A 55023-nucleotide genomic window follows, 5' to 3' on the forward strand; every position below is an offset into this window, starting at 1 on the left:
CCCAGGAAGATGGATCCCGACCTCGCGGGCGAACTGGTGCGCAGCAACCTGAACGTTGCACGTCCCGACGAAATGGTGATGCAACTCCCCTGAGGTCTCGCGCGTTGCCTCTCGTTGGAGAGATGTCGCAATGCCGTTTTTTGCAAACCTCGTTGCAAAAAAGTCCACGTTCGAAGCCCGTTTTCGAGCCTGCGCGCTTTCGCTTTGGCTGCGTCCTTCCTATACCGCCCTCACTGAAACGATCGCACCAACGATGGGGAGCACCCGTTGCCCAAAGCAAAGACCCCGGCAGTAGAAACCGCTGCCGTAGAAGAGGATTTCGCGCTCCACAGCCTCCAGGAAGCCCTGGATGCGGACAAGCGCTACAAGCCTTCCAAGGAAGAGCTGCTTCATTTCTATGAGCAGATGCTGCTCATCCGCCGCTTCGAGGAAAAGGCCGGCCAGCTTTACGGCCTCGGCCTGATCGGCGGCTTCTGCCACCTCTACATCGGCCAGGAAGCGGTGGCCGTGGGCCTGCAGTCCGCGCTCGACAACGACAAGGACTCGGTGATCACCGGCTACCGCGATCATGGCCACATGCTCGCCTACGGCATCGATCCCAAGGTCATCATGGCCGAGCTGACCGGCCGCGAAGCCGGTATCTCGAAGGGCAAGGGCGGCTCGATGCACATGTTCTCCGTGGAGCATCGCTTCTACGGCGGCCACGGCATCGTCGGTGCGCAGGTCTCGCTCGGCGCGGGTCTGGCGTTCGCGCACAAGTACCGTGAAGACGGCGGCGTTGCGATGGCCTACTTCGGCGACGGCGCGGCCAACCAGGGCCAGGTCTACGAGAGCTTCAACATGGCGGCTCTGTGGAAGCTCCCGATCATCTTCGTGATCGAGAACAACGGTTACGCCATGGGCACCGCCGTGAAGCGCGGCTCGGCCGAGACGCACTTCCACCGCCGCGGCACCGCGTTCCGCATTCCCGGCATGTCGGTGGACGGCATGGACGTTCTCGAAGTCCGCAAGTCGGCCGAGATCGCGCTGGAATACGTGCGCGCGGGCAACGGTCCGGTTCTCATGGAGCTGAACACGTACCGCTATCGCGGCCACTCGATGTCGGACCCTGCGAAGTACCGCAGCCGCGAGGAAGTCCAGGGCGTGCGCGAAAAGCGCGACCCGATCGACCACGCCAAGACCGAACTGCTGGCCATGGGCGTGACCGAGGAAAGCCTCAAGGAAGTCGACAAGCGCATCCGTGCGCAGGTCGCTCAGTCCGCCGACTTCGCCGAGAACTCGCCGGAGCCCAGCGCCCCCGAACTGTATACCGACGTCCTGGTGGAGAGCTACTGAGATGGCGATCGAACTGAAGATGCCCGCTCTCTCCCCGACGATGGAAGAGGGCAAGCTGGCCAAGTGGCTGGTCAAGGAAGGCGACGAGGTTTCCTCGGGCACCATCCTTGCTGAAATCGAAACCGACAAGGCGACGATGGAATTCGAATCCATCGACGAAGGCACCGTCGGGAAGATCCTCGTCGCCGAGGGCACCGAGGGCGTGAAGGTCGGCACCGTGATCGCGATGCTGGCGGGCGAGGGCGAGGACGCCTCCGCCGTCGAAGCGCCCAAGGCTGAAGCCAAGGCCGAGGAAGCGCCGAAGTCGGAAGAGAAGAAGCCTGCAGAAAGCGGCACCGCCAATCTCGCCAGCGATCTCAAGACCGCACGCGACCCGCAGCTGCCGCATGGCACCAACATGAAGACCTCGACCGTACGCGACGCCCTGCGCGACGCCATGGCCGAGGAAATGCGCCGCGATCCGCGCGTCTTCGTGATGGGCGAGGAAGTCGCCGAGTACCAGGGCGCCTACAAGGTGACCCAGGGCCTGCTCGAAGAGTTCGGTCCCACCCGCGTCATCGACACGCCGATCACCGAGTACGGCTTCGCCGGCATCGGCACCGGCGCGGCGATGGGCGGTCTGCGTCCGGTCATCGAGTTCATGACGTTCAACTTCGCCATGCAGGCGATCGACCACATCATCAACTCGGCCGCCAAGACCAACTACATGTCCGGCGGCCAGATGCGCTGCCCGATCGTGTTCCGTGGTCCCAACGGCGCGGCCTCGCGCGTGGGTGCGCAGCACTCGCAGAACTACGGTCCGTGGTACGCCAATGTCCCCGGCCTCGTGGTCATCGCGCCGTATGATGCCTCGGATGCCAAGGGCCTGCTCAAGGCGGCGATCCGTTCGGAAGATCCGGTGGTGTTCCTCGAGAACGAGCTGGTCTACGGCCGTTCGTTCGAACTGCCCGAGCTGGACGATCACGTCCTGCCGATCGGCAAGGCGCGGATCATGCGCGAAGGCAAGGATGTGACGATCGTGTCCTACTCGATCGGCGTCGGCCTCGCTCTCGAAGCAGCCGAGCGTCTGGCCGAAGAGGGCATCGACGCCGAAGTCATCGATCTTCGCACCCTGCGCCCGCTCGACAAGGAAACGGTGCTCGCCAGCCTTGCCAAGACCAACCGCATGGTCGTGGCCGAGGAAGGCTTCCCGGTCTGCTCGATCGCCTCGGAAATCATCGCGATCTGCATGGAAGACGGCTTCGACAACCTCGACGCGCCGGTCGTGCGCGTGTGCAACGAGGACGTGCCGCTGCCTTATGCCGCGAATCTCGAAAAGCTGGCGATCATCGACGCCGACCGCATCGTCGCGGCGGTGAAGAAGGTCACCTACAAGTAATCTCCTTCGCCTTCGGGCATTGAGATGATGCGCGGGCGGCGGTGTTTCGGCACCGCCGCCCGTGTTCGTTTTCGGGCCTTCACGCGGAGGTGCGGAAAAGAAGGCAGAGTGGTTCACGCAAAGGCGCGAAGAGGGGGTCGCCCGGCGCCGCAGGCATTCCTCTTTTCTGAGCCTCGCGTCACATGCGGCGAAGAACCGAAAGCGGCTTCGCTGCAGGCACTGCACCTTCGCGCCTTTGCGTCTTTGCGTGAACCACCCCTTCTTCTCCTCCGCCCATCCGCGTGAAACCTTCGGCCGATCCGCACCCGCAAGGTTGCCTAAGCAGCGGCGCACCGACTAGGGATGCCGCGTGACCGACTCCCAAGCCCCCACGATTTCCGCCTCCAACGAGGACATCCTCGTCCAGTCGCTGCCCACGGTATCGCGCCTGGCGCTGGTCTATGCGCCCAAGTCCGCGCGTGAGCAGACGCTGGCGCTACTGGCGCTCGATGCGCGCCTTGCCCATCTGCTGCGGCATTCTCGTGAGCCGATGATGGCGCAGCTCCGCCTGGCATGGTGGCGCGAATCCCTCGGCCAGTCCGCTGAGCAGTGGCCCCAAGGCGAACCGCTGCTGGCGCTGCTGAAAAGCTGGAACGGCCATCACGGCGGTCTCGCCGCGCTCGTCGATGGTTGGGAAGCCATGACCGGGCCCGCGCCGCTTTCCGCCGAAGCGCTCGAGACCATGGCGCAGGGCAGGGGCGAGGCCTTCGCCGCGCTGGCCGATGCCCTCGGCCGGAGCCGGGACCGCGAGGCCGCACTGAAGCTGGGCCGCGCCTGGGCGCTCAACGATCTGGCGATGCGCCTCGGCCATGTCAGCGAGCGCGATACCGCGCGCGAACTCGCGCAGGCGAGCAGCGGAGCGCGCGTGTCCCGTCCGCTGCGGCCGCTGATGGTGCTGCATGGCCTTGCCGCGCGGCGTCTCGCCAAGGGTGACGAATCCGGCGCGACGTCGCCTGCTGCCATGCTCAAGGCGATGCGGCTAGGCCTTCTGGGCTTCTGATTGCAGTGTTGTAATTTCCGCTGGAGCAGGGGGCGGTTCTAGGATCGCGGGGTCATGGATATCGCGCAATGAATCGCTTCCTGCTTGGCGGCCTCGCCGTCTTCCTGCTTCTGGGTATCGGCCTGTTCTGGTGGCAGGGCCACGCCGAGGTGAAGGCCGCCGCCCCGCCGGCGGCGGCGATGGCGACCGAACCGGCTGCGCTCCCCAGTGCCGATGTCGGCGACATGGTGGGGCCGGATTTGCCCGAATCTACTGAGCTGAGCCGCGAACAGCGCCGCTTTGGGCGCTACGATCGCGACCGTGACGGACGGATTTCACGCAACGAGATGCTTTCGACGCGCTCGGACATTTTCCGAAAGCTCGACAAGGACGGTAACAATCTGCTGACCTTCGAGGAATGGGCCGTGGCCACCGTCGACAAGTTCGATGGGGCGGACGCGGATCGCGACGGCTATCTCACACCTGCGGAGTTCCGCAAGACGGCGCCGCCGCCCAAACCCAAGGCGAAGTGTTCGTGTTGATTTTTGCGGTCGGGTGGTGCCCACCCCGCTGCGACTAACTCGCTACGCTCGCAAGTCTCGCTGCCCCTCCCGCAAGCGGGAGGGGATAAGCGCAGACATCTCATTCTCCTCCCGCTTGCGGGAGGGGGCAGGGGTGGGCCGCACCAGTTTCAGACCGCCATCTTTCCAACCACGGCGCGATCTCGGCCTTGGCGCGCTCGGTGTAGGCTTCCTTGCGCTGCTTCTTCTTCACGTCGTGCAGCGGCGGGAACAGGCCGAAGTTGACGTTCATCGGCTGATAGGTCTCGGCCTCGGCATCGCCGGTGATGTGCGAGAGCAGGGCGCCCATCGCGGTTGTGCGCGGCGGGGCCTGCCATTCGCGGCCGGCGAGGTCAGCCGAGGCCATCAGGCCCGCCATCAGGCCGACGGCGGCGCTTTCCACATAGCCCTCGCAGCCGGTGATCTGCCCGGCAAAGCGCACGTTCGGCGCGGTCTTCAGGCGCAGGGTGCGGTCCAGCAGCACCGGCGAATTGAGGAAGGTGTTGCGATGCAGGCCGCCGAGCCGGGCGAACTCGGCGTTTTCGAGGCCGGGGATGGTGCGGAACAGGCGCACCTGCTCGGCGTGCTTGAGCTTGGTCTGGAAGCCGACCATGTTCCAGATCGTGCCGAGGTTGTTGTCCTGCCGCAGTTGGACCACCGCATAGGCCCAGCGGCCGTTCGGGTGCTCGGGCGTGGCCCAGTGCGGGTTGTCGAGGCCGACTGGCTTCATCGGACCGAAGCGCAGGGTGTCGATGCCGCGTTCGGCCATCACCTCGATGGGCATGCAGCCGTCGAAGTAGGGGGTGTTTGCCTCCCACTCCTTGAACGCGGTCTTCTCGCCTGCGACCAGACCGGCGTGGAAGGCCAGGTACTGGTCTTTGGTCATCGGGCAGTTGATGTAGTCCTTCGTCTCGCCCTTGTCCCAGCGCGAGGCCATCCAGCACACGTCCATGTCGATGGTGTCGCGGTAGACGATGGGGGCGATGGCGTCGAAGAACGCGAGGCTGTCGGCGCCGGTCGCCTTGCCGATCGAGCCGGCCAGCGCCTCTGCGGTCAGCGGGCCGGTGGCGACGATCACCGGCGCATCGGCGGGCAGGGCGTCGATGCGTTCGCGCACGATCTCGACGTTCGGCAGGGCGGCAAGGCGCGCCTCGACTTCGGCGGAGAAGATTTCGCGGTCCACTGCCAGCGCTGACCCTGCGGGCACTTCGGCCTTGGCGGCGGCGCCCATGATGAGCGAATCGCACTGTCGCATTTCGTGATGGAGCAGGCCCACCGCGTTCTTCTCGTGATCGTCGGAACGGAACGAGTTCGAGCAGACCAGTTCGGCGAGGCCGTCGCCCTGATGGGCCGGGCTGCGTTCCCCGGTCCCGCGCATTTCCGAAAGGCGCACCTTGAAGCCCCGGCGGCCGAGCTGCCATGCCGCTTCGCTGCCGGCGAGGCCGCCGCCGATGATGTGGATCTGATGGGTCATGCTGGCCGCCTAGACCCTATCGCGGCGATGGAAAAGCCCTGCGGCATCTGTCATGGCAATGCGGCAACCCCAGGAGGATGAATGCCGCACCGCGCCCTGATCGAACGCCGTCCCTGGCTGCTGGCGAGCATCGTCCTCGCCGTGGCATGGGTATGGCTGCGCGGGAGCACCCTGCCGGGGCTTTACCTGATCGTGCTGAAGGGCGCGCCGCTGGCTTTGCTGGCGGTCTATGCGGTGCTGCGGCATCGGGGGAACGACACGCGCTCGCTGGCGGGGATGCTGGCGCTTGAGGCGGTCGGCTCGGCGCTGTGGTATGATGTCCCGGTGATCGGGTTGAACGCCATGCTGATCGCCTTCCTGATCGGCCTTTCGCTGTTCCTGATGCACCGCCGTGCGGTGATGGACGGCGGGCGCAAGGTGGCGGCGCTGGCGCTGACGCTGGGGACGCCGCTGCTGTGCTTCTTCGCGGCGGACCGGGCGGGCGTAGGCGTGCCGCTGTTTCTCGGCCTCGCCCTGGGCGGTATGGCGGCTTCGGCGTGGATCAGCACGTTTGCGCGCTCGCGCGTGGGTCTGGGCGCGGCGCTGATCGTGGCGGGGGTGGTGCTGGAGATCGCAGCCTCTGGCGGCAGCGCCCTGCTGGCGATGGTGGCCTGGCCGTTGTTCTACATCGGCAACCTGGTGCTGACGACCGGGGTGACCGGAGAACTGCGCATGCGCGGAGAAGGGTTCTGACGGCGGCGGGGAGGGCGCTTCGACGGAACTGAAGACCTGTTCTCAACCCGCTCGGGCTGAGCTTGTCGAAGTCCCTGCGGCGCGCGCTGTGCTCGCAATGACGAGGTCATACGACAATGCCCGCTGGCGAGTGCGGGCCTAACGCCGGGGGAAGATCAACGCATCCGAGAACATCGGGTCGGCGCCGGGAGCGTCCAAGCTGGGACGCGGGGGTTTGTTTTCCACCTGCTCTGGCGAGCGGCCGGGTAGCGGTGGTCAGCCCGGCTCGACCTGCATTCCATCGAAGTGTCCCATGTGGCCGTCTGTTAGGGCTCGCAGCGTTATCAGCCGATGGCTATCCGGCGGGGCCTTCCAATGTCCTGCCGTGTGTCGCAGGAACGTATGGACGACGCTTTCCAGTAGCTCGGGGGCACTTCGGGTCTTCGAACGGACGCGTGGTTTGCGCGATCGCGGCTTGAAACCGCATCCCGGCCCACGACGCCGACCCGATACACCGGGGCGATGTGATCTGCACCGCTCCGGATGCTGGGGCATATAACCCATGTGGTTATAAATGTCAAGATGATGCTCAAGCAACGTCGTCATCCCGGACTTGATCCGGGACCGTGGGCAAGACTTTAGGCGCACCCTCGCGTCAGGGCGCTCCAACGGGAGATGTCGTCTAAAGAATTGCCCACGGTCCCGACATGCGCCGGGATGACGATCAATCGATCAATCAGTGCGGAAGCTGCAGCGCTCCGTCCGCGTCGCGCAAGGCCGGGCCGTGCGCGATCACCGCCGACAGCGGCAGGTCGGCATAGATGTGCGGGAACAGCGCTCCGCCGCGCGAGACTTCCCATTTCACCGTGTCGCCCAGCGCGGTCAGATCGACGGCGGCGACATGCAGGTCGTCCTGTCCGGCGAAGTGCTTGTCCAGCGTGCCTTGCGCCTGATCGGCGGTGGACATGTGGATGTAACCATCCGCCAGATCGACCGGGGCGCCGGTAAAAGTCCCGTCAGCGAGCAGCCGCGCAAGCTGCTCGCCGGTCAGGATTTTATACGCGACCGTATCGCTCACGCTTCGGCTTCCGGAACCTCCGGCGCGGCCCCGTCGGCCACTGGGGTCTCGACTTCCGGTTCCTCGTCCAGCCGCACGGCGCTGACGACGTGCTCGTTTGCCGAGACGGTGAACAGGCGTACGCCCGCCGAACCGCGACCGATGACGCGCAGCGAATCGAGCGGCAGGCGGATCAGCTTGGCCTGGTCGGTCACCAGCATCAGTTGCTGAGCGCGGGTGGCCGGGAAGCTGGCGACGACAAGGCCGTTGCGGCCGATGTTGTCGATATTGGTGATGCCCTGGCCGCCACGACCGGTGCGGCGGTATTCATAGGCCGAGGACAGCTTGCCGTAGCCGTTGGCGCAGACCGTCAGGATGAACTGTTCGCGCTCTTCCAGCTCGGCCATGCGCTCTGCGGACAACGTGGACTCGCCCTCCTTGTCGCCCTTCCACGGGGCGAAGCGCAGGTACTGCTCGCGGTCTTCGGCATCGGTGCCGACGCGGTGCAGGATCGAGAGCGAGATGACTTCGTCGTCGCCCTTGAGGCTCATGCCGCGCACGCCGGTGGAGGTGCGGCTCGTGAATTCGCGCACGTCGTCGCCGGGGAAGCGGATCGCCTTGCCCTGGCGGGTGGCGAGCAGCACGTCGTCGCTGGCCTCCAGCAATGCCACGCCGATCAGGCGGTCGTCGCTGCCTTCGTCGAAGCGCATCGCGAACTTGCCGTTGCTGGGAATGTTCGCGAAGGAATCCATGGAGTTGCGGCGCACGTTGCCCTTGGCGGTGGCGAACACCACCGACAGCGCGCTCCATTCCGTCTCGTCCTCGGGCAGGGCGAGCACGGTCTGGATCGTCTCGTCCTTGTCGAGCGCCGGCAGCAGGTTGACGATCGGGCGTCCGCGCGTGGTCGGGCCGCCTTCGGGCAGCTTGTAGACCTTGAGGCGGTAGACCTTGCCTGCGGTGGAGAAGAACAGCACTGGGTTGTGGGTGGAAGTGACGAACATCGTCGTCACCGCATCCTCGTCCTTCGTCGCCATGCCGGCGCGGCCCTTGCCGCCGCGGTTCTGGGCGCGGAAGGCGGAGAGGGCGGTGCGCTTGATATAACCGTCCATGGTCACCGTGACGACCATGTCCTCGCGCTCGATCAGGTCTTCGTCGTCGATGCCGTCGAAGGCGGCGGTGATCTCGGACAGGCGCGGGGTGGCGTAAGCGTCGCGCACGACCTGCAGTTCCTCGCGCATCACGCCGTAGAGCTTCACGCGGTCGGCCAGGATCGACAGGAACTCCTCGATGGCGATGGCGAGTTGCTTGAGTTCGTCGCCGATCTCGTCGCGGCCCAGCGCCGTCAAGCGGTGCAGGCGCAGGTCGAGGATCGCCTTCACCTGCACTTCGGACAGGCGGTAGATGCCGTCGGCGGCTTCGGCCTCGGGCTCGATCGCCTCGACCAGACGGATGTACTGCGCGATGTCGCCGATCGGCCATTCCTTGGCGAGCAGCTTGGCGCGGGCGTCGGCCGGATTGGAGGCGCCGCGGATGATCTTCACCACCTCGTCCATGTTGGACACGGCGACGACGAGGCCGAGCAAGATGTGCGCCCGGTCGCGCGCCTTGTTCAGCTCGAACTTGGTGCGGCGGGTGATGACCTGCTCGCGGAACTGGATGAACGCCTGCAGGATGTCGCGCAGGGCCATGATCTCGGGGCGGCCGCCGCGGATCGCCAGCATGTTCGCGGCGAAGTTCGACTGTGCCGGGGTGCTGCGCCACAGCTGGTTGAGCACGACTTCTGGCGAGGCGTCGCGCTTGAGGTCGATGACCACGCGCACGCCTTCGCGGTTGGATTCGTCGCGGATGTCGGAGACGCCCTCGATCCGCTTGTCCTTGGCGGCCTCGGCGATCTTCTCGACCAGATTGGACTTGCCGACCTGGTAGGGGATCGAGGTGAGGACGATCGAGCGCGAATCCTTGCGGCTGCCGCGCCCTTCCTCGACATGGCTGCGGCAGCGCTGGATGATCGAGCCGCGTCCGGTGGTGGCGGCAAGCCGGGCGCCATGCTGGCCCAGGATCAGCGGCGCGGTCGGGAAGTCCGGGCCGGGGATGATCTGGAACAGTTCCTCCGAGGTGATCCCCGGATTGTCCATCATCGCGAAGCAACCGTCGATCACTTCGCCCAGGTTGTGCGGCGGGATGTTGGTCGCCATGCCGACCGCGATGCCGCCCGCACCGTTGACCAGGATGTTCGGGAAGCGCGCCGGAAGCACCGTCGGCTCCTGACGCGAACCGTCGTAGTTGTCGGCGAAGTCGACGGTGTCCTTGTCGAGATCGTCGAGCAGCGAATTGGCCACGCGGGCAAGGCGCGCTTCGGTATAGCGCATCGAGGCCGGCGGATCCGGGTCCATCGAGCCGAAGTTGCCCTGACCGTCGATCAGCGGCACGCGCATCGACCAGTCCTGCGTCATGCGCGCAAGGGCGTCGTAGATCGCGCTGTCACCGTGTGGGTGGTAGTTGCCCATCACGTCGCCGACGATCTTGGCCGACTTGCGATAAGGACGCCCGGCGACGAAGCCGCCTTCCTGCGAGGCATAGAGGATGCGGCGGTGCACCGGCTTCAGGCCGTCGCGCACGTCGGGCAGGGCGCGGCTGACGATCACGCTCATCGCGTAGTCGAGGTAGCTGGTCTTCATCTCGTCGACGATGTCGACGCGGGTGAATTCGCCCTCGGGGCCTACGGGCTGGATATCGTTGATGTCGTCGCTCACGCGGGTTGGATCGCTTTTGCTACGGAAGAAGAATGATGGACCGCACTAGGCCATGCGCCGGGGGAAAGCCACCGGAACCGCCGTGCGTGAGCGGCGGTGCAGGGCGTTTTCCACATATAACGATGCCCCTGCGCGAGGGAACCTGAACGGCTGCGATGAATTGCATTCAATGCGCGTTCAGTGGCGCAAACCTATTTGCGGCGAGAGGTTGCCAAGGGTCTTTTTCCCCGCCAAACCTTCTCGGCCTTTTTTCATCTTGCCTGGGCGGGATTTCCCCTGCGCCGCAGGTATTTGGTTTTGTCTTGAGAGGAGTAGCCTTGATGGCTCGCAAGTTCCTTGTTTCCCGTGTCGCCCTTGCCGTCGCGCTCTCGAGCGGGCTGGCGGTCACGGTCGCTACCCCGGCGATGGCCGCGAAGAAGGAGAAGGAAGCCGCAGGCGGCAAGTTCTCCCCCGAGTTCGTGAAGGTCGCGCAGCCGCTGCAGAAGGCCATGGAAGCCGCGATCGCCGCGCTTGGCGGCCAGCAGACCCCCGAGGCGCTCGCCAAGGCCAAGGCCGCCTTCGACGGCGCCGCCGGCGGTGACGGCAAGGCTGCGTTCCAGGCCGCCGTGCCGGCCGCAACCACGCCCGACGACAAGAACGCGCTGGGTTCGATGATGCGCAACTTCGGCATCATCTCGCAGGATCTCAACCTCAAGCAGGAAGGCAACAAGCTGCTGCTCTCCAGCGGCAAACTGCCGCCCGAGGAAGTGGGCAAGACCAACTACGACGCCGGCATCACCGCCTACCAGCTCAAGGACTACGCCACTTCGGCGACGTACCTGAAGGCGGCCAAGGACGGCGGCTTCGTCGATTCGTCGGGCCAGCTCGATGCGGTCCTGGCCGACGCCTACAAGCGCAACAACAACCCCGAGGCCGCTCTGCAGATGGCCAAGGACGACGTTGCCGCCGCGCAGGCCAAGGGCGTCGCGCCTTCGGAAGCCTCGCTGCGCTCGGTGCTGCAGCAGACCTACACCGCCAAGCAGCTCGCGCCGTCGACCGAATATGCGGCGCTGCTCGGCCAGTATTACCCCGGCACCTGGAACACCGCGATCTCGGTGGTGCGCCAGCTGTCCTCGCTGCCGCGCGACCAGAACCTCGACCTCATGCGCCTGATGTTCCTGACCGGTTCGATGAACGACAAGCGCGACTACTACGAGTATCTCGAGAACGTCGATCCGCGCGCCTTCCCGGGCGAGGCGACCAAGGTGATGAACGAAGGCGTCGCCAAGGGCAAGCTGACCGCCGCCGACGTTCCCGACAAGGCGAACACCGAAGGCCGCGTCGCCGCAGACAAGGCCTCGCTGCCCGCGACCGAGCGTGACGCCAACAAGCCGGGTGCGACCGGCGCCACGGTGGTCGCCGCCGGCGACGTATTCCTGAGCTACGACCAGCCCGCCAAGGCCGAGACGTTCTACGCCAAGGCGCTGTCGATGCCGGGCGTCGATGCGAACAAGGTCGCGCTGCGCCTCGGCATGGCGCAGACGCAGCAGGGCAAGTACGCCGACGCGGAAGGCAACTTCGCCAAGGTCACCGGCACCCGCCAGCCGGTTGCCAAGCTGTGGTCGGCCTATGCCAAGAGCAAGGCCTCGCCGGCTCCGGCCGCTGCGGCGCCTGCCGCGAACTGAGCTTTCGCCTCACGCTGAAACGAGAAGGGCGCCGGGAAACCGGCGCCCTTTTTGCTGTGCGTGCCGAGGGGGCTTCGACAGGCTCAGCCTGAGCGGGTTTCAAGGGCCTGCTCTCGGCACCGCTCAGGCTGAGCCTGTCGAAGCCCCTCGGCAAACAGTATCACTCGACCGGCGCGAATTCCCCGCTGGTCTCGTCCAGCAGGTGCAGGACGCCGTCGGAAATCGCGAAGAACGCGCCGCGCAGCTTGAGTTCGCCCTTGCCTACCTTGCTCTGGACGCACGGGAAGGTCATCAGGTTCTCGAGACTGACCTTGACCGCCGCCTGTTCCATCGCGCGCTCGGCGGTGCGTCCCGTGGTGCCGTGTTCGTGCGCGACGGGAACGCGGGCCTCGTCCAGCATCGAGATCCAGTCGGCCACGAAGCCGCCCTGGCCGATCTCGGTGTCCTTGAGGTCCTGCGTCAGCGCTGCCTTGCAGCCGCCGCACAGGCCGTGGCCCATCACCACGACTTCCTTGACCTTGAGCACCTGTACCGCGAATTCCAGCGCGGCCGAGACGCCGTGGTGGCCGGGCGTCGTCTCGAACGGCGGCACCAGCGCGGCGACGTTGCGCACCACGAAGATGGTGCCGGGGTCGACGTCGAAGATCTGGCTGGGATCGACGCGGCTGTCGGAGCAGGCGATGACCATGACTTCCGGCGACTGGCCCTGGCCCAGTTCGTCCCAGCGGGCGCGGTTGGCGCTCCAGCCGGTGCCGCGGAACCGCCGGTAGCCGTCGATAAGGTGGGTCAGCACGCGGTCGTTGGATTCGGTCATGGTGGGCTCCGTTGCTGTTTTCGAAAGCGATGGTTCGCCATACGCCGGATATTCGGGCTGGCAAGGTTGCGTGCATATGACTATCTGGACGGCATGAACGATCTCTCCTCCGTACCGGTTCCGGAAGAAGCCTCCGCCCGCCAGCGCAAGCCCGACTGGATTCGCGTCAAGGCGCCGACCAGCAAGGGCTATGGCGAGACGCGCCAGTTGATGCGCGATCTCAAGCTGAACACCGTGTGCGAGGAAGCGGCCTGCCCGAACATCGGCGAGTGCTGGACCAAGAAGCACGCCACGGTGATGATCCTGGGCGACACCTGCACCCGCGCCTGCGCCTTCTGCAACGTCAAGACCGGCATGCCCGGCCGCGTCGATGCGGCCGAGCCGGACAACGTGGCGGAAATGGTCCTGAAGACCGGGCTGGAGCACATCGTCGTCACTTCGGTAGACCGCGACGATCTGCCCGACGGCGGCGCCAGCCAGTTCGTCAAGGTGATCCAGGCTGTCCGCGCGGCTTCGTCGGCGACCACCATCGAGATCCTGACGCCCGACTTCCGCAACAAGATGCAGCGCGCGGTCGAGGCGATCGTTCAGGCGCGTCCGGACGTTTACAACCACAACCTCGAGACGGTACCCCGGCTCTATCCGACCATCCGCCCCGGCGCGCGCTACTACGCCTCGCTGCGGTTGCTGGAGGAAGTGAAGCGCCACGATCCGTCGATCTTCACCAAGTCGGGCGTGATGCTCGGCCTCGGCGAGGAGCGCCTGGAGGTCCATCAGGTGATGGACGACATGCGCTGCGCCGATATCGACTTCCTGACCATGGGGCAGTACCTGCGGCCGACGCCCAAGCATGCCGAGGTCAAGGAATTCGTCACCCCGCAGGCGTTCAAGGCCTACGGCGCGATCGCGCGTGCGAAGGGCTTCCTGCAGGTCGCCGCCTCGCCGCTGACGCGCTCCAGCTACCATGCCGGCGCCGACTTCGCCGAGATGAAGGCCGCGCGCGAGGCCAAGCTGGCCAAGAAGCAGCCCGCCAAGGTCTGATCCCGTGCCCGGAATTCACGAAACCAAGCGCCTGCCCTACAGTGCCGAGCAGATGTTCGACCTCGTCGCCGACGTCGGTCGCTATCAGGAATTCCTGCCCTGGGTCGTCGCCACGCGGGTGAAGTCCGACGACGGGCGCGAGATGATCGCCGACATGCTGGTTGGCTTCAAGGCCCTGCGCGAGAAGTTTACCTCGCGCGTCGAGAAGGAGCGGCCCCACGTCATCAAGGTGAACTACGTCGATGGTCCGATGCGCGATCTCGACAATGTCTGGACCTTCCATCCGGTCGACGAGACGTCCTGCGATCTCGAGTTCGACGTGAAGTTCACCTTCCGCAACCCGCTGTTCGAGAAGCTGGCCGGGCAGTATTTCGACAAGGCCTTCCGCAAGATGGTCGCAGCCTTCGAGACGCGCGCCAGCGAGCTTTACGGGGTTGCCCAGGCGGGGTGATCCTCCGCCCCCCCCTCCTAAGACACTCCGTCACCCTGAACTTGTTTCAGGGTCCATCTGGCGGCTCGTCCAGCGCTTTGGGTATGCAGTTCAGAGGGCCGCTGGTGAAACGATCCCTCCGGTCAAACCTCGCGATAGACCCTGAAACGAGTTCAGGGTGACGGACAGAGTGCGGATAGTATGCGCCTCGTCCTTGCGATCAGGGCAGCAGCAGTTCCAGCGCCACGATCGCGGCCTGATGGCGGATTTCGCTGCGGGTCTTGCCGTCGAGCAGCTTCTGTTCGGCGTTGACCTCTTCCTCGCCGCGCCGGGCGCAGGCGAAGACGACGGTGCCCACCGGCTTCATCTCGCTGCCGCCGTCCGGCCCGGCGATGCCGCTGATGGCGACCGCGACGTCGGCGCGGCTGCGGCTGATCGCGCCCTGGGCCATGGCCCAGGCGGTCGCGGGAGAAACCGCGCCAAACGAATCGATGATATCCGAATGAACCCCCAGCATCTCCTGCTTGGCCTCGTTCGAGTACGTCACGAAACCACGGTCGAGCACCGCCGACGAGCCGGGAATCTCGGTCAGCGCGGCGCTGACGAGGCCGCCGGTGCAGCTTTCGGCCACCGAGACCATGCGGCCCAGCGCCTTGTTCTCCTCGATCACCCGGCGCGCGAGTTCGTAGAGATCCTCGGGGAAGAAAGCGTTCATCGTCAATCCTTGCAGAGCGAGACCTTGCCGAGCTTGGGATCCGCTCCGCCCGCCGCGTCAAGCGTCAGCGCGATCAGTCCGGCCATGTTCTCGGGAGGAAGGGGAGAGAGCAGGTCGATCGCGAGGTCCAGCTGCTTGCAGGACTTGGGCGCGATGCGCTGCGCGACGAAGCCTTCGACGAAGACGTCGGCCAGCTGGCGCAGCGTTTCGTCGGGCAGCCCCGCCATCATGTTCGAGGAGTCGCCGTTCTGGGCGCTCAGCGCCTTCATCACGGCCGGCCTGGCCTTGGGCCAGTAACGGTCCTTCTGCGCGGCGTAGCGGCTCGCCAGAGCGGGCGCTCCGGTGCGCAGGAAGGCATTGGCGGGCAGCGAGGGCGCGCAGCGCTTCGCTGTGCCGTTGATCGCCTGGGGCAGGGCATAAGTGACCAGCGAGGTCGCTTCGGCCTTGGTGATGCAGACCGGCTCGGCGGCCATCGCCGCACAGGGGGCCATGGCCAGCAGGAGAGCGAGGCTTCCGGAAAATGCGCGCATCGAGGTTCCTTCTCGCCCCCTCGGGTTACAAGCGAGCCAGGCTTACCACCGCCTGCGCCGCGATCCCCTCGCGGCGGCCGGTGAAGCCGAGCTTCTCGGTCGTCGTTGCCTTCACGCTGACGGCACCGATGTCAACGCCGAGAATCTGCGCCAGCCGCGCGCGCATGGCCTCGCGGTGCGGGCCGATCTTCGGCGCCTCGCAGATGATCGTGACGTCGGCGTTGGCAAGCGCATAGCCCGCCTCGGCCACCAGCGTGCCGGCGTGGGCGAGGAAGCGGTCGGAGGCGGCGCCTTTCCACTGCGGGTCGCTGGGCGGGAAGTGCTGGCCGATGTCGCCCGCGCCGATCGCGCCGAGCAGCGCATCGACGAGCGCATGGATCGCGACATCGGCGTCCGAGTGGCCCGACAGGCCGTGCGTATGATCGATCCGCACCCCGCACAGCCACAGTTCCTCGCCTTCCTCCAGCGCGTGGACGTCGTAGCCGCTGCCGACGCGGAAGATCGGGGCGGCGGATGCGAAATCGGCGGCGTAAGTCAGCTTGTGCAAGGTTTCGTCCCCTTCGACGAGCGCGACGTCCATGCCCCAGGCCTGCGCCACCTGCGCATCGTCCCCGGCATTGGTGGGGCCCTCCCAGTCGCGGTGGGCGGCGAGAATCTCGGCGAAGCGGAACGCCTGCGGGGTCTGCACGCGGCGAAGATCCTCGCGCCGGGCGGGCGCGCCCATCAGGTCGCCCGCAACGTGGGTGAGGCTGTCGGCGACCGGCAGCACGGGAATCGCGCCGCACCGGTCATCGAGCGCCGCGTGCAGCCGCGCGATCACCGGTGCGGGCAGGAGCGGGCGGGCGGCGTCGTGGATCAGCACGCGCCGCGGGTTGGCGGCGGCCAGCACTTCGAGGCCGAGTCGTACCGATTCCTGCCGGCTGGCGCCGCCGACGGTCAATTGGACGTGGGCGATCCCGGCGATCGCCTCACGGGCGATACCTTCCGCGCCTTCGGGGATGACCACGAGAATCGGATCGCAGCCCGCCGCCGCGAGTGCCTCCACCGAATGGCGCACCACCGCCTTGCCGCGCCAGGGGGCGAACTGCTTGGGCACCGGCTGGCCCGCGCGCAGGCCCTGTCCCGCCGCGACGACGAGCGCGGCAGCGCGGCGAACCTCGGGTTTCGGGGCGGTTGTGACGTTTTGCGACATTGTCGAGGCCGGTAATCGCTTGCCGCGACAAGGGCAATCCACTATGCGCTGCCTGTTTTTTAGGCAGCATTGCACGCATCATGACATCCATGCCCGTTCCTCCGGCACAGCCGCCCGTGCTCAGGCCCATCCACGTCGGTCCCGTCGCGATCGACTGCCCGGTCGTGCTCGCGCCGATGACGGGGGTGTCCGACCTGCCGTTCCGCAGGATGGTGCGCGCCTTCGGCTCGGGCCTCAACGTCACCGAGATGATCGCCAGCCCCGCCGCGATCCGCGAGACGCGCGTGTCGCTGCAGAAGGCGATGTGGGACAAGGTGGAAGACCCCGTCTCGATGCAGCTCGTCGGCTGCGACCCCGAGCAGATGGGCGAAGCCGCAAAGCTGGTCGAGGATCGCGGCGCCGCCATCATCGACATCAACATGGGCTGCCCGGTGCGCAAGGTCGTCAACGGCGATGCCGGCTCGGCGCTGATGCGGCAGGTGCCGCTGGCGACCAGGCTGATCGAGGCGACCGTCAAGGCGGTGAACGTGCCGGTCACCGTCAAGATGCGCATGGGCTGGTGCCATGACAGCCTCAACGCCCCCGAACTCGCGCGGATCGCCGAGGATCTGGGCGCGAAGATGATTACCGTCCACGGCCGCACCCGCAACCAGATGTACAAGGGCGAGGCCGACTGGGCCTTCGTGCGCAAGGTCAAGGATGCCGTGTCGATCCCGGTCATCGTCAACGGCGACATCTGCACGATCACCGATGCCGCGCAGGCGCTGGAGCAGTCGGGCGCCGATGGCCTGATGATCGGGCGCGGTTCCTACGGCCGCCCGTGGTTCCTCTCGCAGGTCATGCAGTGGTGGCGCGGCGAGGACGTCTCGGCGGATCCCGATATCCCGGGCCAGTACGAGATCATTCGCCGGCATTACGAGGACATGCTCGACCACTACGGCGCCGATACCGGCGTGCGCATGGCGCGCAAGCACCTGGGCTGGTACATCAAGGGCGTGCGCGGTTCGGCCGAGTTCAGGAACAAGCTGAACTTCATCGCCGATCCCGCTGAAGTCCTTCGTGAACTCGAGGAATTCTACGCGCCCTACTGCAATGGCGACAAAAGCGGTGACAGCGGGCGGCTCCAGGCCGCATGAGCGTTCCGCTCGCGCCCGATCATCTCGCCGATCATCCGGACGCGCACAGGCTGCTGGCCAGCCTGCCGCAGGCCGTCGTGCTGCTGGAGGAAGGTCGCACGATCGCCGCGCTCAACCCCGCTGCCGAACAGTTCTTCGGGCAATCGGTGCGGCGTCTGGTGGGCACCCGCCTGCGCGACATCATGGCGATATCCGACCGGCGCCTGCTGGAGCGGCTCTCCGATTCCGAGGCGCCCGTCTCGGCGCGTGAGGTGGTGGTGCAGATCAAGGGCCGGGGCGCGCGGCGGATCGACATCAGTGTCGCGCCGGTTGCTGACAGTCCGGGCTGGCAGGTCGTCACGCTGCAGGACAACAGCGCCGCCGAGGCACTTGGCGACGATTCGGGCGGCCCCGACAACGCGGTCCTGCGCGGGCCGGAGATCATGGCGCACGAGATCAAGAACCCGCTGGCCGGGATACGCGGCGCCGCGCAGCTCCTGGCGCGCAAGATCGAGGACAAGGACCGCGCGCTCACCGATCTCATCACCGGCGAGGTCGATCGCGTCGCCGGGCTGATCGAGCGGATGCAGAAGCTTTCGGGGCGCACCACCCCGCCGGTCGAGGCCTGCAACCTGCACGAGGCGGCACGCCGGGCGATCGACGTGCTGAACGCGGCGAACGGCGGGCGGGCGCACCGCTTCCGGCTGGTCGAGGAATTCGACCCCTCGCTCCCTTCGGTGCTGGGCAGTCCGGACGGTCTCGTCCAGGTGCTCATCAACCTCCTTTCGAACGCCGCCGAGGCGAGCCAGGAAGCGGCCGAGCCGCGCGTGACCATCCGCACCCGCTTCGCCAGCGGCTTGCAGCTCCACGTCGGCGACGACGGCGCGCCGCTGCGCCTGCCGATCGAAGTGCGCGTCAGCGACAACGGCCCCGGCATCGATCCGTCGATGCGGGACCACATCTTCGAGCCCTTTGTCACCACCAAGAAGTCGGGGCAGGGGCTGGGCCTGCCGCTGGTGCGCAAGCTGGTGCGCGACATGAACGGGCGCATCACGCACGACCGCGACGACGAGGGCGGCCTGACTCACTTCCGCATCCACCTGCCGCTCGCCCGCGAGACGCGCACCCGCCCCCGGAGGAAACCCGCGTGACGATGACCGTGCTGCTGGTCGAGGACGACATGTCCATCGCCATCGTCATCACCGCCGCGTTGCAGGACGAGGGCTTCGCCGTCGTCCACTGCCAGACGCTCGCCGAGCGGGATCAGCAACTGGCGACGCGCGGCTTCGCGGCGCTGGTGACCGACGTGATGCTGCCCGACGGCGACGGGATCGAGACGATCGAGCGCGTGCGCGCGCTGCATCCGCAGATGCCCATCGTCATCCTCTCGGCCCAGAACACCCTCGATACCGCCGTGCGCGCGACCGATACCGGCGCCTTCGAGTATTTCCCCAAGCCCTTCGACATCGACGAACTGGCGCGCACCGTGCGCCAGGCCGCCGGGGCCGCGCAAGGACAGGCGGCGGACGACGAGCCGGTCGCCGACGGCCTGCCGCTGGTCGGCCGCAGCGCGGCGATGCAGTCGGTGTTCCGCATGATAACCCGGGTGCTGCGCAACGACCTGACGGTGCTGATCCTGGGCGAATCGGGCACCGGCAAGGAACTGGTGGCCGAGGCGATCCACCAGCTCGGCAACCGCCGGGCCGGGCCGTTCATCGCCGTCAACACCGCCGCGATCCCCGCCGAGCTGATCGAGAGCGAGCTGTTCGGGCACGAGAAGGGGGCCTTCACCGGCGCCGTCGCGCGCCACGTCGGCAAGTTCGAGCAGGCGGCCGGCGGCACCCTGTTCCTCGACGAGATCGGCGACATGCCGATGCAGGCGCAGACCCGCCTGTTGCGCGCGCTGCAGTCGGGGACCGTGCGCCGCGTCGGCGGGCGCGAGGAGATTCGCCTAGACACCCGCATCGTCGCCGCGACCAACAAGGATCTCGAGCCTGAGATCGCCGCGGGGCGCTTCCGCGAGGACTTGTACTACCGTCTCAACGTGGTGCCGATCCACATGCCGCCGCTGCGCGACCGCCGCGACGACATCGACGTTCTGGCGCGCCATTTCCTCCAGCATGCCGCCAACGAAGGGCTGCCGCGCCGCCAGCTGACCGCCGAGGCCGCAGAACTGCTCAGCCGCCAGCCGTGGCGCGGCAACGTGCGCGAGCTGAAGAACTTCATCTACCGTCTGGCGCTGCTCGCGCGCGAGGACGTGATCGACGCCGATTCGATCGTGCCTCTGCTGACGCAGGAAACTGCGCAGGCTGCGGCCGAGAACGACGCCGCGCCCCAGGCCTTCGACATCGCCACCGCCGTCGCGCAGTGGCTTTCCAGCCACCGCCCGGCCAGCGGCACCATCTACGACAGCGCCATGGCCGCGTTCGAGCGCCCGCTGTTCGCCGAAGTCCTGCGCGAGACTGCCGGCAACCAGTTGCGCGCGGCGCAAGCGCTGGGGATTAATCGCAACACCTTGCGCAAGCGGCTCGGCGAACTCGCGCTCGATCCCGAGGAATTCACTCGTCGTCCCTAGAATGGCCCTCGTGGATTTGCTCTTGCAGCGAGGTCACAGTCCTGTTGTAACGGCGCAACGATGAGCGAAGTCGCGTTCCATAAACCGGTACAGAAGCGCGCGTGGCCACGGTGGTGGCGGCGGATGCAGGTGGCTGCCCGCCGCGCGAACTTCTTTGCGATGATGGAACTGCTCTCGGCCGTCGCGTTCCTGCTGATGACCGCGACGACGTGGTTCGCGCTCAATGGCGGTAGCGACCGGCGCGAGCTGCTGCCCTCGAACCTGACCGCGAGCCTGCTGGTCGGTACCCTGGTACCGGCGATGGCGATCCTCGTGCTGCTCGGGCGCCGCATGGCGCTGCGCCGTGCGGCGGAGCACAATACCGGCGGCACCGGGCAGATGCACGTCCGGCTGGTGTTCATCTTCTCGCTGATCGCGGCGATTCCGACGCTGCTGGTGGTGGTCTTCGCCTCGTGGCTGTTCCAGTCGGGCGTCGAGTTCTGGTTCTCCGACAGCTCGCGCGGGTTGCTGGAGAACGCCAACAAGCTGGCGCGCGGCTACTACGAACAGACGCTGCGCGACGTCGGCTACGAATCGGCGGCGATGGCGACCGATTCGCGTGATGAACTCAGCCGCGTTCCGGTCGCCAGCCGTGAATTCCAGACCTTCCTCTCGTTCCAGGTGGTGCGGCGCAACCTCAGCGGCGCCGCGATCATCCAGATCGACGCGAACGGCGAACAGCGCACCCCGATCATCGTCGATCCCGAGGGCGTGGCCGAGAACAATCGGCTGAGCGACGACGGCCTCGCCCGGCTCGACAAGGGCGAGCCCTACGTCGTCAGCGCCAAGGACAACCGCATCGTCGCCGCCGCGCCGATCGAGCGTTCCTCGGGCGTTTACCTGCTGGTGGTGCGCAGTTCCGACCTGCTCTCGCTGAGCCAGGGGGAGCGGGCGGAGAACATCGTCCAGGCCTACGAAGTGCTCACCAGTCGCGCGCGGGTGCTGCAGCTGCGTTTCAACGTCGCGCTGTTCGTCGCCTCGCTGGCGCTGGTCGGCCTGTCGGTGTGGTTCGCGCTGCGGTTCGCGGACCGGCAGGTGGAGCCGCTCTACGAACTCGTCGACGCGGCGCGGCGCGTGGGTGCGGGCAATTACGAATTGCGGATCGAGGGGCGCACCGGCGCTGACGAGATCGGCCTGCTCAACCGCGCCTTCAACCGCATGACCGCGCAGATCGACAAGCAGACGCAGGCGCTGCTGGGCGCCAACAGCCAGCTTCACGAACGCAGCGTGTTCATCGAGGCGGTGCTGGAATCGGTGACTTCGGGGATCATCTCGCTCGACGAGGGCGGCCGCATCCTGCTGATGAACTCGACCGCCCAGAAGCTGCTGACGGATCGGGCCGAGGACGTGCCGGAAGGGATGCCGATCGCCGAACTCGCCCCCGCCATCGCCGCGCTGGTGGAGCAGGGGACGCCGGGCGGCATCGTCCAGTACAGCCGCGGCGGCGATCTGCTGACGCTGGCGGTGAAGGCCAGCCGCGACGTCACCGGCCACGTCATCACCTTCGAGGACATCACCCGCCAGTTGCTCGACCAGCGCACCGCCGCCTGGTCCGACGTGGCGCGGCGCATCGCCCACGAGATCAAGAACCCGCTGACCCCGATCCAGCTCGCGACCGAACGCCTAAGCCGCCGCTATCGCAAGCAGATCGTCGACAATCCCGAACTGTTCGAGGATCTGACCCGCACGATCATCCGGCAGGTCGGCGACTTGCGCAAGATGGTGGACGAGTTCTCCTCGTTCGCGCGGCTGCCCAAGCCGGTGTTCCGCTCGGAGGATCCGGTCGCGCTGACCCGCCAGGCGCTGTTTCTGCAGGAAGTCGCGCGGCCCGACATCGGCTTCCGCTTCCAGGCCGAGCGCGACATCGGCATGATCGACTGCGACCGCCACCAGTTCGGCCAGGCGATGACCAACGTGCTCAAGAACGCCGTCGAGGCGACCGAGGCGAAGGCCAAGGACGCGCCCGAGGACTACCGGGGCATGATCGCGGTCGAGGTCGTCGATCAGGACCACGCGATCCTGGTGCGCGTCACCGACAACGGCATCGGCCTGTCGCAGGACAAGGAGCGCCTGATCGAGCCTTACGTGACCACGCGCGAGAAGGGCACAGGGCTCGGCCTCGCGATCGTCAACAAGATCATCGAGGAGCATGGCGGCGAGATGACCTTTACCGCGGCATCGGGCGGCGGCACCACGGTGACGATGCGTTTCGCCCGCGATCCCGCCCACGCTTCGATCGCGCAGGAACTTCCCGGCGCGCCGCTTCCGCGAAAGACGGAGAGCGCGCAATGACCCGTTTCATCCAGACGAAGAAGATTGGCCCATGGCACTAGACATCCTGATCGTCGATGACGAACGCGACATCCGCGAACTCGTCGCCGGCGTGTTGAGCGACGAAGGCTACGAATGCCGGACCGCCGGCGACAGCGAGGCGGCGCTCGCCGCCGTCGACGCGCGCCGGCCCTCGCTCGTGCTGCTCGACGTCTGGCTCCACGGCAGCCCTATGGACGGGCTCGAGATCCTCGACGCGATCAAGGCGCGCGAGCCGGAGCTGCCGGTCATCATCTTCTCGGGCCACGGCAACATCGACACCGCCGTCGCCGCGATCAGCCGGGGCGCGGTCGATTTCATCGAGAAGCCGTTCGAGGCGGAGAAGCTGCTTCACCTCGTCGCCCGCGCCACCGAGACCGAGCGCCTGCGCCGCGAGAACGCGCAGCTGCGACAGGGCGTGGGCGGCAGCGAGGAATTCACCGGCTCCAGCGGCGTCATCAACCAGGTCCGCGCGACGCTCAAGCGCATCGCCAATACCGGCAGCCGCCTGCTCATCACCGGTCCGGCCGGTTCGGGCAAGGAAGTCGCCGCACGCCTCCTCCATGCCTGGAGCCCGCGCGCCGGCAATGCCTTCGTCAGCGTCAACTCCGCGCGCATCACCCCGGAGCGCTTCGAGCAGGAGCTGTTCGGCGAGGAGGCGGACGGCACCCTGATCCGCTCGGGCCTGCTGGAAAGCGCCGACGGCGGCACCCTCTACTTCGACGAAGTGGCCGACATGCCGCTCTCGACCCAGGCACGCATCCTGCGGGTACTCACCGACCAGGCCTTCGTGCGCGTCGGCGGCACCCGCCAGATCCGCGTCGACGTGCGCGTGGTATCGTCCACCTCGCGCGATCTCGAGAAGGAAATCGCCGAGCGCCGCTTCCGCGAGGATCTGTTCTACCGGCTCAACGTGGTGCCGATCGCGATCCCGGCGCTGCGCGAGCGGCGGGACGACATTCCGGCGCTGATCGACCATTTCTTCGCGCGCTACGCCAACGAGCAGGGGGTCTCTCCGCCGCAGGTCAGCGGCGAGGCGATGACCGCGCTGCAGGCCTACGAGTGGCCGGGCAACGTGCGCCAGCTGCGCAATGTCGTCGAGCGCACCGTCATCATGGCCCCGCGCGAGAAGCTGGCGCGGATCGAGGCGGACATGCTGCCGCCGGAGATCTTCAACAGTCGGGGAGGGGCCGACGCCGGCGTCACGGTAATGATGAGCGCGCCCTTGCGCGAAGCCCGCGAGAGCTTCGAGCGCGAGTACCTGCGCGTCCAGATCCGGCGGTTTTCCGGCAATATCTCGAAGACGGCCGCGTTCATCGGCATGGAACGCTCGGCGCTGCATCGCAAGCTCAAGCTGCTCGGAATGTCCGAACGCCGCGAGGACGAAGCGGACTTCGACGAACAGGGTTGACGACCACCGCCCCGGCCCCGCACCCTTGCCTACAGCACTTCGTCGCGCCGGTTGATCGGACGGTCCGATAAGGGTGTAACATTTGTGCTACAAAAACCCCGTTTACTGCATTGCAGCAAATGGGTAGTTTCCGATTCGAGAACGGCCTGCACCCCCCGCAGGACCAGATCGCGGACCGCATGCGCGGCCGCCAAAAAGAAGGAGCTTATATATGGCTGGTCGTACGCTTTCCGCGCGGCCCAAACCGGCGCCTGAGCCGGAAGTCGAAGATGCCGCGCCGGCTGCCGCCGCGCCTCCTTCGGCACCCGTTCCCGCGCCAAGCGGGAAGGGCGGGCAGAACCTGCAGGACCAGTTCCTCAACCTGCTGCGCAAGAACAAGACCCCGGTGACCATGTTCCTGGTCAAGGGCGTCAAGCTGCAGGGTATCGTCACCTGGTTCGACAACTTCTCGATCCTGCTGCGCCGCGATGGCCAGTCGCAGCTCGTCTACAAGCACGCGATTTCGACGATCATGCCGTCCACCCCGGTCGATGCCCGCCAGTTCGGCGGCGCGCCGGAGAACGCGAAGAAGCAGCGCGTGCTGCAGGACGTGTTCCTGTCCAGCATCCGCAATGCCGGCGTGCAGGTGACGATGTTCCTCATCAACGGCGTCATGCTCCAGGGCCGCGTCGCCGCCTATGATCTGTTCTGCATGCTGCTCGAGCGTGAAGGCTACGTCCAGTTGGCCTACAAGCATGCGGTTTCGACGATTCAGCCCGTGACTCCGGTCGATCTTCAGGCGCATGAAGAAGCCGACGACTGAGAGAAGCTGAACCGACTTGAACGATGAACTGAAGGACGAGGTCACGCGCGGTGCGCGTGCCCTCGTCGTCTATCCGCAGATGCGCGCCATCAAGGGCCGCGCTCATGATCTCGATGTGGAAGCACGCCTCGAAGAGGCGCGGGGGCTGGCGCTCGCGATCGGCCTCGAAGTGGTCGAGGCGATGGCCATCGTCATCCGCGAGGCGCGTCCGGGCACGCTGTTTGGCGAAGGCCAGATCCAGAACATCGCCACCGCCTGCACGCTCGAGGAGGCCGAACTGGTCATCGTCGACGGCTCGCTGACGGCGATCCAGCAGCGCAACCTCGAGGAAAAACTCAAGCGCAAGGTCATCGACCGCACCGGCCTGATCCTCGAGATCTTCGGCGAACGCGCGGCGACCGCCGAAGGCCGCCTGCAGGTGGAACTGGCGCACCTCGACTACCAGGCCGGCCGCCTCGTACGCAGTTGGACTCACCTCGAACGCCAGCGCGGCGGCTTCGGCTTCCTGGGCGGTCCCGGCGAGACGCAGATCGAGGCCGACCGCCGCATGATCCGCGATCGCATGGCCAGGATCCGCCGCGAACTGGAACAGGTGCGCCGCACCCGGGGCCTTCACCGCGACCGGCGCGAGAAGGCGCCCTGGCCGATCATCGCCTTGGTGGGCTATACCAATGCGGGCAAGTCGACGCTGTTCAACCGCCTGACCGGCGCCGGCGTCATGGCCGAGAACCTGCTGTTCGCCACGCTCGACCCGACGATGCGCGCGATCCGCCTGCCGGGGCTGGAAAAGGCGATCCTGTCGGACACGGTGGGCTTCATTTCCGACCTGCCGACCGAACTGATCGCCGCCTTCCGCGCCACGCTGGAAGAAGTCACCGCCGCCGATGTCATCCTCCACGTCCGCGACATCGCCAACCCCGACACCGAGGCGCAGAAGCGCCAGGTGCTCGCCGTTCTCGCCGACCTCGGTGTGATCCAGCCCCCGGTCGATGACCGCAAGGTGCGCCAGACCCCGGCGCTCGACTGGTCGGACGACGAGCCGCGCGACGAACCCGAGCCGCAGGTTCCGATCATCGAGGTCTGGAACAAGTGGGATCTGCTCGGCCCCGACCAGGCAGGGGCGCTCCATGAAGTCGCCGCGCACCGTGACGGTGAGGTCATCGTGCCGGTCTCGGCGCTGACCGGCGAGGGTTGCGAGGCCCTGCTGGAAGCCGCGAGTCGGAATCTGACGCTGGACTCCAGGGTCTACAGCTTCGTGTTGCCGGTCGCCGACGGGCAGCGCTTCGCGTTCCTTCACGCCCGCGGCGAAGTCGTCTCGGAAGAGGCGGCGGGCGAGGGCGAGCAGGGGCCGCAGATGCGCCTGGAGGTTCGCTTGTCGGAGCGGGAATTCGGACGCTTCATGGCGCTTTGAGCGCAGCGAAGAGAAGCAACCCAGAGCGGCACGGAAAGTCCGCGCCTTACTTTTCCAAGCGCTTCACCGTTTGCCAGTACGCTTCCTGTTCCTCCAGCGACAAGCTGGCGAAATCCTGCCCGTCACCGGCCGCGTGCACTTCCATCGCCCGGAAGCGGCGTTCGAACTTTGCATTGGCCGCGCGCAGGGCGTCTTCGGCGGCAATGCCGTTCAGCCGGACGAGGTTGACGGCCGCGAACAGCAGGTCGCCAGCTTCCTCCAGCTTGTCGGCAGGCGCGGCCTCGTCGAGTTCGGCCATTTCCTCGTGGACCTTGGCGGCGGCCCCGCTCGGATCGGGCCAGTCGAAGCCGACGCGCGCGGCGCGCTTCTGCAGCTTTTCCGCTCGCATCAGCGCGGGCAGCGAAAGGGCGACGCCATCGATGGCGCTCGTCGCGCCCTTGGCGGCGCGTTCCCGGGCCTTCAGCGCTTCCCAGCGCTCGGTCTGGGCATCGCCCGAGGCATCGTCACCGAAGATGTGCGGATGGCGCGCCTCTAGCTTGTCGGAGATCGCGGCGGCGACATCCTCGAAGGCGAAATGGCCGAGTTCCTGCGCCATCCGGGCATGGAACACGACCTGAAGCAGCAAGTCGCCGAGTTCCTCGCGCAAGGCCGGAAGGTCATGCTGCGTGATCGCTTCGGCGACTTCGTACGCTTCCTCGATCGTATACGGCGCGATGGTCGCGAAAGTCTGTTCACGGTCCCATTCGCAGCCATCCACGGGATCGCGAAGGCGGGCCATGATGGACAGGAGGCGGTCGATTTGCTGGTTTGGGTTCTGGGTCATATGTTCCTGCTATTTAGAGAAGACACTATTTCCGCCAGATAGAGATGTCACCCTCAGATGCAGCAGGGGCAGCGCGTAGCCCTGCGATCTTGCGCAGCGCTGACCCTGCTGGTGCGCAGGTCGAGCGTTGATGCACCCGGACCCGCTGCCCCGCAGTGGGCCCCCTCAATGGCCGCTTTCGCGCTTCACGTTTGTTCGCGTGTATGGCGAGAAGGGTGGTAAGCGGTCATTCGTTTGGATGCGGCGGCCTAAGCGGATTCGTGTCCCTCTGCTGCCTTAACGGCTTCCTCGGTAGGGCGCGTAAATGCCCACCAGACGCCTACTCCCTGAGGTGGCGTGTTGTTGCCGTGCAGGCGGACGCCGTGCCATGACATGCGCCAAACAGAAAATCCCTCGCTCGCGGGGCTTTGTGCACCTTCATATATGAAGCTGCCACGGCCTAGATTGCTACCGAACTTAGGACAGCCATCCGGGAACCACTCTGCAACGCTAGCCCATATTTTCGGTTCTTCGTCGGGATGCTGCATCTTCACGTCAGGATAGAACTGGCCGCCTAACGGCTTGCCAAGATGAAAGTAGTAGAGACCAAGGACAACGTATCGTACCAATTCTTGCAGCTTGTGGGGATTTAGCTTTAGTTCGTGCATTGGCTGAATGATACCATTGACATTCAGCCATCTAGCCTCGTTGCCTACTAGGCCAATCTCACGCTGTAGCTTCAGGTTCCTGCCTATGCGCGGACGGACCATTTCTTGCCGATAACGATCTGCTTCAATATGGTTCGACCCGGCCATCAAAGCGGCAGAGGCATAATGCTCCAACTCGGATTTGATGTTGTTGCATTTCATACAAGCAGGTACTTGAGGAAGATTGCCGCGGTCACTTTCAAAAAAAAATGACCTCGCAATGACATGATCGGCTGTTTTGGAAATCCCAACACCGCCGCAGTATGCGCAATCCTTATTTTTATATTGCTTGCCCGCCATACGCCGAAAATAGCACCAAAGAGCGCTATCTGGCAATCGGCATGAGGTACGGATAGGGGAAGCGAAGCATCTAATATTATATAAAGAGTCGGAGGCCTAACTAAGATGTCTGAAATGCCAGTTTGGGCTATTATTTTTTCGAAGTAGTAAAACTGTCCCTGCAACTCGGCGGCGCGATTGCTGTCGCAAGACTGGCTGTGACGTGGGCACTGAAACGTTATCAGACAGAGAAGGTGTGGGAGCGCAGATTGTCGGCCTACACGGAGACAGTGGCGGGCCTAGTGGGAGGAATCTAACACTTGATGCCCGCGCCTGATGGCGGCGATGATCTTATCTGGGTCTGCGGTCCAGACGAATGGCTTTGGGCTTTCATTGTGCTCGGCAAGGAAGCGGTTGATGGCCGCCTGGAGGTCGATGAGCGAGTGGAAGACGCCGCGTTTGAGACGGCGGTTGGTCAGCTTGGCGAAGAAGCCCTCAACGGCATTCAGCCATGAGCATGAGGTTGGCGTAAAGTGGAAGGTAAAGCGCGGGTGGCGGCCGAGCCACTCGCGCACTTTGGGATGCTTGTGGGCAGCGTAGTTATCGAGGATGACGTGGATCGCCTTTCCTGCGGGCACCTGTGCTTCGATCAGGTTCAGAAAACGGATGAATTCCTGATGACGGTGCCGCTGCATGTTGCGGCCGATTACGGTGCCATCGAGCACGTTGAGCGCAGCAAAGAGCGTGGTTGTGCCATTGCGCTTGTAATCGTGGGTCATGGTTCCGGCCCGTCCCTTCTTGAGCGGGAGGCCAGGCTGCGAGCGATCGAGCGCTTGGATTTGGCTTTTTTCGTCGAATGACAGCACGATCGCGTGCGCGGGCGGCGAGACATATAGCCCGACGACATCGCGAAGCTTTTCGACAAACTTCGGATCATTCGATAGCTTGAATTGGCGAACGCGGTGGGGTTGCAGGCCATGAGATCGCCAGATCCGCTGCACCGAACTGACGCTGATCCCAACCTCGCTCGCCATCATCAGCGCCGTCCAATGGGTGGTCTCGCCGGGCGGATCTTCGAGCGTCCGAGCAACGACCCGGTCGGTCACCTCGGGAGCCAAGGGCGGGATCCGCGACGGACGGGTCTTGTCGCGAAGCAGTCCTTCGACTCCTTCTTGCATGAAGCGCTCTTGCCATCGCCATACGCAGGTCTTCGAAGTCCCAGTTCGCCGCATGATCTCGTTGGTGCCGACACCCTCGCTCGTCAGGACCACGATCTCGGCGCGCCATGAATGCTTCTGCGCCGAGTTGCGGTCCTTGATGATCCGATCGAGCCGGTCTCGGTCGCATGGGGAAAGGCTGATTGAGATACCGCTGCGCATCCACCCTCATCGCACAACCGGCAAGCTTCGGGAATCCACTTCAGGACTCTTCTGTCAGACCTTGACCACTAGCAGCCATGCGAAAAGTAATCGATCAGGAGATCGATCATTATGAAGGAAATTCTAAAGGTGGCTGGGACAAGGAGCGATATAAAAAAGCCTCTACCGCAGTTGAGGAGGTGATCTCCATTGCTCGAATGCTCCTACCGCTCGACATTGCTAGCCGGCTATATGAATATGACGTCGAGTTTAAAGGCGCGACTAATCAGTTCGCTGGTGAGCCGGCCGACGTGCTGTATCCACAATCGAAGGCCATCGAAGGGCTAATCGAATTTTTGGTTGATCGTGGTCGGGCCGATCTCGGCGGGTTTAATTTAATTAGTGACGGACGTTGAAGGGGCTTTACTCTAGTGGCTATCGATCCGTTTCCAGCATCTGAAATTTCTACAAGCGGTGGAAACGCCAAGTCAATTTTATTACTTTTATCGTCTAATGCCGCCATTCCGCTATCGGTCCATGGCTGCCATCGGAAACAGGTTGTCGAACGTCCGCAATGGGGCGTGCGCCGACAGGCCGCTTTTGGCGCGGGCTTGCCTATCCCGTCCGCTCGTTCATGTAAGCCACCGTTGGATTGCGGCGAGCGAGAGGTGGTCGACCACGGCGGCGCTTGGCCGGCTCTGCGTCAGCTGATGGCGGCGGGGCAGGAAATATGTGTGGTCCCTGAGAACTGCGGCACGGCTCGTTGTTGTTGCGTTTCCGCGCGGGCAACTGCTCCTGCAACAGCTTGGCCATCGCCATAGACGAGCAGGGTGCATTGCGGCCCGCGATCCTCGAACCACCAGTGCTTCGAGCCGTCGATCTGAATCAGCTCGCCCCGGCAATCCCGGCGATAGCGAGGCTGGTAGGGACGAGGGCGCCGCGCGTCACGGTCCTTCCAAAAACCTTCCGCGATCATCCATTTGCGCAATGTCTCGTGCGAGATGGTTATCTTGTGTCGCTCAGCCAGATACTCGGCCGCAAGCGTCGGCCCGAAATCGCTATAGTTCTCTCTGACGAGATCGACGACGCGCGTCCGAAATTCCGCAGTGAAGCTGCGATTGCTGGGCCTGCCACGCTTCCAGGAAACCAGCGCTTCGGGACCATCGCTTCGCAACCGACCAAGCAAGCGGTAAATCTGCCGCCGTGAGACGCCCAGCAACATGGCTGCGTCTTCTATCCGTAGTTCGCCGCGCTCAAAGCGCCGCAGGGTATCGTATCTTGAAAGCTCGCCATGGCTCATAGCCACCACCGTCATAAGCGTATCTCCTGACTGGCAGGAGACCATGCCACCAGGATCGCGAGCCGTCCCGGTTAGTGACGTCTCTAAATTGCGGGCGGTGACATCTCTAAGTTGCGCCTACATCATAATGGAATGATAATAGAGATTATGTAAAATATGGGCTTGTTCGACGGACTATCACGGCTCGATCCTGAAACCGGACCACTGGATGACCACCACCATGCCGATGATGATCGCCGCCCAGATTGCCGCCAGCCGCAAGGCTCCGCCGCCGCCGAGGCCCCGGATTTCGGGATTGCGGACGGCGAGCACGAGACAGCCCAGGATCGAGATGATCGAGACGATCAGGCCTGCGGTGTTCATCGATCGGCTTTCACGCGGCTATGACCAGTCCATCGTAAGCGACCTGCACGTTCGCAGGCACGGATGCGCTCAGTGTGGCATAGTCCATGCTCTTGTCGAGATGCGTTAGCACCGTGGTGCCCGCCCGGCAGACTTCCGCCAGTTCGAGCGACATCGCCAGATGCGCATGAGTCGGATGCGGCTCACGGCGCAGGCAATCGACGACGAGGACGTCGCAGCCGTAGAACAGATCGACCATGCCGCGCGTAATCTGGTTGAAGTCCGTAGCATAAGCCACTGATTTTCCGTCCGCATCGAACAAAAATCCGGTCGAGTCCATGCCGCCATGCGGCATCTGGGTATGGCCGACCCTGAACCCCTCGCAGAGCCGCAGCGTATCCAGATTCTCGAGCGAGATCAGCGTCGGGTAGCCGTGCTGCCCCGCGAAGACATAGCCGAAGCGCTGGCGCAGGCGGCGGACCGTCTCGGCATCGGCATAGCCCGGGATCGGGCCGGCCCGGCCGTAGCGCAGCGGCCGCAGGTCATCGATTCCGTGGCAATGGTCGGCGTGGTCGTGAGTCCAGAACACTGCGTCGATGTGGTGGATGTTGTTCGCCAGAAACTGCGCGCGCAAGTCCGTGGGGGTATCGACCAGGATCCGCGAACCGGCATCGCTCTCCAGCAGGATGGCGACGCGGGTACGCCGGTTGCGCGGTTCGTTCGGGTCGCACAGGCCCCAGTCGGGCCCGCCATTCTCGCCGCCCAGGCGCGGCACGCCGGTCGAGGTGCCGCTGCCGAGGATCGTCACCTTCACGCGTACTGCGCCTTGCCGAACAGCGCGAAGAAGTTGCGCGTGGTCGCTTCGCCGAGCTGCTCGACCCCGGTGCCGCGCAAGCCCGCCACGAAGCGTGCGGTGTCGGCGGTGAAGGCAGGCTCGCACTTGCGACCGCGATGCGGCACCGGTGCCAGGAACGGCGAGTCGGTTTCGACCAGCAGCCGGTCTTCAGGAATGATCTTCACGACCTCCTGTAAGTCCTTGGCATTCTTGAAAGTCACGATGCCGGAAATGCTGATCGTCAGGCCGAGATCGAGCACCTTGCGGCCGAATTCGGCGCTTGCGGTGAAGCAGTGGATCAGCGCCGGGAAGGCCCCCTTCCCCATCTCGTCCGCGAGGATTTCGGCGGTGTCGGCCTCGGCGTCGCGGGTGTGGATGATGATCGGCAGGCCGGTCTCGCGCGCGACCGCGATGTGGGTGCGGAACAGCGCCTGCTGCACCGCGCGGTCGGACTTGTCGTAATAATAGTCGAGCCCGGTCTCGCCGATGCCGATCACGCGCGGATGGCGCGTCGCCTCGAGCAGCGCCGCTTCGCCGAGGTCGGCATGCTGATCGGCCTCATGCGGGTGGATGCCTACCGAGGCCCAGACATCCGGCTCGCGCGCGGCGGTGGCGACGACGCGGTCCCACTCGCGCTGGCGCGTCGAGATATTGAGGAAGCCCTTGATCCCGGCCTCCCGCGCGCGCGCCAGCACGCCCTGCTGATCCTCGACGAGACCCTCGTATTCGAGATGGCAGTGGGAATCGATCAGCATCAGGCGGCGGCTCCTTCCGTCGCCGCCTCGGGCAGTTCGAGGCGCGGGAACACGCCCTGGGGCTTGTCCACCTTGAAGCCGGACGCAGCCAGCGTCTCGAACCACGCGGCATCGGCGAGCGCCGCATAGCCGCGCGCGTCGGCCGTCTGGCCCATCTGGTCGAGCAAGGCGTCGATCGCCGCGGGAACGACCGGACGCACCGCGATGGCGAGGTCGCGCACGACCCGGAACAGGGTCATCAGCACCGCTTCCATGCGGGCCGGGTCGCTCTTGCGCAGGGCCCAGGGCGCCTGTTCGTCGACGTACTGGTTGCAGGCGAAGACGGCGCGCATCCAGGCTTCCAGGCCGGCGCTGAAATCGAGCGCGTCGAACGCGGCGCGAAGGCCGGAGATGCCCTCGGCAACGGCGGCATGCAACGCGGCATCGGCCTCGCTATATTCGAGTCCGCCCTTAAGTTCGCCGTCCATGTTCTTGAAGATCATGGACAAGCTGCGCTGCGCCAGATTGCCGAAGCTGTTCGCCAGTTCGGCATTGGCGCGCGTCACGATCGCCTCGGCCGACCACGAACCGTCCTGCCCGAAGGCGACTTCGCGCAGGAAGAAGTAGCGCAGGGTGTCGACGCCGAAGGTCTCGGCAAGGGCGATGGGGTCGGTGACGTTGCCCAGCGACTTCGATTCCTTCTGCCCGCGATTGAGCAGGAAGCCGTGGCCGAAGATCTGCCTGGGCAGTGCGAGTCCGGCGCTCATCAGGAAGGCGGGCCAGTAGACCGCGTGGAAGCGCACGATATCCTTGCCGATCAGGTGGACATCGGCGGGCCAGAACTTGCCGAAATCGCTCTCTGCCTGCGGAAAGCCTAGGCCCGTCAGGTAGTTGGTCAGCGCATCGACCCACACGTACATGACGTGGTTGTCCGAACCCGGCACCTTGACGCCCCAGTCGAAGCTGGTGCGCGAGATCGAGAGATCGCGCAGCCCGCCCTCGACGAAGCGCTGGATCTCGTTGCGGCGCGTCTCCGGGCGGATGAAATCACCCGCCGCGTAGAGTTCGAGGAGCTTGTCCTGGTACTTCGAGAGGCGGAAGAACCACGATTCCTCGACAGTCCATTCGACCGGCGTGTTCTGCGGCGACAGCTTGGTGCCGTCCTCGCCCTGCAGCAGTTCGCTTTCGTCGTAGTAGGCCTCGTCTCGAACCGAGTACCAGCCTTCGTAGCGATCGAGATAGAGATCGCCATTGGCCTCCATGCGGCGCCACAGTTCCTGGCTGGCGGCATGATGGCGTGCTTCGGTGGTGCGGATGAAGACGTCGTAACCGACATTCAATGCGTCGCACATGTCCTTGAAATAACCGGACATCTCTTCCGCCAGCGCGGCAGGCGTGATCCCCAGGTCGCGCGCCTTCTGGGCCATCTTGAGGCCGTGCTCGTCAGTGCCGGTCTGGAACCGCACGTCGAAGCCCTCGGCCTTCTTGAAGCGCGCTATGACGTCGGCGGCGATCGCTTCGTAAGCGTGGCCGATATGGGGCCGCCCATTGGGGTAGCTGATGGCGGTGGTGATGTAATAGGGCTCGCCCATACGGCGTCGCGCTTTCCTGACTGGTGTTTACACGTCGATGTTCAAGTGCGTTCTCAAGTTGCCGCAGCTTCCCGGAAAAACGCGCTAGCGTGCCGCTTCTCTAGGCATCGCGGCGGAGGCCAGCAACCCGCCAATTTCCATTATCAGGAGCCCGGCGTCGAAATTGTACGTCGGCGCCTGCGTGGCCAGCCGGGTCAGCGCGCCATAGGCGTCGATGATCGCCAGCTGGCGGCGGCGCGGGGCGTCGCGCAAGCCCTGGACCAGCACCGCCCGCGCCAGTTCGAGCGCGGCAAGCTGCCGGTCGCGGGCGGGGCGGCCGCCCATCTCGTCGGCCAGTGCGCCGCGCAGGGCGAATTCCGGATCGCCTTGCGCCAGGATCCGGACCATCAGCGCGTGGATGCCGCCGAGGTCGTGCTCGACGATATCGAGCGCCATTCCGGGCGAGCCCTGCGCCGCCGCGATCGCTGCGGTGCGCGCGGAAGCATCGGCCTGCGGCGCCTCGCGGCGGATCACCGCGTCGAGTTCCTCGCCGTCCAGCGCCGCGAAGCGCAGCACCCGGCAGCGCGAGCGGATCGTCGGCAGCAATCGTCCGGGCTGGTGCGTGACGAGCAGGAAGTACGTGCCGGCCGGCGGTTCCTCCAGCGCCTTGAGAAGCGCGTTGACGGCGCCCTTCTCCATGTCGTCGGCCGGGTCGATTACGATGGCCCGGCGCTCGCCCAGCGTCGGCTTGGTGACGAGGCGGCGGATCATGCCGCGGACCTGGTCGACGGTGATGTTGCGCTTGGTCTGGTAGGGCTTGCCCTCGGCCTTCTTCTTCGCCTCGTCGTCGTTGGCGGGGAGGTGGTCGAGGATCAGGATGTCGGGATGGCCGTCGACCTCGGGAAGCGGCGCGCCGGGCTGGCGGACCAGTTCGGCGGCGGCGGCACGGGCGAAGGCGCGTTTGCCCAGCCCCCTCGCCCCGCTGAGCAGCCAGGCGTGGTGCATGCGTTCGGAGGCGATGGCGGCGAGCCATTCGTGCCAGGCGGCGGACTGGCCGACGACCGGGGTATCGTGTCCGCCGGTCATTCCGGCAGTCCGGCGAGTGCGTCGAGCACTCCGGCATGCGTCGCCTGCGGATCGCCGTTGCCGTCGATGCGGGCGAAGCGCGCGGGCTCGGCGGCCGCGAAAGCGGAGAACGCTTGCGCGACCCGCGCGTGATAGGCGGCATCGCGGCCGCCGATGCGGTCGCTGCCGTGGGTATCGCGCAAGGTGAGCCGCTCCATCGCGACTTGCGGCGAGACTTCGATCAGCAGGGTCAGGTCGGGCAGCAGCCCGTCGCTGCCGATGCCGTGCAGGGTGGCGATGTCGGCATCGGACAAGCCGCCGCCGCCGCCCTGGTAGGCCCGGCTCGAATCGAGATAGCGGTCGCAGATCACCCAGGCTCCGCGCGCCAGTGCCGGGCGGATCAGCCGATGCACATGGTCGGAGCGCGCGGCGGCGAACAGCAGCGCTTCGGCGCGCGGGTTCCAGCCCTCGCCGCCGTCGCCCTCGACACCGTCGAGCAGCAGCGCACGCACTGCTTCGGCACCCGGCGTACCGCCCGGCTCGCGGGTGGTGACGACCTCCAGCCCGCGCGCGCGCAGAGCCTCTGCCAGCAGGCGGGCCTGGGTGGACTTGCCCGCCCCTTCCCCGCCTTCGAGCGCGATGAATCGACCCTGCTTCATGAGAACAGGTTGATAAGCCCGTTCAGCAGCCTGTCCAGCGTGCCGGCCTTGCCGATGTCGCGCCCGGCGTAGAGCGGCACCCGGCCCGGAGCGAGCCCGGCGACGCGGATCTCCAGTTCGCCGACCTGCTCGCCCTTGCGCACCGGCGCGGCGATCGGTCCGCGATAATGGACGGCAAGGGTGATGCCGGGCCTGCTGCCACGCGGGATCGTCGCATGGACCTCGCGATTGGCGACCAGCGGCAGCGCGCGGGCGTCGCCGTCCTGCACTTTGGCCTGCGCGATCGTCTGGCCCTGGTCGAACAGGTGGCGCGTATCCCAGGCGGCAAAGCCCCATTCGAGCAGTGCCTTGGCGGCGTCGTCACGCAGTTTGGGATACGGAGAGCCGGCCAGCACCATGACGAGGCGGCGCCCGCCGCGCTCGGCGGTGCCGAGGAAGTTGTAGCCCGCCTCACGCGTGTAGCCGGTCTTGATGCCGTCGGCGCCGGGCACGACGCCCACCGTCGGGTCATGGCTGCGCATCTGCACGTCACGCCAGAGCCAGCGCTTGTGGCCGGAGAATTCGCGATAGAGGTCCGGGTAGCGGGTTATCATCGCGTCGGCGAGGCGCACCAGGTCGCTGGCGGTGACGTACGTGTTGCCGCCGTCCATCCAGCCGTTCGGCGTGTGGTAGTGGCTGCGGGTCATGCCCAGGCGCCGTGCGGCGTCGTTCATCTTCGCCGTCCAGCCCTGCACGCTGCCGGCGTAGCCTTCGCCAAGCACCACGGCGGCATCGTTGGCCGAAGCGGTCATGATGCCGTGGAGCAGGTCGCGCGTGGTTGGCCGGTCCTTGGTCGTCAGGTACATGTTGGTGCCCTTGGCGAACCACTCGTGCTCGGTCTCGGGAAGCTCGACGAACTTGCGATCGAGGCTCAGCCGGCCGGCGCCGATCTCCTCGAAGGCGACGAAGGCGGTCATCACCTTGGTCACCGAGGCGGGCAGGAACGGCGTGTCGGGATGGCGCTGTTCGAGCACCTGCCCCGAGCCCAGATCGACGAGCAGGCTGACCGGGATCGGCGCGACTTGCGGGGGCGGGCTCGGGATGCGGATGGGCGCCGCGCTGGCAGACACCGTCGCCGCGAGCGCGCTTGCGGGGATGGCGAACTTCAGAATAGTGGCAATCGACTTCAAGACCCGAGTTCTCCCGCGCGCCCGCCGGCGTCTGGCTTTCGCGCGGGGAAAGACCCGTGGATCTCAATCCGCGCCGAGGATTCGCGCATCCCTATAACCCGCGCCCCTGGCCTTCTCCAGCGCTGGCGCGGCTTTTGCACGGTTCGCGTAAGGCCCCATGCGCACACGCCAGAACTTGCCAGATGCCGAGACGCTGCCGCCCAACTGCGCCGCGACCTTGCGCGCCGATGCCTCCGACGAGAATGCGGCGACCTGCACGACCAGCGATCCCTTTTCAGGCGCTTCGGCTTTCGGGGGCGCCGGCTTGGGCGCGGGCTTTTCCGCCGGCTTCGCTGGCGCCGCGACCGGAGGCTTGGCGGCAGGCTTCGGCTGCGGCGTCGCTTGCGGCGTGGAGGCCGGCACAGGCTTGGTCATCGGCGGCCCGGCCGGCATTGCCGGCGGCGTCGATGGCGGGGGCAGCAGCGGCGACTGGTCCGCCAGCTTGCGGCGCAGCACCTTGAGCAGACCGTCAGGCGTGGCCATGCGCTCGGGCACGCGGCCGCCGGCGCGCAGCAGGGCGCGCTCCTGCTCGGGCGGATTGACGCGGCGAACGCGGACCGGGCTGCGGCTGCCCGGCGCGAGGCCGAGCTGCGCGGCGGCATCGTCCGAAAGTTCGATCAGCGCGTCGTTGACCATCGGCCCGCGCCGTTCGAGCCGCAGCAGGATGGTGCGGCCGCTGTCGAGCGCGGTGACTTCGACGTAGCTGGGCAGCGGCAGGGTCTTGTGGGCGGCGGTGACGCCATCTCCCGCACCGACGATCGCGGTGCCGACGGCGTCGTAGTTGAGCTGGTCGCTCGGCCTCCAGACGGTGGTGTCGATGGTGAACGGCGCGCCGATCACAACGGGATAGTCAGCCGCCGGGCCGGACGGCGGCGCGGGCTCCATGGCAGGTGCGCGGGCGACGGCGAAGGCGCTCCCCGAAGCCAGCAGAGCCAGCAGGATGGGCGCCGCGAGCGGCCGGGAAAGGTTAACGGGAAATCTCATCTGCAAGCAACCCCACCGACATCGCGTAGTAGTTCGAGCAGTTGTACTGGAGGATCACCCGATAATTACCGGTTAACAGATAAGCCGGCGTTCCCGGACCGTCGGGCTGGAACAGCGAGGTGAGCACGTCCGCGCCGATCGCGCGCTGCGGCGTGACACCCAGCGCGCGCCATTGCGCCACCGTCTTCCACTGTGAATGGCGGGCGTGGACCGCCGCGCAGGCCGGCGCGGACAGCTTGGTGGCATAGGCGCCGACGTTGAAGCCGGAGGGCAGGTTCGCGGGAACGCCCCATGGCTCGCCGGAGCGCCAGCCGGCGTCACGGAAATAGTTGGCGATCGACGCCAGGGTGTCGGCAGAGCTGTTGAAGATGTCCGCCTTGCCATCGCCATCGCCATCGACGGCGATGCGCAGGTAGACGCTCGGCAGGAACTGCGGATAGCCGAAGGCCCCGGCCCAGCTGCCCTTGAGCTGCGCGCGCGGCACCCCGCGATCGACCATCTTCATCAACGCGATCAGTTCTCCCTCGAACAGTGCGCGCCGCCGGCCTTCCCAGGCCAGCGTCGCCAGCGAACGGGCGAGGTCGAAGTCTCCGGTATAGCTGCCGTAGTTGGTCTCATGCCCCCAGATGGCGAACAGCATCGGTGCGGGCACGCCGTAGCGCCGCTCGATCTGCGGCAGGATTGAGGCGAGCGAGGCGTAGCGCGCCTTGCCCCGCGCGATGATCGAGGCGCCGACGTGCTGCGCGATGTAGGGCGCCAGCGGCGGCGGCGCACCGCGACTGCCGGGCTGCGAGGTGTCGAGCGCGATCACCCGGTCGTTGGGCGTAAGGCCGGTCAGGACGCTGGCGATGGCGCCCTCGCTCACCCCCTGCGCCCGCGCGTGCGACGCCACGGTCTGGAGGTAGGCGGGGAAGCTTTCCGGCTGTGCACAGGCCTGGGCGGCGGGAAGCGCAAGGGTGATGGCGAAGACGGGAAGGCGCAGCGATCGGATGAAGGAGGCAAATGTCATCGCCTGGGAACTTCGCACAAAGCGCCCCGGTTGCAAATGGGCCGCGGCGCGTGTCGGTGGACAGTCGCCGCATGTCCGATGCCCTTCACCGCCCATAGCCCCTTGCAAGAGCGGGACTTTGGGCTATGCGCATGAAAGCAGCGGACAGGTGGCCGAGTGGTTTAAGGCAGCGGTCTTGAAAACCGCCGTGGGTGCAAGCTCACCGTGGGTTCGAATCCCACCCTGTCCGCCAAGCGTTTCTCGCACCGTTACGACTGGAACGTCAGGTAGAACGTGCGCTTTTGCTCGACCTTGCCGCTGTTGAGCATGACCGCACCCTTTTCGAAGTCGTCATTGAGCGTCAGCGGCGTGCGTTTGGCGTTCTGCCGGTTCGTGATCAGCGCCAGGCCGCTTTCCGCCCCGGCATCCTTCAGGTCGTTGAAGCCATGGAATGATTCGGCGATCGTGGCGGGGCCCGCACCGGGGCGCTTCTCGCCATTGGATTTGATGAGGCCAGGCGCTCCCGACATGCCAAGCCGCAGGATCCCCCGGCCGCTCAGGCTGCCCGCCCGCTTCCTCAGCGCCTGCTTGTGCAGGTCGAGCAGGGGGCCGGTCTCCTCGACCAGGCTATCGCCGAAGTTGCTCGTCAGCATGATGTTGCGCACGAACATGATATGGGCCTTTGCCTGCGGCACACTGCCCTGGTCGCGGGTAACGTCCATGCCATACTGCAGCAGGCAGCGCTGGTCCGCCTCCTCATTGTAGAACTCGTCGCAACATACCTCGCCGCTGCGGGGGTCGGCGTGGAGTTTCAGGCTTCGATGGATCTGCGCGAAATATTTCCACGCCGTCTGCGCGTTCGCATTCTCGAACGGTTCGTAGATATTTATGTGCGCCCGATATTTTATCGGGGTTTCCGTGCCGGTGTAAACGGTTGCCCTCAATTGATTGAGTATCGTGAAAGCATGGACCGAATCGCCCGAGCCCTCCCACCGCAGTTCGATGGGAGTGCCGGCGCCGAGTTCCTGTGCACGGCTTGCCACTTTCTCGTAATCCATGACAACTCTCCCGCAAGAGCGTGTTCAAGATGATCTGAAAATGAAAGAAAGACCGATGAACAGGGTGCTGTCAACTTCGTGTCTATTACGTAACGATTGCGTAGATCTGAGAGACCGTTTGAGAAATCGCGGAAGAGCGATTTCAAAGCCGGTGCCGCAACGCGCCGAAAGGCGCATTCTCAAACGGTCTCTGAGGGGCAATACCCCGCGCGGTCACGCCGTCGCGGGCTGTGGTCGGTTGGCGAGCAGGTTATCGACCACCGAGGGGTCGGCCAGCGTCGAGGTGTCGCCCAGGTTCGAGACGTCGTTCTCGCCGATCTTGCGCAGGATACGGCGCATGATCTTGCCCGAGCGGGTCTTGGGCAGGCCGGGCGCGAACTGGATCACGTCGGGGGTAGCGATCGGGCCGATCTCGTGGCGCACCCAGGCGATCAGTTCCTTGCGCAGCGCCTCGTCCGGCTCGACTTCGGCATTGCAGGTGACGAAGGCGTAGATACCCTGCCCCTTGATCGCGTGGGGCATGCCGACCACCGCCGCCTCGGCCACCTTGGCGTGGGCGACCAGCGCGCTCTCGATCTCGGCGGTGCCCATGCGGTGGCCCGAGACATTGATGACGTCGTCGATGCGGCCGGTGATCCAGTAGTAGCCGTCCTCGTCGCGGCGGCAGCCGTCGCCGGTGAAGTAGGTGCCCTTGAAGGTGCTGAAATAGGTCTGGAAGAAACGCTCGTGATCGCCCCAGACGGTGCGCATCTGACCGGGCCAGCTGTCGGTGATGACGAGGCAGCCGTCGCCCGGCCCCTCGATCTCCTTGCCGTCGTTGTCGAGCAGTTTCGGCTGCACCCCGAACATCGGCCGCGTCGCCGAGCCGGGCTTGAGCGCGGTGGCGCCGGGCAGCGGCGAGATCATCACGCCGCCGGTCTCGGTCTGCCACCAGGTGTCGACGATCGGGCAACGGCCCTCGCCCACCACTTCGTGATACCAGGCCCAGGCCTCGGGATTGATCGGCTCGCCCACCGAGCCGAGCAGGCGCAGCGACTGGCGGCTGGTCTTCTTCACCCAGTCGTCCCCCTCGCGCATCAGCGCGCGCAGGGCGGTGGGGGCGCCGTAGAAGATCTCGACCCCGAACTTGTCCACCACCTGCCAGAACCGGCTGGCATCGGGGAAGTTGGGCACGCCCTCGAACATCACCGTGGTCGCGCCGTTCATCAGCGGGCCGTAGACGACGTAGGAATGGCCGGTGACCCAGCCGATGTCGGCCGCGCACCAGTAGATCTGGCCCGGACGGTAATCGAAGACGTACTCGTGCGTCATCGAGGCCCAGACCGAATAGCCGCCGGTCGTATGCAGCACGCCCTTGGGCTTGCCGGTCGAACCCGAGGTGTAGAGGATGAACAGCGGGTCCTCGGCGTTCATTTCCTCGGGCGCGCATTCGGCGCTCTGGTCGGCGACGGCCGAGGCCCAGTCGACATCGCGGCCCTCGACCATCGGCACCCCGGCCTTGGTATGGGCGAGCACGATCACCGTATCGACGCCCGGGCAGTCCTTCAGCGCCTCGTCCACGTTGGCCTTTAGCGGCACCTTCTTACCGCCGCGCAGGCCCTCGTCGGTGGTCAGGACGATCCGGCTGTCGCAATCCTGGATGCGGTTCGCGAGCGCATCGGGAGAGAACCCGGCGAAGACGATCGAGTGGATCGCGCCGATCCGCGCGCAGGCCAGCATGGCGACGGCGGCCTCGGGCACCATCGGCAGGTAGATGGTGACGCGCTCGCCCTTCCTGACTCCGCGCGCCTTGAGCAGGTTGGCGAAGCGGCAGACCTGCTCGTGCAGTTCGCGGTAGGTGATGCGGCGCTCGGGATTGGCCGGGCTGTCGGGCTCCCACAGGATCGCGACCTGGTCGCCGCGCGTCGCCAGATGGCGGTCGAGGCAGTTGGCCGAGAGGTTCAGGGTGCCATCGGTGAACCACGAGATGCCGAAGTCCTCCTCATGGAAGCTCGTCTGCTTCACCACGCTGAAGGGCTTGATCCAGTCGACCCGCCGGGCTTCCTCGCGCCAGAAGGTTTCGGGATCGGAGACCGACCCTGCGTACATCTCCTGATAGCGGGCATCGTCGATCAGGGCGTCCCTGCTCCAGTCGGCGGGAACGGGATAGACGGCCTCGGCCATGTCGGTTTCTCCTCTCAAATCGCTCTCACCGGGTATCCGGCCTTGCATGCTGCGTTAGCACAATGGACAGGTGTCCGTGACCTTGGACATTGGTCCTAGAGTCGAAACCCGGGTCCGGCACCGTTTGCCGGCAAGATGGCGGGCGATGTGATCTCGATCAAGGTGCATCGCAGCGGATGGATGTAGAGATTCGCCATCGTTTTCTCCGCAAGGACGCAGATCATGCCGTTCCCGGCCATTCTCGCCGCCCCCTTCTCCCTCACCCTCCCCACCCGTTCGGGCATCGACCTCGACGTGCGCCAGGCGACCGAGGCCGATGCGCCCGCGCTGATGGATTTCTTCGCACGGGTCACCGACGAGGACCGCCGCTTCCGTTTCCTCGCCGCCGCCGATGCTGTACGTCCCGAGCAGATCGAACCGCTCGTCCACGCCGATCACTTCCGCACCGAATCCTGGATCGGCACCAACCGCGCGAGCGGACAGATCGTCGCATCGGGCATGCTGGCCTGCGACGGTCCGCTCGACACCGCGGAGATCGCCATTTCGGTCTGCGGCACGCATCGTGGCAAGGGGATCGGCTGGGCCATGCTCGATTTCATCGCCGGCCAGGCGCAGGCGCGCGGATGCCGCCGGGCGATCGCCATCGAGAGCCGCGACAATCATGCGGCGATCGATCTCGAACGCGAAAAGGGCTTCCACGCCGAGCCGCTGGAGGGCGATCCGACGCTGGTGGTACTGGCCAAGGCGTTCCGCTGAGCGCCTGCGACATAATGCTAACGCGCTGGTAACCTTTCGCGCCGCATAGGGGGCTCCCCCCGATGGAGCCCTCATGTCCGATTCTCCTGCCGGCGCTGTCACCGACGGTGCCCGAACCACCCGCTCGGCGCGCGTCGGCGTCTCGATCCTGTGCGACGTGCGGCAAGGCACGCGGCCCTGGAAGCAGGCCCGGCTGGAGGACTTGTCGCCCGGCGGTTTCCGGATCGCGCAATTGTCCGATGCCCGCATGGAAGTGCCGCTGCGCATCCGCATTCCGGGGCTGCAACTGCTGAGCGCGCGCATCTGCTGGATGCGTGACGGCGCGGTAGGCTGCGAGTTCGCCGAGGCCCTGCACGTCGCGGTATTCGAACACATCGTGCGCGCGGCGGCATAGGCCGCGTCTCGGGCCTGTTCAGGCCGCGATGGAAACACTCCGATGGCGAGATGTCGCGGGCGGGCTTCGACAAGCTCGGCCTGGGCGGGGTCGGGAGTAAAACGCGGCGAGTGGACTGACTTCGGGTTACGGCTCCTGCGGACGCTGAGAAGCAAGAACGACTGGTTCACGCAAAGACGCGAAGGCGCGAAGGTGTCGCTTTAAGCCGCAGGCTCGAAAGCAAAAGCGGCTTCGCCGCAAGCGCTTATCCTTGGCGCTTTCGCGTCTTTGCGTGAACCATTCTTTCTATCTCACTTCCCTTGAATGGGAGAGGGCCACGACCGCTTCCCACTCTTTTTCGTCATTCCCGCTTTCTCGGGAATGACGGGATTGAAGGAACCTCAACTCTCGCCCCAACCGCGAGATCCTGGCGCCCCCTCTCTCGCACACACTTTCATCGACAAGCGCCCATGCAAAAGGCCCCGGAGCAACCGCCCCGGAGCCTTGCTGGAATTTAATCGCGAAGCTCAGGCCGCGACGGGCGCCGCGTTGCGCACGCCTTCGTCGACGTGCTCCTCGAACTGCTCGAAGTTGTCGATGAACTGCTTCACCAGCGTCTGCGCAGTGCGGTCGTACTCGGCGCCGTCCGCCCAGGCGCCGCGCGGGTCGAGCAGCTTCGTGTCGACGCCTGGCACCGCCACCGGAACCTCGAAGCCGAAGTTCGGATCTTCGCGGAACTCGGCCTCGTTGAGGCTGCCGTCGAGCGCGGCGTTGAGCAGGGCGCGGGTCGCCTTGATCGGCATGCGCTTGATGCCCTCCATGGTCGCCTTGCCGCCCGACCAGCCGGTGTTGACCAGCCAGCACTTCACCCCGCCCTTGGCGATCCGCTCCTTGAGCAGGTTACCGTAGACCGAGGGATGGCGCGGCATGAACGGCGCGCCGAAGCAGGTCGAGAAGGTCGCTTCCGGTTCGGTCACGCCGATCTCGGTGCCGGCGACGCGGGCGGTGTAGCCCGACAGGAAGTGATACATCGCCTGATCCGGGGTCAGCCGCGCGATCGGGGGCAGCACGCCGTAGGCATCGGCGGTCAGGAAGATGATGTTCAGCGGCACCGGTCCCAGGTTCTTCTCCGAGCAGTTCGGGATGAAGTCGATCGGGTAGGAACCACGGCTGTTCTCGGCCAGCGAGTTGTCGTCGAGGTCGATCCTGCGGGTCACCGGATCGATCACCACGTTCTCCAGAACCGTGCCGAAGCGGTGAGTGGTGGCGTAGATCTCGGGCTCGGCCTCTTCGGAAAGGCGGATCATCTTGGCGTAGCAGCCGCCCTCGAAGTTGAAGACCGCAGTATCCGACCAGCCGTGCTCGTCATCGCCGATGAGGGTGCGGCTGGCATCGGCCGAAAGCGTGGTCTTGCCAGTGCCCGAAAGCCCGAAGAACACCGCCGTGTCGCCGTCCGGTCCGATGTTGGCCGAACAGTGCATCGGCATCACGCCCTTCACCGGCAGCAGGTAGTTGAGGATGCCGAAGACCGACTTCTTCATCTCGCCGGCATAGGCGGTGCCGCCGATGAGGATCAGCTTCTCGGTGAAGTTGACGGCGATGACCGTCTCGGTGCGCGAGCCGTGCCGCGCGGGATCGGCGCGGAAGCTGGGCAGGTCGATGATGGTGTATTCGGGCGCGAAGCCTGCCAGTTCGGTCTCGGTCGGGCGGACCAGCAGGGTGCGGATGAAAAGGTTGTGCCAGGCGAATTCGTTGATGACGCGCACATTGACGCGGTGCTCGGGCTGCGAACCGCCGAACAGGTCGGCGACGTAGAGCGTGTCCTTCTCGCCCAGCGCGGCCAGGAAATCTTCCTTGAGCGCCGCGAAGTGCTCAGGCGTCATCGGTACGTTGGTCTTGCCCCACCAGACCGTGCTTTCCGTCTCGGCATCCTTGACGATGAACTTGTCCTTCGCCGAACGTCCGGTGTGCTTGCCGGTCGCGACGACGAAAGGACCGTCGGCAGAAAGCACGCCCTCTCCGTTCTTCACCGCCTGCTCCACCAGGGGTGCCGTGCCAAGGTTCGCGAAGATCCGGGCCTTCGTCTCTATGCCCTGTTTCGAGAGCGGATAGCTAAGGGTGGTCAATGTCATCTCCTCCAAAAGATGGCGTCGCTACGGGTTTTCCCGGTGACGCTGAGGCGATTCCTGCGCAAGAATCGCGCCGCACGCAGGCGGCCGACCCTTTTCCGTCAAATCGGCGTCAAATGAAACCGCCATGGGACCGACCCGGTGTTTTTCAGGCATGCGCGCCCGGCGATTGCCACGGCTCGGTGCAGCGGCTAGGCAACGTCGTCCATGCATCAGAAGGCAAAGTCCGGGCGCCCATGGCCGATCCAGTGAACGCCCCGATCCCCTCGAACCCGATCCAGCCTGCCGAGGCGACCACGCCGGCACGCCAGCATGTCGTGGCGCTGGTCGATGACGACCGCAACATCCTCACCGCCTTGTCGATCGGACTGCATGCGGAAGGCTTCGCGACGCGTGTTTATGCCGATGCGGAAACCGCGCTGAAGGCACTGCTTGAAAATCCGCCTGACCTCGCGATCTTCGACGTCAAGATGCCGCGCATGGACGGGCTGGCACTGCTCAAGGCGCTGCGGACACAATCGAGCCTCCCGGTGATCTTCCTGACCTCGAAGGACCAGGAACTCGACGAGGCATTGGGGCTCGCGCTGGGGGCCGACGACTATATCGCCAAGCCGTTCAGCCAGCGCCTGCTGGTGGCGCGCATAAGGGCGATCCTGCGGCGCAGCGAACTGACCAGGCTACCGCCCGAGCAGAACGCCGAGGTCGAAGTGCCCGACCCGATCGCCCGGGGCCGCCTGTCGCTCGATCCGGCGCGCCATCAGGTGACGTGGGAAGGCCGGCCGGTGTCGCTGACGGTTACGGAGTTCCTGATCCTCGAGGCGCTGGCGCTGCGTCCCGGCATCGTGAAGAGCCGCAACCAGTTGATGGACGCGGCCTACAGCGACGACGTCTACGTGGACGACCGGACGATCGACAGCCACATCAAGCGCCTGCGCCGAAAGTTCCGCGCGGTGGATCCAGAATTCGCGGCGATCGATACGCTCTACGGCGCCGGCTATTCGTTCGCCGATGGCTGAGCGATATCGCGCCCGTTCGCGCCTGCCGTCCTGGCGTGTCTCGCTGACCGCGCGCATTCTCGCGGTGAACTTCATCGCGCTGGCCCTGCTCGCCGGAAGCCTGTTCTATATCGACAGCTATCGCAACGAACTGCTTGCCGAACGCTACCGTCTGGCAAAATCCGAGGCCGAGATCACTGCAGACGCCCTTGCAGACGAAGGGCCCGCGGGCCGGCTCGACCTGATCGCCCGCATCGGCACAGAGCAGGGACTTCGCCTGCGCTTGTTCGATGGGTCGGGCGAACTGGCGGGCGACAGCTTCGCACTCGCCCGCCCTTCGTACCGACTTGTCGATCCCGCCGCCGAGCCATGGCTGCAGGACGGGGCACGGCTGCTCGACCGGGGCATGGACTTCATTCTCGGCGCTCCCGAGATTCCCGATTACCGCGACCCCACTGACCAGAGCGCGCGCGCCTGGCCCGAGATCGGCGCGGCGCTGGTCGGTCGGGAAACCTGGATCAGCCACAAGGCGGCTCCGGACCGGACACCGATCATCATCGCCGCCACCCCCGTAGGCACCGACGGCTCGGCCCTGTTGGTCACTCGCAATGCGCGCGACATAACCGAAAACGTGCGCATGGCCCGCCAGACGCTGGCGATCATCGTCGGCGGGGCGCTCGGCGTCTCGATCCTGCTCTCACTGTTCCTGGCGCGCACCATCGTCGAGCCGCTGCGCAAACTGGTGCGTGCTGCCGTGCGCGTGCGCCTCGGCCGCGACCGCAGCGTTGTGGTTCCTCGCTTGCCCGATCGGCGCGACGAGATCGGCCTGCTCGCCCGCGCCATCTCGGACATGAGCGGTGCGCTGCGCCAGCGCATCGACTCCGTCGAAAGCTTCGCCGCCGACGTCGCGCACGAACTCAAGAACCCCCTCACCAGTCTGCGCAGCGCACTCGAAACCCTTGAACGCGTGGACCAGCCCGAGTTGCGTCGGCAACTCCTCGGCATCGCCAAGGACGACGTGCGCCGCATCGACTTCCTCGTCACCGAGATCGCCGATGCCAGCCGGATCGACGCGCAGATCAGCCGCACCACCTTCGAGCCCGTGGACATGCGGCGCCTGGTTAAGGCGCTCGTCGGCGAGCGCGACCAGCGCGGCGTCAACGGCGACAGTCCGATACGGATAATCCATGAGGATCATGAAGATCTGATCGTCCCGGGAGATGCGGCGCGGCTGGAGCGGGTATTGCAGAACCTGCTCGATAATGCGGTGTCCTTTTCCCCGCCCGGCGGCGCGATCGAGATTACTCTCGCTCGTACGGGCAATCGCGCCGGAATCGCCGTTGCCGACCATGGACCAGGCATCCCCGATGCAGCGCGCGAGCGGGTGTTCGAGCGGTTTCATTCGCTGCGCCCCTCGCGCGAGGAATTCGGTACGCACAGTGGCCTCGGCCTCGCCATCGCACGCACGATCGTGGAGGGGCATTTTGGCCGCCTCGTCGCCACGGATCGCACCGATGGCGCTGCGGGTGCGCGGCTGGCGATCTCGCTGCCGTTGTGGGATGCAGGGGCGTGACCGGTACGGCACGCCAGTCCACTTGCGTCGCGATCGCGGGGCGCGGCATACTGATCGAAGGCCCGCCGGGAAGCGGCAAATCGAGTTTGGCGCTGGCGCTGATCGATCGCGGTGCAGTGTTGGTAGGCGACGATTCGATTCTGCTCGAAACGCAGCAAGGCAGGCTCCTTGCACATCCGCATCCCCGGACGAGAGGTTTGCTGGAGGTGCGTAATCTGGGACTTCTGGCCTTTCGATGCCTCGATACCGTCCCGGTGTCGCTCATGCTTACGCTCGACGGTGATGCGCCTCGCTATATCGAGGCACCGGATGACGTCGCGATCGGCAGCGCCGTCCTGCCGCTCGTGCGCTTGTATCCAGAGGCCAGCGCGTTGCCGCTCAGGGCCGAACTTGCACTGAAGCATTACGGATTGCCGCTGTAGGCTTGTGCCTTGACTGCGCATAAGCCCTTAGCCCCCTTCCCTTTCTCCACGACAGCGCGCAGAGAAGAAGCCATGGGGAACTTAGCGGCAAATCCGCAGCGTGTGCTGCTGGTGACGGGAATGCTGGGCGCGGGCAAGACCACTGCGTTACGGGTGCTGGAGGATCTCGGCTGGGAGATCGTCGACAACTTCCCTATCCGCATGCTCGATGCGCTGATCGATGGCGCCCCGGAAGGTGATCCCACGCCACTTGCGATCGGCTTCGATTCGCGGACGCGTGGGTTCGATCCCGAACGGGTGATCGCGCAGGTAAAAAAACTCACCGAGCGGCGCGACCTGCAATTGATGACCCTGTTTCTCGACTGTTCCAGCACGGAGTTGGAGCGGCGCTATAACGAGACCCGTCGTCGTCACGCCCTCGCAGCCGATGCCCCGGTTTCGACCGGTATTCGGGCCGAGCGGGAACTGCTGTCCCCGCTGCGGCGCTGGGCGGACTTGTTGGTCGACACCACCGAGTTCACCTCCAACGACTTGCAACGGGTGATTCGCGAGCGTTTCACCGAAAGCGATGCCGAGGAACTCACGGTCACGGTTTCGAGCTTCGGCTTCTCTCGCGGGATGCCGCCGGTGGCCGATCTCGTCTTCGACATGCGGTTTCTGGACAATCCCCACTGGGATGCAGAACTGCGCCCGCAGACCGGACAGGATGCCCCGGTTGGCGATTACATCCGCAAGGATCCCGCGTGGGAAGAAGCATTTACACGGATTCGCGACCTGCTCCTGCTCCTGCTTCCGCGTTACCGCGCACAGGGTAAGGCCTATGTGCATATCGCCTTTGGCTGTACCGGCGGGAGACATCGTTCGGTATTCACTGCGGAACAGATCGCTGCAGCCTTGCGTCTATCCGGATTTTCGCCCACATTGCTGCACCGCAACCTGGGCTCACGGGCAGCCGATCTTCTGGAAGGAGGTCTGCGGCGTGAGAAATAGAGACATCGGCCGGGTGCGATTGCAGGAATTTCGGAGCGCACTCCCGGCATGATCGGCATGATTCTGGTTACTCACGGCAATCTCGCCGAGGAGTTCGTACACGCGATGGAACATGTCGTCGGCGACCAGCCCGACGTCGCCACCGTGTGCATCGGTCCGAACGACGACATGGAACGCCGCCGCTCGGAAATCGCCGACGCCATCGCCAAGGTGGATAGCGGTGATGGCGTGATCGTGCTGACCGACCTGTTCGGTGGAACCCCCTCCAACCTTGCGATCTCGCTGATGCAGGCAGGCAAGGTCGAGGTGATCGCCGGGATCAACCTGCCGATGCTGATTCGCCTCGCCAAGGCACGGGGCTGCATGCCGGTCCGCGAAGCGGTTGCCGCCGCGCGCGATGCGGGGCGCAACTACATTACGATAGCAAGCGAGTACCTGGGGCAGGATGCATGATCGATTGCCGTGATTCGGTGCTGATCGTGAACAAGCGCGGTCTGCACGCCCGCGCCAGTGCCAAGTTCGTCGGCCATGTCGCCGACTTGCCCGGTGGCGTCACCGTCACCGTTGCAAAGGATGGCATGTCCGCTGCGGGCGGTTCGATCCTTGGCCTGATGATGCTCGGCGCCGCCAAGGGCGACACCATCGAGATCACCTGCTCGGGCGACGGAGCGCCGGAAGCGCTGGCGGTTCTAGCCGGTCTGGTACGCGACGGCTTCGGCGAAGAGTGACCGAATCGACCTTGCCGGGCGGCCACCATCGCCGCACCATCACCGGTTTTTCCAATCCGCTGGTCAAGTTCCTGCGCTCGCTGCGCGACAAGAAGCATCGCAAGCGCGAGAAGCGCTTCCTTGCCGAAGGGCTGCGGCTGCTGACCGACGCGCGTGAGAGCGGCATATTGCCGGAAATGCTCGTCATGGCGATCGGGCGCGACCCGCATCCGCTGCTGGACGCTCTCGAAAGCGAAGTGGTTGCGAGCGGCGGGGACATTGTCGAGATGGACGTGGAAATCCTCGCCAAGGTTACCGGCAAGGACAATCCGCAAGCGGTCGCCGGCGTCTTCACCGAATTCGACACCAGGCTCATCGACCTCGATCGCGACGCTTCTCCGATCTGGCTGGTGGCGCAGGCCCTGCGCGATCCCGGCAACCTTGGCACCATGCTGCGCACCGGCGATGCCGTGGGCGCTGGCGGGCTGATCCTTCTCGACGACTGCGCCGATCCATTCTCGGTGGAAGCGGTGCGTGCCAGTATGGGCGCAATCTTCACGCAGAAGATCGCGATCGCTCGCTGGGACGAATTCCAGGATTGGCTGCGGGGAGGCGATGGCCAACTGGTTGCGGCGTCGCTGCGCGATCCGACCGACTATCGCCAGGCGGCTTACGCCGCGCCGTGCTTTCTGATGGTCGGCAACGAATCGCAGGGGCTCCCCGCCAGCTACGAGACCGCATGCGACTTGCGTGTCACGATCCCGATGCTCGGCCGTGCCGACAGTCTCAACGCCGCCGTTGCCGGCGCAGTTCTGGCCTACGAGGCGTTGGCGCACTTGCGGCAAGGCTGAAGCCGGGCCGTCATTCCTACTCGGCGCCCTCTTCCGCAGCGGTTTCCGAACTGCTGCCACCTCCAGTGGTATCGGCATAGCGCGGCGCCGATTCCACCAGGGGGACGTCGTCGGAGATTTCACGTTTGCCGATCTTGATGTGCTTTTCGCTCAGCCGGCGGGCGCGGCTCATCACGTTGCCTTCGTAAGTACGGGCGAAATCGTTGAAGCTGTTGACCGCGCGTCCCAGGTGCGTGCCCACCTTGGACAAGTCATCCTGCGTCTTGGCCAGGCTGTCGTAGAGATCGGCGCCGAGCTTGCCGATTTCGCGGGCCTCTCGGGCGAGGCCCTCCTGCTGCCAGACCTGGGCGATGGTGCGGGCGATGGCCACCAGGTTGGTCGGACTGGCCAGCAATACCTTGCGATCAAAGGCGAAGTCCCACAGGCTCGAATCGTGATCGAGGGCGGCGGCGATGAAATGCTCGCCCGGGACGAACATGATGACGTAATCCGGCGCATTCTCGAACTGGCTCTGGTAGCTCTTGGCTCCCAGCGTCTGGATATGATTACGCATCGAGGCTGCGTGCTGGTTCAGGAAGGCGATACGGATGGTCTCGTCCTCGGCCTCGAAAGCGTCCTGATAGGCGTTGAGCGACACTTTGGCGTCGATCACCAGTTGCTTGTTGCCCGGCACGCGCACGATCGCATCAGGCCGCAGCCGCCCTTCCTCCGTGGTGATCGACTGCTCGGTCTCGTAATCGGTGTGCTCGGTCAGTCCGCACTGCTCGAGAACGTTCTTGAGCTGCTGTTCGCCCCAGCGCCCTCGGGCCTTGGGCGCGTTGCGCAGTGAATTGCCTAGTCGGACCGCTTCGGCTCGCACCAGTTCCTGCCCGACCCGCAGCGCCTCGATCTGGCCGGTCAGTTGCCCGAAGGCATCGACGCGCTTGGCTTCCAGCGCCGCTACCTGTTCCTCGTAGCTGCGTAGCCGCACACCTACGGGTGCCAGGATCGCGCTGATTCGTTCGGCGCTGGTCTTCTCGCTCTGCTCGAATCGCTCTCCCGCCCGCTTCAGGAACGTCTCCTGCGCGGCGGCGAGGACTTTTGCCCCGGCATTCTCGAACTCTCCGCGCAAGGCCTGCTGCGCCTCGATCAGAACGCGCTTTTGCTCGTCGAAATTGGCGGATTTTTCGCGCAACGCCGAAAGTTCTTCGGACAAGGTACGCTGCTCGCGAAGCAGGGTATCCACCCTGATGGCGTGATCGGCGCGCGTCTTGTCGAGAACCTGCCCTGCTTCACCGCGGATGCGCTCTGCCAGCGCGGCCGCATCCTCACGCAGACGCGTCAATGCCGTCTCGTGATCTGTGCGAGCGCGATCGAGCGACTGTTCCAGCATATCCGTCCGCGCCGCCCGTTCCCGCGCGGCTTCCAGATCGGCGAAGGCGCGCAAGTACCGGGCATCCCCCTCGCGCGCCTCCCGCTCACGGGCGTCGGCCTGCGCGCGCCACTGCGCCACAGGGCGAGAACCGAAAAACCAGCCAAGACCCAGCCCGATTACGAGCATGACGATAGTAGCGAAGACAAGTTCCATGTCCCGACCTTAATCGGAACATTTCAGGAACTCCAGCATCTTGGCAGATTTTTGAACCGAATTATCCGGCCCGCACCGGATCAGGCAGCCTTGCGCAGTTTTTCCAGCTTCTTGAGCGCCATCTGGCGCTTGAGGCGCGAGAGGTGGTCGATGAACAGGACGCCTTCGAGGTGGTCCATCTCGTGCTGGAGGCAGATCGCCATCAGGCCGTCCATCGCCTCTTCGTGAACTTTGCCATCGATATCCTGCCAGCGTGCGCGGATGCTGGAGGGTCGTTCGACGTCGGCAAAGATTTCGGGAACCGAGAGGCAACCCTCCTGATAGACGATGTATTCATCCGAGGGATCGAGAATCTCGGGGTTGATGAAGAGCCGCGGCTCCCTCTTGGTCGGACGATGAGTATGATGATGGCCACCGTGAGCCGTGCAGACCTCCGGCTCGGCATCCTCGTCTTCCGGCTGCAGGTCGATGACCAGCACGCGCAGCGGCACGCCCACCTGGATTGCGGCAAGGCCGATGCCGGGTGCATCGTACATGGTTTCGAACATGTCCTCGACAAGCGTCTTGAGCGTGTCGTCGAACGTTTCGACCGGGACCGAGACCTGCTTCAGGCGGGCGTCGGGAACTTCGAGGATTTCGCGGATAGCCATTTTCGCCAGATAATCCCGAAGCGGCCATTTCGCAAGGATGCCGCATCGATCCCCTTAATCGGAGCGAATCGGCCGAATCAGGCTACCGGTCGCCGAGCGCGGATCGCCTGCGCCAGCGTGCCTTCGTCGAGGTAATCGAGTTCGCCACCGACCGGAAGCCCGTGTGCCAGCTGCGTCACGCGGACGGCGAAGCCTTCGAGCCGCTCGGCGATATAATGGGCGGTAGTCTGGCCTTCGAGCGTGGCGTTCATGGCGAGGAGAATTTCGTCGATGCCGCCCGCGTCGACGCGCCGCATCAGTTCTTCGATCGCGAGGTCTTCCGGCCGTACGCCGTCGAGTGCGGAAAGCCGGCCCCCCAGTACGTGATAATGGCCAGTGAAAAGCCGTGCGCGGTCGAGTGCCCACAGGTCGGCCACTTCCTCGACCACGCAGATGGAACGGGCATCGCGGCGCGGATCGGCGCAGATGCCGCAAGGATCGGTGGTGTCCACGTTGCCGCAGACGTGACATTCGACCAGCGCTTCGCGCACCGCGCCGAGCGCCTCCACAAGCTGGACGAGCGCGGTTTCCCGGCGCTTTATCAGCCACAGGACCGCGCGGCGGGCCGAACGTGGGCCAAGGCCCGGAAGGCGCGACAGGGCGGCGGTCAGCGTCTCGATCTCTTGCGATGCCATGGATGCGGAGATAGGGCCTCACCCGGTTCTTAGGAAGCCCGCCCTCACCGTCTCGACAGGAGTTCCCCACATCATGCGCATCGTCTTCATGGGAACCCCCGATTTTGCCGTCCCCGCGCTTGTCGCGCTCGTCGAGGCGGGACACGAGGTCGTGGCCGCCTATTCCCAGCCGCCTCGTCCCGGCGGCCGGCGGGGCAAGGAGTTGACGCCCTCGCCCGTCCACCGGGAAGCCGAGGCGCGGGGCATCCCGGTGCGCCACCCGGTTTCGCTCAAAGGCGGCCAGGAGCAGGACGAGTTCGCGGCGCTGGAGGCGGACATCGCGGTGGTCGCCGCCTATGGCCTGATCCTGCCGCAGGCGGTGTTGGACGCGCCGCGCCTCGGCTGTCTCAACATCCATGCCTCGATCCTGCCGCGCTGGCGCGGGGCGGCGCCGATCCAGCGGGCGATCCTGGCGGGCGATCCGACCACCGGCGTCACCATCATGCAGATGGAGGCCGGGCTCGACACCGGACCGATGCTGGCGACATTGCGCACGACTGTGGAGCGCAAGACCGCCGGCGAACTCACCGCCGAACTGGCCGAGCGCGGCGCACAGTTGCTGGTCGGCACGCTGCGCGATCTGGCCGTCCACCGCGCGGTCAGGCAGCCAGAGGACGGCGTGACGTACGCGAGGAAGATCGACAAGTCCGAGGCCCGGCTCGACTTCGCCGCGAGCGCGGAGCAGGTCGAACGGCAGATCCGCGCCTTTCAACCTGCACCGGGCGCCTTCTTCGAACTCGAAGGCGAGCGCTACAAGGTGCTGGCCGCGGAGGTCGTTTCCGGCGAGGGCGAGCCAGGCCACACCCTCGATGATGCCCTGGCCGTCGCCTGCGGTGCGGGCGGCTTGCGAATCACCCGCATCCAGCGGGCGGGCAAGCCGGTGATGGATAGCGCCGACCTGCTGCGCGG

General features: G+C 65.7%; 53 protein-coding genes and 1 tRNA gene (2 of these 54 running past the window's edge). 28 read left to right on the forward strand and 26 right to left on the reverse strand.

Annotation, left to right across the window (positions count from 1 at the left end; translation table 11 throughout):
• The 5 genes from V2S85_RS01110 to V2S85_RS01130 all read left to right on the forward strand — a co-directional run.
• A protein-coding gene (locus V2S85_RS01110) for an FtsB family cell division protein (RefSeq protein WP_330701033.1) crosses the window boundary here: on the forward strand, positions 1-93 show its final stretch. 219 nt of this gene lie to the left of the window's left edge; 93 of the gene's 312 nt are visible here — the last part of the coding sequence; the start codon falls outside the window, past its left edge; the stop codon is at positions 91-93.
• Between the two features lie 174 nt (positions 94-267).
• Positions 268-1335 carry a pyruvate dehydrogenase (acetyl-transferring) E1 component subunit alpha gene (gene pdhA / locus V2S85_RS01115; RefSeq protein WP_008833484.1) on the forward strand — a complete coding sequence of 356 codons (1068 nt, stop codon included), beginning with the start codon at positions 268-270 and terminating at the stop codon, positions 1333-1335.
• A gap of 1 nt (position 1336) precedes the next feature.
• A complete protein-coding gene (locus V2S85_RS01120; RefSeq protein ID WP_330701034.1) occupies positions 1337-2713 on the forward strand; it encodes a pyruvate dehydrogenase complex E1 component subunit beta in 1377 nt (458 codons plus the stop codon).
• A 349-nt stretch (positions 2714-3062) separates the two neighbouring features.
• A complete protein-coding gene (locus V2S85_RS01125; protein WP_330701035.1) occupies positions 3063-3752 on the forward strand; it encodes a hypothetical protein in 690 nt (229 codons plus the stop codon).
• 68 nt (positions 3753-3820) lie between these two features.
• Entirely contained in the window at positions 3821-4273 is a 453-nt protein-coding gene (locus tag V2S85_RS01130; RefSeq protein ID WP_330701036.1) for a hypothetical protein, read from the forward strand.
• 100 nt (positions 4274-4373) lie between these two features.
• On the opposite strand, the gene trmFO is transcribed toward V2S85_RS01130, so the two are convergent.
• A complete protein-coding gene (trmFO, locus tag V2S85_RS01135; RefSeq protein ID WP_330701037.1) occupies positions 4374-5765 on the reverse strand; it encodes a methylenetetrahydrofolate--tRNA-(uracil(54)-C(5))-methyltransferase (FADH(2)-oxidizing) TrmFO in 1392 nt (463 codons plus the stop codon).
• Between the two features lie 81 nt (positions 5766-5846).
• On the opposite strand from trmFO, the gene V2S85_RS01140 reads away from it, so the two are divergent.
• A complete protein-coding gene (locus V2S85_RS01140; RefSeq protein WP_330701038.1) occupies positions 5847-6497 on the forward strand; it encodes a hypothetical protein in 651 nt (216 codons plus the stop codon).
• 715 nt (positions 6498-7212) lie between these two features.
• Here V2S85_RS01140 and V2S85_RS01145 read toward each other — a convergent pair.
• Positions 7213-7554: a DUF952 domain-containing protein gene (locus tag V2S85_RS01145; protein ID WP_330701039.1), complete on the reverse strand. Its 342-nt coding sequence runs from the start codon at positions 7552-7554 to the stop codon at positions 7213-7215.
• Positions 7551-10286 (reverse strand): DNA gyrase subunit A, encoded by a 2736-nt coding sequence (gene gyrA / locus V2S85_RS01150; RefSeq protein ID WP_330701040.1) that lies wholly within the window; start codon positions 10284-10286, stop codon positions 7551-7553. Before gyrA ends, V2S85_RS01145 begins: the two co-directional genes overlap by 4 nt.
• A 320-nt stretch (positions 10287-10606) precedes the next feature.
• Here gyrA and V2S85_RS01155 point away from each other — a divergent pair, with 320 nt between their 5' ends.
• Positions 10607-11950, forward strand: a complete 1344-nt coding sequence (locus V2S85_RS01155) for a hypothetical protein (RefSeq protein WP_330701041.1) — start codon at positions 10607-10609, stop codon at positions 11948-11950.
• A gap of 160 nt (positions 11951-12110) precedes the next feature.
• Here the strand turns inward: V2S85_RS01155 and V2S85_RS01160 are convergent, their stop codons facing one another.
• Positions 12111-12764 carry a carbonic anhydrase gene (locus V2S85_RS01160; RefSeq protein WP_330701042.1) on the reverse strand — a complete coding sequence of 218 codons (654 nt, stop codon included), beginning with the start codon at positions 12762-12764 and terminating at the stop codon, positions 12111-12113.
• Positions 12765-12857: 93 nt separating this feature from the next.
• Here V2S85_RS01160 and lipA point away from each other — a divergent pair, with 93 nt between their 5' ends.
• Both lipA and V2S85_RS01170 read left to right on the forward strand, forming a co-directional pair.
• Positions 12858-13805, forward strand: a complete 948-nt coding sequence (gene lipA / locus V2S85_RS01165; RefSeq protein ID WP_330701043.1) for a lipoyl synthase — start codon at positions 12858-12860, stop codon at positions 13803-13805.
• A 4-nt stretch (positions 13806-13809) separates the two neighbouring features.
• Entirely contained in the window at positions 13810-14256 is a 447-nt protein-coding gene (locus V2S85_RS01170) for a type II toxin-antitoxin system RatA family toxin (protein WP_330701044.1), read from the forward strand.
• Between the two features lie 199 nt (positions 14257-14455).
• On the opposite strand, the gene V2S85_RS01175 is transcribed toward V2S85_RS01170, so the two are convergent.
• From V2S85_RS01175 to V2S85_RS01185, 3 genes are read right to left on the reverse strand one after another with little or no spacing between them, the layout of a single operon-like run.
• Complete coding sequence (locus V2S85_RS01175) at positions 14456-14950, reverse strand: CinA family protein (RefSeq protein WP_330701045.1); 495 nt, start codon at positions 14948-14950, stop codon at positions 14456-14458.
• A 2-nt stretch (positions 14951-14952) separates the two neighbouring features.
• Positions 14953-15480 carry a hypothetical protein gene (locus V2S85_RS01180; RefSeq protein WP_330701046.1) on the reverse strand — a complete coding sequence of 176 codons (528 nt, stop codon included), beginning with the start codon at positions 15478-15480 and terminating at the stop codon, positions 14953-14955.
• 25 nt (positions 15481-15505) lie between these two features.
• Entirely contained in the window at positions 15506-16672 is a 1167-nt protein-coding gene (locus V2S85_RS01185; RefSeq protein WP_330701047.1) for a bifunctional 2-C-methyl-D-erythritol 4-phosphate cytidylyltransferase/2-C-methyl-D-erythritol 2,4-cyclodiphosphate synthase, read from the reverse strand.
• An 80-nt stretch (positions 16673-16752) separates the two neighbouring features.
• Here V2S85_RS01185 and dusB point away from each other — a divergent pair, with 80 nt between their 5' ends.
• The 7 genes from dusB (at position 16753) to hflX (ending at position 26335) form a co-directional block, all read left to right on the forward strand.
• Positions 16753-17808 (forward strand): tRNA dihydrouridine synthase DusB, encoded by a 1056-nt coding sequence (gene dusB, locus V2S85_RS01190; RefSeq protein WP_330701048.1) that lies wholly within the window; start codon positions 16753-16755, stop codon positions 17806-17808.
• A complete protein-coding gene (locus V2S85_RS01195; protein WP_330701049.1) occupies positions 17805-18938 on the forward strand; it encodes a two-component system sensor histidine kinase NtrB in 1134 nt (377 codons plus the stop codon). The genes dusB and V2S85_RS01195 overlap by 4 nt, the downstream gene beginning before the upstream one ends.
• 2 nt (positions 18939-18940) lie before the next feature.
• Positions 18941-20362 carry a sigma-54 dependent transcriptional regulator gene (locus tag V2S85_RS01200; protein ID WP_330701379.1) on the forward strand — a complete coding sequence of 474 codons (1422 nt, stop codon included), beginning with the start codon at positions 18941-18943 and terminating at the stop codon, positions 20360-20362.
• Positions 20363-20485: 123 nt separating this feature from the next.
• Positions 20486-22693 (forward strand): ATP-binding protein, encoded by a 2208-nt coding sequence (locus V2S85_RS01205; RefSeq protein WP_330701380.1) that lies wholly within the window; start codon positions 20486-20488, stop codon positions 22691-22693.
• A gap of 31 nt (positions 22694-22724) precedes the next feature.
• The gene (locus tag V2S85_RS01210; RefSeq protein ID WP_330701050.1) at positions 22725-24122 is read left to right on the forward strand and encodes a sigma-54 dependent transcriptional regulator; all 1398 of its coding nucleotides are present in this window, start codon (positions 22725-22727) and stop codon (positions 24120-24122) included.
• Positions 24123-24333: 211 nt separating this feature from the next.
• Complete coding sequence (gene hfq, locus V2S85_RS01215) at positions 24334-24924, forward strand: RNA chaperone Hfq (RefSeq protein ID WP_330701051.1); 591 nt, start codon at positions 24334-24336, stop codon at positions 24922-24924.
• 16 nt (positions 24925-24940) lie between these two features.
• Positions 24941-26335, forward strand: coding sequence for a GTPase HflX (hflX, locus tag V2S85_RS01220; protein ID WP_330701052.1), 1395 nt, complete (start codon positions 24941-24943; stop codon positions 26333-26335).
• Positions 26336-26381: 46 nt separating this feature from the next.
• Here hflX and mazG read toward each other — a convergent pair whose 3' ends face one another.
• The 3 genes from mazG to V2S85_RS01235 all read right to left on the reverse strand — a co-directional run bounded on the left by mazG (position 26382) and on the right by V2S85_RS01235 (position 29502).
• Positions 26382-27158, reverse strand: a complete 777-nt coding sequence (mazG, locus tag V2S85_RS01225) for a nucleoside triphosphate pyrophosphohydrolase (RefSeq protein WP_330701053.1) — start codon at positions 27156-27158, stop codon at positions 26382-26384.
• 248 nt (positions 27159-27406) lie between these two features.
• Entirely contained in the window at positions 27407-28144 is a 738-nt protein-coding gene (locus V2S85_RS01230) for an HNH endonuclease (RefSeq protein ID WP_330701054.1), read from the reverse strand.
• A gap of 278 nt (positions 28145-28422) precedes the next feature.
• Positions 28423-29502, reverse strand: a complete 1080-nt coding sequence (locus V2S85_RS01235) for an IS630 family transposase (protein ID WP_330701055.1) — start codon at positions 29500-29502, stop codon at positions 28423-28425.
• Between the two features lie 77 nt (positions 29503-29579).
• Here V2S85_RS01235 and V2S85_RS01240 point away from each other — a divergent pair, with 77 nt between their 5' ends.
• Positions 29580-29897: a hypothetical protein gene (locus tag V2S85_RS01240; protein ID WP_330701056.1), complete on the forward strand. Its 318-nt coding sequence runs from the start codon at positions 29580-29582 to the stop codon at positions 29895-29897.
• Between the two features lie 287 nt (positions 29898-30184).
• On the opposite strand, the gene V2S85_RS01245 is transcribed toward V2S85_RS01240, so the two are convergent.
• The 10 genes from V2S85_RS01245 to V2S85_RS01290 all read right to left on the reverse strand — a co-directional run bounded on the left by V2S85_RS01245 (position 30185) and on the right by V2S85_RS01290 (position 39188).
• A complete protein-coding gene (locus V2S85_RS01245; protein ID WP_419198151.1) occupies positions 30185-30796 on the reverse strand; it encodes a helix-turn-helix domain-containing protein in 612 nt (203 codons plus the stop codon).
• Between the two features lie 162 nt (positions 30797-30958).
• Entirely contained in the window at positions 30959-31144 is a 186-nt protein-coding gene (locus tag V2S85_RS01250; protein ID WP_330701057.1) for a hypothetical protein, read from the reverse strand.
• Between the two features lie 10 nt (positions 31145-31154).
• Positions 31155-31937 carry an MBL fold metallo-hydrolase gene (locus tag V2S85_RS01255; RefSeq protein ID WP_330701058.1) on the reverse strand — a complete coding sequence of 261 codons (783 nt, stop codon included), beginning with the start codon at positions 31935-31937 and terminating at the stop codon, positions 31155-31157.
• Positions 31934-32713: a TatD family hydrolase gene (locus V2S85_RS01260; RefSeq protein WP_330701059.1), complete on the reverse strand. Its 780-nt coding sequence runs from the start codon at positions 32711-32713 to the stop codon at positions 31934-31936. Before V2S85_RS01260 ends, V2S85_RS01255 begins: the two co-directional genes overlap by 4 nt.
• The gene (metG, locus tag V2S85_RS01265) at positions 32713-34284 is read right to left on the reverse strand and encodes a methionine--tRNA ligase (RefSeq protein WP_330701060.1); all 1572 of its coding nucleotides are present in this window, start codon (positions 34282-34284) and stop codon (positions 32713-32715) included. The genes V2S85_RS01260 and metG overlap by 1 nt, the downstream gene beginning before the upstream one ends.
• Positions 34285-34368: 84 nt before the next feature.
• Complete coding sequence (locus tag V2S85_RS01270) at positions 34369-35349, reverse strand: AAA family ATPase (RefSeq protein WP_330701061.1); 981 nt, start codon at positions 35347-35349, stop codon at positions 34369-34371.
• Positions 35346-35987: a dTMP kinase gene (gene tmk, locus V2S85_RS01275; RefSeq protein ID WP_330701062.1), complete on the reverse strand. Its 642-nt coding sequence runs from the start codon at positions 35985-35987 to the stop codon at positions 35346-35348. Before tmk ends, V2S85_RS01270 begins: the two co-directional genes overlap by 4 nt.
• Positions 35984-37147 carry a D-alanyl-D-alanine carboxypeptidase family protein gene (locus tag V2S85_RS01280; RefSeq protein WP_419198157.1) on the reverse strand — a complete coding sequence of 388 codons (1164 nt, stop codon included), beginning with the start codon at positions 37145-37147 and terminating at the stop codon, positions 35984-35986. Before V2S85_RS01280 ends, tmk begins: the two co-directional genes overlap by 4 nt.
• A 72-nt stretch (positions 37148-37219) precedes the next feature.
• Positions 37220-38179, reverse strand: a complete 960-nt coding sequence (locus V2S85_RS01285; protein WP_330701064.1) for an SPOR domain-containing protein — start codon at positions 38177-38179, stop codon at positions 37220-37222.
• Positions 38163-39188 carry a lytic murein transglycosylase gene (locus V2S85_RS01290; protein WP_330701065.1) on the reverse strand — a complete coding sequence of 342 codons (1026 nt, stop codon included), beginning with the start codon at positions 39186-39188 and terminating at the stop codon, positions 38163-38165. The genes V2S85_RS01285 and V2S85_RS01290 overlap by 17 nt, the downstream gene beginning before the upstream one ends.
• A 142-nt stretch (positions 39189-39330) precedes the next feature.
• Between V2S85_RS01290 and V2S85_RS01295 the strand changes: the two genes are divergently transcribed.
• Positions 39331-39420: transfer RNA gene (locus V2S85_RS01295), tRNA-Ser, on the forward strand.
• Between the two features lie 16 nt (positions 39421-39436).
• On the opposite strand, the gene V2S85_RS01300 is transcribed toward V2S85_RS01295, so the two are convergent.
• Both V2S85_RS01300 and acs read right to left on the reverse strand, forming a co-directional pair.
• Positions 39437-40225 (reverse strand): hypothetical protein, encoded by a 789-nt coding sequence (locus tag V2S85_RS01300; RefSeq protein WP_330701066.1) that lies wholly within the window; start codon positions 40223-40225, stop codon positions 39437-39439.
• Positions 40226-40438: 213 nt separating this feature from the next.
• Positions 40439-42388: an acetate--CoA ligase gene (gene acs, locus V2S85_RS01305; RefSeq protein WP_330701067.1), complete on the reverse strand. Its 1950-nt coding sequence runs from the start codon at positions 42386-42388 to the stop codon at positions 40439-40441.
• Between the two features lie 222 nt (positions 42389-42610).
• Between acs and V2S85_RS01310 the strand changes: the two genes are divergently transcribed.
• Together V2S85_RS01310 and V2S85_RS01315 are read left to right on the forward strand one after the other, a co-directional pair.
• A complete protein-coding gene (locus V2S85_RS01310) occupies positions 42611-43144 on the forward strand; it encodes a GNAT family N-acetyltransferase (RefSeq protein WP_330701068.1) in 534 nt (177 codons plus the stop codon).
• A gap of 73 nt (positions 43145-43217) precedes the next feature.
• Positions 43218-43538 carry a PilZ domain-containing protein gene (locus tag V2S85_RS01315; protein WP_330701069.1) on the forward strand — a complete coding sequence of 107 codons (321 nt, stop codon included), beginning with the start codon at positions 43218-43220 and terminating at the stop codon, positions 43536-43538.
• A 506-nt stretch (positions 43539-44044) separates the two neighbouring features.
• Here V2S85_RS01315 and V2S85_RS01320 read toward each other — a convergent pair.
• Positions 44045-45649 (reverse strand): phosphoenolpyruvate carboxykinase, encoded by a 1605-nt coding sequence (locus V2S85_RS01320; RefSeq protein WP_330701070.1) that lies wholly within the window; start codon positions 45647-45649, stop codon positions 44045-44047.
• Positions 45650-45882: 233 nt separating this feature from the next.
• Between V2S85_RS01320 and V2S85_RS01325 the strand changes: the two genes are divergently transcribed.
• The 7 genes from V2S85_RS01325 (at position 45883) to V2S85_RS01355 (ending at position 51184) form a co-directional block, all read left to right on the forward strand.
• On the forward strand, positions 45883-46662 hold the full coding sequence (locus V2S85_RS01325) for a response regulator transcription factor (RefSeq protein ID WP_330701071.1): 780 nt from the start codon (positions 45883-45885) through the stop codon (positions 46660-46662).
• Positions 46655-48214, forward strand: coding sequence for a sensor histidine kinase (locus V2S85_RS01330; RefSeq protein WP_330701072.1), 1560 nt, complete (start codon positions 46655-46657; stop codon positions 48212-48214). Before V2S85_RS01325 ends, V2S85_RS01330 begins: the two co-directional genes overlap by 8 nt.
• Entirely contained in the window at positions 48211-48636 is a 426-nt protein-coding gene (locus V2S85_RS01335; RefSeq protein WP_330701073.1) for a serine kinase, read from the forward strand. The genes V2S85_RS01330 and V2S85_RS01335 overlap by 4 nt, the downstream gene beginning before the upstream one ends.
• Before the next feature lie 72 nt (positions 48637-48708).
• Positions 48709-49626 carry an RNase adapter RapZ gene (gene rapZ, locus V2S85_RS01340; RefSeq protein ID WP_330701074.1) on the forward strand — a complete coding sequence of 306 codons (918 nt, stop codon included), beginning with the start codon at positions 48709-48711 and terminating at the stop codon, positions 49624-49626.
• Between the two features lie 48 nt (positions 49627-49674).
• On the forward strand, positions 49675-50079 hold the full coding sequence (locus V2S85_RS01345) for a PTS sugar transporter subunit IIA (protein ID WP_330701075.1): 405 nt from the start codon (positions 49675-49677) through the stop codon (positions 50077-50079).
• Entirely contained in the window at positions 50076-50354 is a 279-nt protein-coding gene (locus V2S85_RS01350) for an HPr family phosphocarrier protein (protein ID WP_330701076.1), read from the forward strand. The genes V2S85_RS01345 and V2S85_RS01350 overlap by 4 nt, the downstream gene beginning before the upstream one ends.
• Positions 50351-51184, forward strand: coding sequence for an RNA methyltransferase (locus tag V2S85_RS01355; protein WP_330701077.1), 834 nt, complete (start codon positions 50351-50353; stop codon positions 51182-51184). The genes V2S85_RS01350 and V2S85_RS01355 overlap by 4 nt, the downstream gene beginning before the upstream one ends.
• A 16-nt stretch (positions 51185-51200) precedes the next feature.
• On the opposite strand, the gene rmuC is transcribed toward V2S85_RS01355, so the two are convergent.
• The 3 genes from rmuC to recR form a co-directional block, all read right to left on the reverse strand.
• A complete protein-coding gene (gene rmuC, locus V2S85_RS01360; RefSeq protein ID WP_330701078.1) occupies positions 51201-52751 on the reverse strand; it encodes a DNA recombination protein RmuC in 1551 nt (516 codons plus the stop codon).
• 80 nt (positions 52752-52831) lie between these two features.
• Entirely contained in the window at positions 52832-53401 is a 570-nt protein-coding gene (gene def, locus V2S85_RS01365; protein ID WP_330701079.1) for a peptide deformylase, read from the reverse strand.
• A 77-nt stretch (positions 53402-53478) separates the two neighbouring features.
• A complete protein-coding gene (recR, locus tag V2S85_RS01370) occupies positions 53479-54075 on the reverse strand; it encodes a recombination mediator RecR (RefSeq protein ID WP_330701080.1) in 597 nt (198 codons plus the stop codon).
• Positions 54076-54148: 73 nt separating this feature from the next.
• Between recR and fmt the strand changes: the two genes are divergently transcribed.
• Positions 54149-55023, forward strand: partial view of a methionyl-tRNA formyltransferase gene (gene fmt / locus V2S85_RS01375; RefSeq protein ID WP_330701081.1) — the 5' portion only. The gene runs 34 nt beyond the window's last position; 875 of the gene's 909 nt are visible here — the first part of the coding sequence; the start codon lies at positions 54149-54151; the stop codon falls past the right edge of the window.

It is taken from the genome of Novosphingobium resinovorum (assembly GCF_036352595.1).
GTDB lineage: Bacteria > Pseudomonadota > Alphaproteobacteria > Sphingomonadales > Sphingomonadaceae > Novosphingobium > Novosphingobium resinovorum_B.

Excerpts from the sequence above, each read along its gene's own strand:
- V2S85_RS01120 (WP_330701034.1), top strand. The coding sequence starts at position 1,337 with ATGGCGATCGAACTGAAGATGCCCGCTCTCTCCCCGACGATGGAAGAG.
- V2S85_RS01130 (WP_330701036.1), top strand. The coding sequence starts at position 3,821 with ATGAATCGCTTCCTGCTTGGCGGCCTCGCCGTCTTCCTGCTTCTGGGT.
- trmFO (WP_330701037.1), bottom strand. The coding sequence starts at position 5,765 with ATGACCCATCAGATCCACATCATCGGCGGCGGCCTCGCCGGCAGCGAA.
- V2S85_RS01140 (WP_330701038.1), top strand. The coding sequence starts at position 5,847 with ATGCCGCACCGCGCCCTGATCGAACGCCGTCCCTGGCTGCTGGCGAGC.
- V2S85_RS01155 (WP_330701041.1), top strand. The coding sequence starts at position 10,607 with ATGGCTCGCAAGTTCCTTGTTTCCCGTGTCGCCCTTGCCGTCGCGCTC.
- V2S85_RS01160 (WP_330701042.1), bottom strand. The coding sequence starts at position 12,764 with ATGACCGAATCCAACGACCGCGTGCTGACCCACCTTATCGACGGCTAC.
- lipA (WP_330701043.1), top strand. The coding sequence starts at position 12,858 with ATGAACGATCTCTCCTCCGTACCGGTTCCGGAAGAAGCCTCCGCCCGC.
- V2S85_RS01175 (WP_330701045.1), bottom strand. The coding sequence starts at position 14,950 with ATGAACGCTTTCTTCCCCGAGGATCTCTACGAACTCGCGCGCCGGGTG.
- V2S85_RS01180 (WP_330701046.1), bottom strand. The coding sequence starts at position 15,480 with ATGCGCGCATTTTCCGGAAGCCTCGCTCTCCTGCTGGCCATGGCCCCC.
- V2S85_RS01185 (WP_330701047.1), bottom strand. The coding sequence starts at position 16,672 with ATGTCGCAAAACGTCACAACCGCCCCGAAACCCGAGGTTCGCCGCGCT.
- dusB (WP_330701048.1), top strand. The coding sequence starts at position 16,753 with ATGACATCCATGCCCGTTCCTCCGGCACAGCCGCCCGTGCTCAGGCCC.
- V2S85_RS01195 (WP_330701049.1), top strand. The coding sequence starts at position 17,805 with ATGAGCGTTCCGCTCGCGCCCGATCATCTCGCCGATCATCCGGACGCG.
- V2S85_RS01200 (WP_330701379.1), top strand. The coding sequence starts at position 18,941 with ATGACCGTGCTGCTGGTCGAGGACGACATGTCCATCGCCATCGTCATC.
- V2S85_RS01205 (WP_330701380.1), top strand. The coding sequence starts at position 20,486 with ATGCAGGTGGCTGCCCGCCGCGCGAACTTCTTTGCGATGATGGAACTG.
- V2S85_RS01210 (WP_330701050.1), top strand. The coding sequence starts at position 22,725 with ATGGCACTAGACATCCTGATCGTCGATGACGAACGCGACATCCGCGAA.
- hfq (WP_330701051.1), top strand. The coding sequence starts at position 24,334 with ATGGCTGGTCGTACGCTTTCCGCGCGGCCCAAACCGGCGCCTGAGCCG.
- mazG (WP_330701053.1), bottom strand. The coding sequence starts at position 27,158 with ATGACCCAGAACCCAAACCAGCAAATCGACCGCCTCCTGTCCATCATG.
- V2S85_RS01230 (WP_330701054.1), bottom strand. The coding sequence starts at position 28,144 with ATGGCGGGCAAGCAATATAAAAATAAGGATTGCGCATACTGCGGCGGT.
- V2S85_RS01235 (WP_330701055.1), bottom strand. The coding sequence starts at position 29,502 with ATGCGCAGCGGTATCTCAATCAGCCTTTCCCCATGCGACCGAGACCGG.
- V2S85_RS01240 (WP_330701056.1), top strand. The coding sequence starts at position 29,580 with ATGCGAAAAGTAATCGATCAGGAGATCGATCATTATGAAGGAAATTCT.
- V2S85_RS01245 (WP_419198151.1), bottom strand. The coding sequence starts at position 30,796 with ATGACGGTGGTGGCTATGAGCCATGGCGAGCTTTCAAGATACGATACC.
- V2S85_RS01250 (WP_330701057.1), bottom strand. The coding sequence starts at position 31,144 with ATGAACACCGCAGGCCTGATCGTCTCGATCATCTCGATCCTGGGCTGT.
- V2S85_RS01260 (WP_330701059.1), bottom strand. The coding sequence starts at position 32,713 with ATGCTGATCGATTCCCACTGCCATCTCGAATACGAGGGTCTCGTCGAG.
- metG (WP_330701060.1), bottom strand. The coding sequence starts at position 34,284 with ATGGGCGAGCCCTATTACATCACCACCGCCATCAGCTACCCCAATGGG.
- V2S85_RS01270 (WP_330701061.1), bottom strand. The coding sequence starts at position 35,349 with ATGACCGGCGGACACGATACCCCGGTCGTCGGCCAGTCCGCCGCCTGG.
- tmk (WP_330701062.1), bottom strand. The coding sequence starts at position 35,987 with ATGAAGCAGGGTCGATTCATCGCGCTCGAAGGCGGGGAAGGGGCGGGC.
- V2S85_RS01285 (WP_330701064.1), bottom strand. The coding sequence starts at position 38,179 with ATGAGATTTCCCGTTAACCTTTCCCGGCCGCTCGCGGCGCCCATCCTG.
- V2S85_RS01290 (WP_330701065.1), bottom strand. The coding sequence starts at position 39,188 with ATGACATTTGCCTCCTTCATCCGATCGCTGCGCCTTCCCGTCTTCGCC.
- V2S85_RS01300 (WP_330701066.1), bottom strand. The coding sequence starts at position 40,225 with ATGGATTACGAGAAAGTGGCAAGCCGTGCACAGGAACTCGGCGCCGGC.
- acs (WP_330701067.1), bottom strand. The coding sequence starts at position 42,388 with ATGGCCGAGGCCGTCTATCCCGTTCCCGCCGACTGGAGCAGGGACGCC.
- V2S85_RS01310 (WP_330701068.1), top strand. The coding sequence starts at position 42,611 with ATGCCGTTCCCGGCCATTCTCGCCGCCCCCTTCTCCCTCACCCTCCCC.
- V2S85_RS01315 (WP_330701069.1), top strand. The coding sequence starts at position 43,218 with ATGTCCGATTCTCCTGCCGGCGCTGTCACCGACGGTGCCCGAACCACC.
- V2S85_RS01320 (WP_330701070.1), bottom strand. The coding sequence starts at position 45,649 with ATGACATTGACCACCCTTAGCTATCCGCTCTCGAAACAGGGCATAGAG.
- V2S85_RS01325 (WP_330701071.1), top strand. The coding sequence starts at position 45,883 with ATGGCCGATCCAGTGAACGCCCCGATCCCCTCGAACCCGATCCAGCCT.
- V2S85_RS01330 (WP_330701072.1), top strand. The coding sequence starts at position 46,655 with ATGGCTGAGCGATATCGCGCCCGTTCGCGCCTGCCGTCCTGGCGTGTC.
- rapZ (WP_330701074.1), top strand. The coding sequence starts at position 48,709 with ATGGGGAACTTAGCGGCAAATCCGCAGCGTGTGCTGCTGGTGACGGGA.
- V2S85_RS01345 (WP_330701075.1), top strand. The coding sequence starts at position 49,675 with ATGATCGGCATGATTCTGGTTACTCACGGCAATCTCGCCGAGGAGTTC.
- V2S85_RS01350 (WP_330701076.1), top strand. The coding sequence starts at position 50,076 with ATGATCGATTGCCGTGATTCGGTGCTGATCGTGAACAAGCGCGGTCTG.
- rmuC (WP_330701078.1), bottom strand. The coding sequence starts at position 52,751 with ATGGAACTTGTCTTCGCTACTATCGTCATGCTCGTAATCGGGCTGGGT.
- def (WP_330701079.1), bottom strand. The coding sequence starts at position 53,401 with ATGGCTATCCGCGAAATCCTCGAAGTTCCCGACGCCCGCCTGAAGCAG.
- recR (WP_330701080.1), bottom strand. The coding sequence starts at position 54,075 with ATGGCATCGCAAGAGATCGAGACGCTGACCGCCGCCCTGTCGCGCCTT.